At 37.8% G+C, this 43447-nt stretch carries 40 protein-coding genes and 1 pseudogene; 21 read left to right on the forward strand and 20 right to left on the reverse strand.

The window, feature by feature from the left end; translation table 11 throughout:
- Positions 1 to 149: 149 nt before the first annotated feature.
- Together dpiA and dpiB are read right to left on the reverse strand one after the other, a co-directional pair.
- Positions 150 to 833, reverse strand: a complete 684-nt coding sequence (dpiA, locus tag DD649_RS13355) for a two-component response regulator DpiA (RefSeq protein ID WP_294107671.1) — start codon at positions 831 to 833, stop codon at positions 150 to 152.
- Positions 826 to 2463, reverse strand: coding sequence for a sensor histidine kinase DpiB (gene dpiB / locus DD649_RS13360; RefSeq protein ID WP_294107672.1), 1638 nt, complete (start codon positions 2461 to 2463; stop codon positions 826 to 828). Before dpiB ends, dpiA begins: the two co-directional genes overlap by 8 nt.
- 367 nt (positions 2464 to 2830) lie before the next feature.
- Between dpiB and citC the strand changes: the two genes are divergently transcribed.
- The 8 genes from citC to DD649_RS13400 all read left to right on the forward strand — a co-directional run bounded on the left by citC (position 2831) and on the right by DD649_RS13400 (position 11382).
- The gene (gene citC / locus DD649_RS13365) at positions 2831 to 3904 is read left to right on the forward strand and encodes a [citrate (pro-3S)-lyase] ligase (protein WP_294107673.1); all 1074 of its coding nucleotides are present in this window, start codon (positions 2831 to 2833) and stop codon (positions 3902 to 3904) included.
- Positions 3904 to 4200, forward strand: a complete 297-nt coding sequence (citD, locus tag DD649_RS13370; protein ID WP_294107675.1) for a citrate lyase acyl carrier protein — start codon at positions 3904 to 3906, stop codon at positions 4198 to 4200. The genes citC and citD overlap by 1 nt, the downstream gene beginning before the upstream one ends.
- Complete coding sequence (gene citE, locus DD649_RS13375) at positions 4200 to 5096, forward strand: citrate (pro-3S)-lyase subunit beta (protein ID WP_336430839.1); 897 nt, start codon at positions 4200 to 4202, stop codon at positions 5094 to 5096. Before citD ends, citE begins: the two co-directional genes overlap by 1 nt.
- Before the next feature lie 10 nt (positions 5097 to 5106).
- Positions 5107 to 6633: a citrate lyase subunit alpha gene (citF, locus tag DD649_RS13380; protein WP_294107677.1), complete on the forward strand. Its 1527-nt coding sequence runs from the start codon at positions 5107 to 5109 to the stop codon at positions 6631 to 6633.
- Positions 6634 to 6636: 3 nt separating this feature from the next.
- Positions 6637 to 7182 carry a citrate lyase holo-[acyl-carrier protein] synthase gene (citX, locus tag DD649_RS13385; protein ID WP_336430840.1) on the forward strand — a complete coding sequence of 182 codons (546 nt, stop codon included), beginning with the start codon at positions 6637 to 6639 and terminating at the stop codon, positions 7180 to 7182.
- A complete protein-coding gene (citG, locus tag DD649_RS13390) occupies positions 7163 to 8089 on the forward strand; it encodes a triphosphoribosyl-dephospho-CoA synthase CitG (RefSeq protein WP_294107681.1) in 927 nt (308 codons plus the stop codon). The genes citX and citG overlap by 20 nt, the downstream gene beginning before the upstream one ends.
- A 304-nt stretch (positions 8090 to 8393) precedes the next feature.
- Entirely contained in the window at positions 8394 to 9827 is a 1434-nt protein-coding gene (locus tag DD649_RS13395) for an anion permease (protein ID WP_294107683.1), read from the forward strand.
- Positions 9828 to 10323: 496 nt separating this feature from the next.
- The gene (locus DD649_RS13400; RefSeq protein ID WP_294107685.1) at positions 10324 to 11382 is read left to right on the forward strand and encodes a 4-oxalomesaconate tautomerase; all 1059 of its coding nucleotides are present in this window, start codon (positions 10324 to 10326) and stop codon (positions 11380 to 11382) included.
- Positions 11383 to 11501: 119 nt separating this feature from the next.
- On the opposite strand, the gene DD649_RS13405 is transcribed toward DD649_RS13400, so the two are convergent.
- The 4 genes from DD649_RS13405 to DD649_RS13420 all read right to left on the reverse strand — a co-directional run bounded on the left by DD649_RS13405 (position 11502) and on the right by DD649_RS13420 (position 16094).
- Complete coding sequence (locus tag DD649_RS13405) at positions 11502 to 12635, reverse strand: AAA family ATPase (RefSeq protein WP_294107686.1); 1134 nt, start codon at positions 12633 to 12635, stop codon at positions 11502 to 11504.
- Positions 12635 to 13342 carry an RNA ligase family protein gene (locus DD649_RS13410; RefSeq protein WP_294107687.1) on the reverse strand — a complete coding sequence of 236 codons (708 nt, stop codon included), beginning with the start codon at positions 13340 to 13342 and terminating at the stop codon, positions 12635 to 12637. The genes DD649_RS13405 and DD649_RS13410 overlap by 1 nt, the downstream gene beginning before the upstream one ends.
- A gap of 224 nt (positions 13343 to 13566) precedes the next feature.
- Complete coding sequence (locus DD649_RS13415; protein ID WP_294107689.1) at positions 13567 to 14385, reverse strand: VanW family protein; 819 nt, start codon at positions 14383 to 14385, stop codon at positions 13567 to 13569.
- Positions 14386 to 14777: 392 nt separating this feature from the next.
- The gene (locus tag DD649_RS13420) at positions 14778 to 16094 is read right to left on the reverse strand and encodes a citrate:proton symporter (protein WP_294107691.1); all 1317 of its coding nucleotides are present in this window, start codon (positions 16092 to 16094) and stop codon (positions 14778 to 14780) included.
- A gap of 597 nt (positions 16095 to 16691) precedes the next feature.
- Here DD649_RS13420 and DD649_RS13425 point away from each other — a divergent pair.
- The gene (locus DD649_RS13425) at positions 16692 to 17783 is read left to right on the forward strand and encodes an NADH:flavin oxidoreductase/NADH oxidase (protein ID WP_294107693.1); all 1092 of its coding nucleotides are present in this window, start codon (positions 16692 to 16694) and stop codon (positions 17781 to 17783) included.
- A 90-nt stretch (positions 17784 to 17873) separates the two neighbouring features.
- Here the strand turns inward: DD649_RS13425 and DD649_RS13430 are convergent, their stop codons facing one another.
- The 3 genes from DD649_RS13430 to DD649_RS13445 form a co-directional block, all read right to left on the reverse strand.
- A complete protein-coding gene (locus DD649_RS13430) occupies positions 17874 to 18206 on the reverse strand; it encodes a hypothetical protein (RefSeq protein ID WP_294107695.1) in 333 nt (110 codons plus the stop codon).
- Between the two features lie 242 nt (positions 18207 to 18448).
- Entirely contained in the window at positions 18449 to 19321 is an 873-nt protein-coding gene (locus tag DD649_RS13435) for a DMT family transporter (RefSeq protein ID WP_294107697.1), read from the reverse strand.
- Between the two features lie 796 nt (positions 19322 to 20117).
- Complete coding sequence (locus DD649_RS13445; RefSeq protein WP_294107700.1) at positions 20118 to 21590, reverse strand: DASS family sodium-coupled anion symporter; 1473 nt, start codon at positions 21588 to 21590, stop codon at positions 20118 to 20120.
- Between the two features lie 699 nt (positions 21591 to 22289).
- Here DD649_RS13445 and cutA point away from each other — a divergent pair.
- Together cutA and DD649_RS13455 are read left to right on the forward strand one after the other, a co-directional pair.
- The gene (gene cutA / locus DD649_RS13450) at positions 22290 to 22637 is read left to right on the forward strand and encodes a divalent-cation tolerance protein CutA (protein ID WP_336430841.1); all 348 of its coding nucleotides are present in this window, start codon (positions 22290 to 22292) and stop codon (positions 22635 to 22637) included.
- Positions 22638 to 23024: 387 nt separating this feature from the next.
- The gene (locus tag DD649_RS13455; protein ID WP_294107702.1) at positions 23025 to 23366 is read left to right on the forward strand and encodes a carboxymuconolactone decarboxylase family protein; all 342 of its coding nucleotides are present in this window, start codon (positions 23025 to 23027) and stop codon (positions 23364 to 23366) included.
- An 89-nt stretch (positions 23367 to 23455) separates the two neighbouring features.
- Here DD649_RS13455 and DD649_RS13460 read toward each other — a convergent pair whose 3' ends face one another.
- Positions 23456 to 23815, reverse strand: coding sequence for a hypothetical protein (locus tag DD649_RS13460; protein ID WP_336430842.1), 360 nt, complete (start codon positions 23813 to 23815; stop codon positions 23456 to 23458).
- Between the two features lie 304 nt (positions 23816 to 24119).
- Here DD649_RS13460 and DD649_RS13465 point away from each other — a divergent pair, with 304 nt between their 5' ends.
- The gene (locus DD649_RS13465; protein ID WP_294107706.1) at positions 24120 to 25037 is read left to right on the forward strand and encodes a chitinase; all 918 of its coding nucleotides are present in this window, start codon (positions 24120 to 24122) and stop codon (positions 25035 to 25037) included.
- A 61-nt stretch (positions 25038 to 25098) separates the two neighbouring features.
- Here the strand turns inward: DD649_RS13465 and kdgR are convergent, their stop codons facing one another.
- Entirely contained in the window at positions 25099 to 25881 is a 783-nt protein-coding gene (kdgR, locus tag DD649_RS13470; RefSeq protein WP_294107708.1) for a DNA-binding transcriptional regulator KdgR, read from the reverse strand.
- A gap of 228 nt (positions 25882 to 26109) precedes the next feature.
- On the opposite strand from kdgR, the gene DD649_RS13475 reads away from it, so the two are divergent.
- On the forward strand, positions 26110 to 27042 hold the full coding sequence (locus DD649_RS13475) for a sugar kinase (protein ID WP_294107710.1): 933 nt from the start codon (positions 26110 to 26112) through the stop codon (positions 27040 to 27042).
- A gap of 16 nt (positions 27043 to 27058) precedes the next feature.
- Positions 27059 to 27676, forward strand: coding sequence for a bifunctional 4-hydroxy-2-oxoglutarate aldolase/2-dehydro-3-deoxy-phosphogluconate aldolase (locus DD649_RS13480; protein WP_294107713.1), 618 nt, complete (start codon positions 27059 to 27061; stop codon positions 27674 to 27676).
- Between the two features lie 83 nt (positions 27677 to 27759).
- Here the strand turns inward: DD649_RS13480 and DD649_RS13485 are convergent, their stop codons facing one another.
- Positions 27760 to 28056, reverse strand: a complete 297-nt coding sequence (locus tag DD649_RS13485) for a chaperone modulator CbpM (RefSeq protein WP_336430843.1) — start codon at positions 28054 to 28056, stop codon at positions 27760 to 27762.
- A complete protein-coding gene (cbpA, locus tag DD649_RS13490) occupies positions 28056 to 28994 on the reverse strand; it encodes a curved DNA-binding protein (RefSeq protein ID WP_294107715.1) in 939 nt (312 codons plus the stop codon). The genes DD649_RS13485 and cbpA overlap by 1 nt, the downstream gene beginning before the upstream one ends.
- Positions 28995 to 29275: 281 nt before the next feature.
- On the opposite strand from cbpA, the gene DD649_RS13495 reads away from it, so the two are divergent.
- Positions 29276 to 29722, forward strand: coding sequence for a GNAT family N-acetyltransferase (locus tag DD649_RS13495; protein ID WP_336430844.1), 447 nt, complete (start codon positions 29276 to 29278; stop codon positions 29720 to 29722).
- Positions 29723 to 30039: 317 nt separating this feature from the next.
- Here DD649_RS13495 and DD649_RS13500 read toward each other — a convergent pair whose 3' ends face one another.
- Together DD649_RS13500 and DD649_RS13505 are read right to left on the reverse strand one after the other, a co-directional pair.
- Positions 30040 to 30753: an RNA polymerase sigma factor FliA gene (locus tag DD649_RS13500; protein ID WP_294107719.1), complete on the reverse strand. Its 714-nt coding sequence runs from the start codon at positions 30751 to 30753 to the stop codon at positions 30040 to 30042.
- A 468-nt stretch (positions 30754 to 31221) separates the two neighbouring features.
- The gene (locus tag DD649_RS13505; protein WP_294107721.1) at positions 31222 to 32376 is read right to left on the reverse strand and encodes a FliC/FljB family flagellin; all 1155 of its coding nucleotides are present in this window, start codon (positions 32374 to 32376) and stop codon (positions 31222 to 31224) included.
- Between the two features lie 358 nt (positions 32377 to 32734).
- Between DD649_RS13505 and fliD the strand changes: the two genes are divergently transcribed.
- Genes fliD through fliT form a run of 3 tightly spaced genes read left to right on the forward strand, consistent with a single transcriptional unit; the run spans position 32735 to position 34954 of the window.
- On the forward strand, positions 32735 to 34171 hold the full coding sequence (gene fliD / locus DD649_RS13510; protein WP_294107723.1) for a flagellar filament capping protein FliD: 1437 nt from the start codon (positions 32735 to 32737) through the stop codon (positions 34169 to 34171).
- A 5-nt stretch (positions 34172 to 34176) separates the two neighbouring features.
- A complete protein-coding gene (gene fliS / locus DD649_RS13515; protein ID WP_294107726.1) occupies positions 34177 to 34575 on the forward strand; it encodes a flagellar export chaperone FliS in 399 nt (132 codons plus the stop codon).
- Entirely contained in the window at positions 34565 to 34954 is a 390-nt protein-coding gene (fliT, locus tag DD649_RS13520) for a flagellar protein FliT (protein ID WP_336430845.1), read from the forward strand. Before fliS ends, fliT begins: the two co-directional genes overlap by 11 nt.
- A gap of 201 nt (positions 34955 to 35155) precedes the next feature.
- On the opposite strand, the gene def is transcribed toward fliT, so the two are convergent.
- The gene (gene def / locus DD649_RS13525) at positions 35156 to 35659 is read right to left on the reverse strand and encodes a peptide deformylase (RefSeq protein ID WP_294107730.1); all 504 of its coding nucleotides are present in this window, start codon (positions 35657 to 35659) and stop codon (positions 35156 to 35158) included.
- A 693-nt stretch (positions 35660 to 36352) separates the two neighbouring features.
- On the opposite strand from def, the gene DD649_RS13530 reads away from it, so the two are divergent.
- Entirely contained in the window at positions 36353 to 37516 is a 1164-nt protein-coding gene (locus tag DD649_RS13530; RefSeq protein WP_294107732.1) for a YadA C-terminal domain-containing protein, read from the forward strand.
- Positions 37517 to 37676: 160 nt separating this feature from the next.
- On the opposite strand, the gene DD649_RS13535 is transcribed toward DD649_RS13530, so the two are convergent.
- The gene (locus DD649_RS13535; RefSeq protein WP_294107734.1) at positions 37677 to 38177 is read right to left on the reverse strand and encodes a hypothetical protein; all 501 of its coding nucleotides are present in this window, start codon (positions 38175 to 38177) and stop codon (positions 37677 to 37679) included.
- Between the two features lie 403 nt (positions 38178 to 38580).
- On the opposite strand from DD649_RS13535, the gene DD649_RS13540 reads away from it, so the two are divergent.
- A complete protein-coding gene (locus DD649_RS13540; RefSeq protein ID WP_294107736.1) occupies positions 38581 to 39036 on the forward strand; it encodes a DUF1097 domain-containing protein in 456 nt (151 codons plus the stop codon).
- Positions 39037 to 39606: 570 nt separating this feature from the next.
- Here the strand turns inward: DD649_RS13540 and DD649_RS13545 are convergent.
- The 3 genes from DD649_RS13545 to DD649_RS13555 all read right to left on the reverse strand — a co-directional run bounded on the left by DD649_RS13545 (position 39607) and on the right by DD649_RS13555 (position 41644).
- Entirely contained in the window at positions 39607 to 39834 is a 228-nt protein-coding gene (locus DD649_RS13545; RefSeq protein WP_294107738.1) for a sulfurtransferase TusA family protein, read from the reverse strand.
- 8 nt (positions 39835 to 39842) lie between these two features.
- Positions 39843 to 40886, reverse strand: coding sequence for a YeeE/YedE family protein (locus DD649_RS13550; RefSeq protein WP_336430846.1), 1044 nt, complete (start codon positions 40884 to 40886; stop codon positions 39843 to 39845).
- Positions 40887 to 40972: 86 nt separating this feature from the next.
- Complete coding sequence (locus tag DD649_RS13555; protein WP_294107742.1) at positions 40973 to 41644, reverse strand: MmcQ/YjbR family DNA-binding protein; 672 nt, start codon at positions 41642 to 41644, stop codon at positions 40973 to 40975.
- Between the two features lie 535 nt (positions 41645 to 42179).
- Here DD649_RS13555 and DD649_RS13560 point away from each other — a divergent pair.
- Positions 42180 to 43447, forward strand: a pseudogene (locus tag DD649_RS13560) (autotransporter outer membrane beta-barrel domain-containing protein); the annotation flags it as partial.

Raw genomic sequence — 43447 nt, forward strand, 5'->3', positions numbered from 1 at the left:
CCAACACTTTTCAAATTAAGTTAAGCATAGTAATCAATCCTCTAAATAGTTTAGATTGTAGGTAGGCGGCAAATAAAGCTAAGCCCTAGGAGCATACACAAGTATGTGACTAGGGTTAGCGTATGAAGCCAACACCCCTACAATTTAAACTATGAAGAGGATTTTCGGTAAACGCGTTGAGGCCGCCCCACCTTTCCATACTCTATCTCGGCTTCAATCTTATTTTGAGCCAAACAATACTCTAAGTAGCGTCTAGCCGTTGTGCGACTTAACTTGATGGTTTCTGCGATAGTTTCTGCTGTGTATTGTGCCCCTGCTTGTGTAAAAAGCGCGAGTACTTTATCTAGCGTCAGCGCATCAATGCCTGTTGGCAGCTCTTCTTTAGCTTCACCTCGGGCATAGGTATTGAACATATCGTCAATTTGACTTTGGCTTGTTTTGCTCTTGGTTTGTAATACAGATCGGCGCTGTATAAACCTATCTAAAGTTTGTCCGAGCCTTTCATAAGCAATAGGTTTCACCAAATAATCAAAGACGCCTAAACGGATCGCCTCTGAAACGGTTTCCATATCGCTTGCCGCTGTTGTAAAGACAATATCAGCAGTATTTCTTTCCTGAATCAACTCATGAACGAGATCAATCCCTTTACCATCAGGTAAATAATTGTCTAATAAAATTAAATCAGGTTTCATATATTCAATCATTCGTCTGGCTTCGGCCAGGTTTCCTGCTACCCAAACCTTGTCGCACGCGGGATAAGCTTTGATATACTCAGCATGCATTTCTGCAAGAAGTAATTCATCTTCCACAATGAGGATTTTTATCTTAATCATTTTGTATCTTCACTTTCGGAATAAATATAGAGAACACTGTACCATGAGGTTGATTTTCTTCAATAATAACCTCACCGTTGCATCTGTTCACGTAGGATGAAACCAAATAAAGTCCGATACCATGGCCATCTTCAGATTCACTTTTCGTCGTAATACCCCTTTCAAACCACTTACTTTGGATTTCTTGAGGAAAGCCACATCCTTGGTCGGCAACTTCAATCACAATATTCGGTCCTTCATCTGAGAGATATAATTCAACTTGTTTATTACCACTATTAATTTTTAAACTGGCTTCAAATGCGTTATCCAGTAAGTTACCTAAAATTGCACAAAATTCGGTACTGTTTAATGAATCAGGTAATGAACGTAATTGGCTTCCGGGCGTAAAAATAAGTTGTAAACCAAGTTCTTTCGCCCTGTGGTATTTGCCAAATAATAAGCCGGCCACTTGTTTATCTGAAAATTGCTCTCTCAACGAATCAATTAATTGCTGTTGAGATTCAGACTCACCTTTAATCAGCGCTAAAGCTTGGTCATACTCTTTCATTTGTAAAAGACCACTTAGCGTCGACATCCAATTAAGATGTTCATGGCGTAGCGTTCGTAAATTTTCCACATATTGACGAACTTGTGTCAGTTGGGAATTCAATGATTCAATATCGTTTTGACTGCGAAAGCTGATCACCGCACCAATTAATTGATCGCCATCACGAATAGCAATTCGATTAGCAATCACATTTAATCCATTAAACTCACATAAAATATCATGCTTAGTAGTTGAGATATCTTTCGTAAAAAATTCAGCTGGTGAAATATGCTCAGAAATAGATTTACCTATAAGTTGCCCTACCGGCTCACTCAATGAAAGCATTTTTCTCGCATTATGATTGATATTAATAATCTTGCCATCATAATTAACCGCAATAATTCCTTCAAAGACCGCCTCAAAGATACCTTTTTGAACTAAGACTAACTGTGCTATTTGATCGGGTTCCATACCCAGCATCTGACGCTGAATTAAACGTGTAAATGCCCACGATAAAAATAGCAGTATCACTAAAACACCAAAAAAAGTCGCAACGGTCTGAACAAATAATTCACTACGTGATGTATCAATTTTATTGGTTAGATAACCAATCGATACAACGCCAATAACTTTCTCATTTTCATCGTAGATAGGAGTTTTAGCGCGCATCGCATTACCAATCGAACCCTCACCGCCAATAAAATAACTTTCACCATTTTCCAGAGCACCCGGCTTATTCCATTGCATCTTATAACCCACTTTAGAACTATTAGGGTGATATAAACGCATTGAGTTTTCATCGCCAATTACTACATAGTCATAATCTGAGTCTTGATTAAGCTTATCTGCAATGATTTTTAATTGGAGGATATCTCTTTTTTTCACGGATTCAATCACGCCATCCATCGATGCAATCAATTTTGCTTGATTCATAGCCAAAGAACGAATGTTTGCCATTAGCCGGTTTTCAGCCGTATCCGTAAAATATTTTCCGAGCCCTAACGTCAAAAATAACGAGACGACTAATAGAAGGAAAAAAACTCGGACCGAAAATGAAATCGAGTTTACTTTTTTTAATGTAGGAAGCTGATACTCTTTTTTCATTTTTAATCTCGTTACTGACTGAAAAGTAAAATTTTTGTTAAAACAAAAATGATAGATTAACCAAGAAAATAAACTGACACCCAAATCATAATACACATATTAATAATTAAACGCATTAAAACCACGAAATAAACCCCATATAAGATAATTAAAAACTTTAAAACCATTAAACAAATACAAACTCATTTTAGAAACATGAAATAGGTCAAGTATATTAAATACAGTAGCTTTAATATTAATATTGAAAAGGGTAATTAAATAAAAACTTAGAATTTAATTATAAGAAAATTTAAAAAATATTTATTTAATTAACTTTAACATTAGCAACATTTTAAAAACATCTCTAAAAGAGATGCAGGATACTAATATGTTCGAAAACATAACGTTTAATCAGGTGAAACGTCATGAGAACAGAAAACTTGCTGAAATAACTCAGTTTTTAAAGGAAAACGATTTAGAACTTGATGCAAGTATCGACGTTTTCATTACCATAACTCGCAGCGATAAATTAATTGCTTGCGGAGGACTAGCTAAAAACGTAATTAAATGCGTTGCAATTAGCGATGACGCTCGTGGTGAAGGTCTTGCATTAAAATTAGCGACTGAATTAGTTAATCTCGCTTATGAGAATAATACTACACATTTATTTATTTATACTAAATTTCAAAATGAAAGCCTATTTCAACAATGTGGATTTCATACGATAGCCACCGTTCCTAATATCATGGTTTTAATGGAAAATAGCTGTTGTTACTTAAAACGTTATTTACAAAGCTTAAAAGAACAACGCAAACCAGGAAAAAGAATTGGCTCTATTGTCATGAATGCGAATCCTTTTACACTCGGCCACCGTTATTTAATAGAACAAGCAGCAAAAGCCTGTGATTGGCTACATTTATTTGTCGTTAAAGAAGATACCTCACGCTTTCCTTATAACGTGAGACTCAATCTTATCGAAGCAGGCACTAAAGGTATAGAGAATTTAACTATCCATAAAGGATCTGAATATATTATTTCTCGTGCCACATTCCCTTGCTACTTTATTAAAGATAAAACCGTCGCCAACAACTGTTACACCGAGATCGATATTAAGATTTTTCGTCAATATATTGCTCCAGCGTTGGGAATTACCCATAGATTCGTAGGTTCTGAGCCTTTTTGCCAAGTCACTAATCAATATAACCAAGACATGCGCTTTTGGCTTGAAACGAAAGAGATGAATTTCCCTCCTATTGAACTCGTTGAATTGCAGCGAATGGTCATTGATGGCACGGCGGTCTCCGCCTCGCAAGTTCGAAGACTGCTCGCTAAAAAAGATCTTGCGGCGATTAAGTCGATTGTGCCCGAAGCCACTTATCAATATTTACAAGATATGTTGGCTTCCCAAGTACCTTCTACGATAAACCGCATCGAAAGTTCCGAATTAGTGATAGGTGAATAATGAAAATACGACACGCAGCAGTTGCCGGCACACTTGAATCAAGTGATGTCATGGTACGAATAGAACCTTTAGAAGATACACCAGAGGTTTCTATTCAAATAAGTAGTAGCGTCGAAAAACAGTTTGGTGATGCAATTCATGGCATCGTGCTTGAGCTTGTTAATCAACACAATATCCAAGGTGCACAGATTATAGTTGATGATAAAGGCGCATTAGAGTGTGTTCTCAAAGCACGCCTTGAAGCCTTACTTGCTCGTGCTTGTGACGTTGAATATCTGCCTTGGGAGAACAAATAATGACTCCAGAAAGAAAAACACGCACACGCAGAAGTATGTTATTTGTGCCTGGTTCAAATGCAGCAATGCTCAGTAATTCCTTTATTTATAAAGCTGATGCGTTGATGTTTGACCTAGAAGACTCGGTAACCTTGCGTGAAAAAGATACCGCACGCCGCTTGGTTTACCATGCACTTCAACACCCTTTATATCAAGACATAGAAACGATTGTGCGCGTTAACGCTCTTGATTCTGCTTTTGGGGTTGCCGATCTCGAAGCTGTCGTACGCGGCGGTGCTGATATCGTTCGCTTACCAAAAACTGATACTGCACAAGATGTCATTGATATTGAAAGTGAAATATTACGTATTGAAAAAAGCTGTGGCCGTGAAGAAGGAAGTACTGGACTTCTTGCAGCCATAGAATCACCAATGGGGATCACTCAAGCTGTAAATATCGCCCATTCATCAGCACGACTTATTGGCATCGCATTAGGTGCCGAGGACTATGTCCGCAATTTGCGCACCGAGCGGTCTCCAGACGGCATCGAACTCCTCTATGCTCGGTGCGCCATTTTACAAGCCGCTCGTTCAGCCGGTATCCAAGCCTTTGATACTGTCTATTCTGATGCCAATAATGAAGAAGGTTTCCTCAAAGAAGCCGCGCTCATTAAACAGCTCGGCTTTGATGGCAAATCATTAATTAATCCACGACAAATCGAGTTACTTCATAATCTTTATGCACCAACTCAAAAAGAAGTCGACCATGCACAACGTGTTGTTGATGCTGCTGATGCCGCTGCCCTCGAAGGCAAAGGCGTCGTTTCCCTAAACGGGAAAATGGTTGATGGCCCAGTTATTGACAGAGCCCGACTTGTATTATCACGCGCGGCATTATCAGGTATTCGGGAAGAGTGAGGCAAAGAAAATGACAAATACTACACAGCGTCAGGCGCGCGTATCAGCCTACTTAGAACCTAAAACTGATGAGCTATTGCGTGCATTTAAAGATATTGGCAAAGTGCAACAGCAGGTTCAAAAACCAAGAAATCGCAAACTTTGTGATGACCTGCAAGTGGCTATACGTCGCTCAGGCCTTAAAGATGGTATGACAATTTCATTTCACCATGCGTTTAGGGGTGGCGATCTCACGGTAAATATGGTCATGCAAGTGATTGCCGAAATGGGATTTCGCAACCTAACTTTAGCCTCTAGCTCATTAAGTGGTTGCCACTCACCGCTTGTTGAACATATTCGCCATGGTGTTATTCGTAAAATCTATACATCAGGCATTCGTGGCCCGTTAGCTGAAGCCATTTCTCGCGGAGAACTTGATGAGCCGGTGCAAATCCATTCACACGGTGGACGTGCCAACTTAGTTCATAACGGCGAGTTAAATATCGATGTGGCGTTTATCGGTGTACCATCTTGTGATGAGTACGGTAATGCTAACGGTTACACTGGCAATGCAAGCTGCGGTTCTCTTGGTTACGCTAAAATTGATGCTGAAACAGCCAAAAAAGTGGTGATGTTAACAGAAGAGTTATTAGCTTATCCCCATAACCCATCAAGCATTAAACAAGATGAAGTTGACTACATAGTGAAGGTTAAACGTGTAGGTGACGCCGACAAAATTGGTGCCGATGCAACGCGTATGACATCAAACCCAAGAGAATTGTTAATCGCACGTACTGCGGCAGATGTAATTGAAAAATCAGGTTATTTCAAAGATGGCTTTTCACTGCAAACCGGGACAGGTGGCGCTTCACTCGCGGTAACGCGCTTCCTCGAAGACAAAATGAGACGCCATAATATTCAAGCTGGTTTTGCTCTCGGTGGTATCACGTCAACAATTGTCGATTTGCATGAAAAAGGACTTATTCGCAAATTATTAGACGTGCAAAGTTTTGACCGTGCAGCCGCTGAATCGCTAGTGCGTAATCCTAATCACATTGAAATTAGCGCCAATCAATATGCCTGCTTTGACTCCAAAGGAGCCTCGGTTGATATGCTAGATGTGGTGATATTAAGTGCGTTGGAAATTGATACTCGCTTTAACGTCAATGTGTTAACTGGCTCTGACGGCGTGATCCGTGGTGCATCTGGTGGTCACAGTGATACGGCAGTTGCCGCGAAACTTTCCATTATTGTTGCACCTTTAGTACGTGGTCGTATTCCAACCTTAGTCGATGAAGTTATCACTTGTGTCACACCAGGTTCGAGCATCGATATTTTAGTCACTGACCATGGTATCACTGTTAACCCTGCTCGCCCTGAATTGAAGCAACAACTTGAAAGCCAAGGTATTAAAACTGTTTCAATGAGTTGGCTGCGTGAACGGGCTCAATTACTCACTGGTGAACCTAATCCAATTGAATTTACAGATAAAGTTGTCGCAGTTGTCCGTTATCGCGATGGCTCTGTTATTGATGTTGTACATCAAATTAAGGAGTAGTTCATGTTTTGCCCACTGCCTGATACTAAAGAGCAATTTGAAATTTCTTTACCTGATTTGCTGGCGAGTCGTGATACCCGTCAAGCTCGCCAGCAGCAATGGATTGGTCTCCACCAGGTAACCTTGATTTCATTTACCGTTGTTTTCCCGGGGGCTGTCAAAGACAGTCATTTGGTTAGACACATCTTTAATCAAGGGTTAAATGCGCTTAAACAAGTTGCTTTATGCAGGCAGTGGGTACTTTTATCACAACAATCTTTTGCTTTAAAAACAGGTCCTGAATGTTTTGTTGCTGTTGATGCAGACGCAAATCTCGTCAAAAAAGCCTTAATTGAAGCGGAAGAGTTATCACCCATCGGCAGACTATGGGATTTTGATGTTTTTGATGCACAAGGACAGCAGTATTCACGTAGTCAATTAAATCAAACCTCAAGAAGCTGTTTAATTTGTGATAATGAAGCCAAAGTGTGTGCTCGTTTACGCACACATCCGCTAAGCGAAATCCTGAATCGAATCGAGGAGTTAGCCAATGCGCCTACAACTTATTGAACAGTCTAATACGCTCAATGAAGATATCATTCACCATTATAGCCTGCTCGGCTGGCAAGCCATGTTAGCTGAAGTGAATTTAACCCCAAAACCGGGACTGGTGGACAAGCACAACACCGGGGCGCACAAAGATATGGCGCTCACTGATTTTCATTTAAGCGCCAAAGCGATTGCAAAACATTTTCCACAATTTTTACAAGCAGGCGCTAATTACAAAGATTTAACTATCGAGCAAGTCCTACCTAAAATTAGAACTATCGGTATAGATTGTGAAAAATCAATGTTCCGTGCAACTCAAGGTGTCAATACTCATAAGGGCACGATTTTTTCACTCGGATTAGTGCTGACGGCAATTGGTAGGTTACTCGCTTTACAACAAAGGGTTTCTCCCGACGCGATTTGTCAATTAGTTGCGGCTATGTGCCACGGTATTTGTACTGAATTAAAACAACCCGCCGATAAACCTACTGCTGGACAACGTTTATATCAGCATTTTGGGTTAACTGGAGCAAGAGGTGAAGCTGAGGGCGGCTATCAATTAGTGATTAACCATTCACTTCCTTATTATTTACAGCAACTTGCATTAGGTAAAACACAAAATATTGCCTTATTAAACACGCTAATTTTACTAATGAAAATTAATGACGATACCAATATTGCCAATCGTGGCGGTATGCAAGGTTTAGCGTGGATAAAACAACAAGCAGCTCAACTACTACAAACAGGGATTAATCAACCCGCAGATTTAGTAAAAATAAAACAGTTTGACCAACAATGTATTAATAAAAATCTCAGTCCCGGCGGCAGTGCCGATTTATTAATTTTGACTTGGTTTTTTGCCCGACTACCGTGTTCTGAGATTTATCAAAATAGATCAAACACAACCAATAATTTAAACATTAATTAACACAGGGATAATAAATAAATCGATAGAACCCGTTATAAAAATAGACATCAAAATTATATTTAAATTTATTGCCGATTATTGTTTTAAAGAATTTATGACATATCCGAAAAACTCGAATAAAGATGATAAACATTAAAAATATTATCTCTATTCAAGATACAGCTATATCCCGGATATGCAGTTTAACAAATTCATAATATTAAAAGTTTATACCCTAAACAATTTAAATGAGTAGAAAACAGCAACTAAAGCTGCTTCCTAGTATTTAAAAGTTGACCGGTATATAAATCAAGGAAATTGGCCTATGCAAAAAGATAAGATATGGAAACTATTGCTCCTAATAGCAATTCCAATAATTATCGCCTTAATACCGACACCAGCAGGATTGCCTCATATTGCTTGGCTGTTATTTGGTCTTTACCTTGCCGCAATTGTTGGGCTGGTATTAAAACCTTATTCAGAACCAGTTATTTTGTTAGCAACTATCGCTGCTAGTGCCATTATTATTGGCGTAACCGGTACCAAAGAAGTTAAAGCGGGTGAAGTATTAAGTGGTTATGCATCCGGTACCACATGGTTGGTATTTGCTGCATTTACACTGAGTGCTGCGTTTGTTATTACAGGCCTTGGTAAAAGACTCTCCTATATCCTCATTGGTAAATTAGGCGGAACAACTCTAGGACTAGGATATGTCACAGCTTTACTTGACTTAATCATAGCGCCAGCAACACCGTCAAATACAGCTCGTGCGGGTGGGATTGTTTTTCCTATCATTAATAGTGTGGCGGTAGCGCTTGGCTCAGATCCTGAAAAAAGCCCCCGCAAAGCAGGTCATTACTTGTTAGTTAACGTTTATATGGTGACGAAAACCACCAGCTATATGTTTTTAACAGCAATGGCACCGAATGCTTTAGCATTGGCTATGATGACGGACATTATGGGTATTCACTTAAGTTGGGGCGGCTGGGCTTTAGCGGCATCAGTACCTGGCTTAATCATGCTTATTTTAACACCATTGATTATTTATAAACTCTATCCACCTGAGTTAAAAAAGGTCAATAACAAAGAAATCGCCGCAAAAGGTCTTAGTGACTTAGGCCCAATGACTATCCGTGAAAAGCTGCTTGCTCTTATCTTTATTATTGCACTAGCAGGCTGGATATTTGCAGATAAAGTCGGCGTTAGCGCCTCAAGCGTGGCTATCGGTGTCATGGCATTAACGCTAATTCTTGGTGTTGTCACTTGGGATGACGTATTAAAAAATAAAGGTGGCTGGAATACGCTGATTTGGTATGGCGGTATCATCGGAATGTCCGGTGTTTTGACTAAAGCAGGCTTTTTCAAATGGCTAGCTGATGTCATGGGACAACACCTTTCCTTTGGCGATCAAACCATGCTGGCGTTCTTTGTCATTATGTTTATCAGTGTCGCGATACGTTACCTATTCGCCTCTGGCGGTGCATATGTCGCCGCAATGGTACCTGTATTTGCTACCGTAGGTATGGTTGCAGGTGCACCTCCGATGCTGTTAGCACTAGGCTTATTATTCTCCAATGCCTATGGCGGTAGCTTAACCCATTACGGAGGCGCTGCTGCTCCAATCGTATTCGGTGCAGGTTATAACGATATTCGTTCTTGGTGGATTATTGGTGGGATCATCGCTTTCTTAAGTTTGTTAGTGCATATGACTATCGGCTTGGGTTGGTGGGAAATTCTAATCAATACAGGCTTGATTTAATGCCTTCGCATTTAATTACCCACTAAATATTCCTAATGGGGTGCAATGTAAAAATTGTACCCCATTTAAATACAGTATTATTTCTTGCTAAGCGATTATTACTTTCAAAATTAACGCCACAGCTTGAAATAGAATAAGTAACCTACTCAAAATAGTTCGAGTTGTGGCTAGGCGGCAAGTGACTAGGGTTAGCAAGCGCAGCCAACNNNNCACAGCTTGAAATAGAATAAGTAGCCTACTCAAAATAGTTCGAGTTGTGGCTAGGCGGCAAGTGACGCTAATCCCTAGGAGCATACATAAGTATGTGACTTAGGGTTAGCAAGCGCAGCCAACNNCACAGCTTGAAATAGAATAAGTAACCTACTCAAAATAGTTCGAGTTGTGGCGAGGCGGCAAGTGACGCTAATTCCTAGGAGCATACATAAGTATGTGACTAGGGTTAGCAAGCGCAGCCAACAACGCCACAGCTTGAAATATGAAGAGTAATAAGGACACTATGAAAAAAATTCCTTGCACCTTAATGCGCGGCGGCACCTCAAAAGGCGTCTTCCTACTCGCTGACTCTTTACCTAATAATATTACAGAACGTGATGAGCTTATTTTAGCCATTATGGGTTCTGGCCATCCGTTACAAATTGACGGTATTGGCGGTGGTAGCCCGCAAACAAGTAAAGTGGCGATTATTAGTCAGTCAACTCATCCTGATGCTGATGTTGATTATCTATTTGCACAGGTGGCGGTTACTGAGCGTATTGTCGATACAGCGCCTAATTGCGGTAATATGCTGTGTGCTGTTGGGCCTTTCGCTATTGAACAAGGCTTAGTTTCTACTTCAGGTGATTTAACAACGGTTCGAATTCGCAATATAAATACTGATACTTTTGTTCATTCCACTGTTCAAACCCCTGATGGTAAAGTTCGATATGATGGTGAGACTGAGATTGCCGGTGTACCTGGTCGCTCTGCGCCAATAGCGCTAACATTTCTAAATGCTTGTGGCTCAAAAACAGGTAAATTATTACCCACTGGTAACGTCATTGATTCTATTGATGGTATCGATGTGAGTTGTATTGATATGGCCGTTCCTGTCGTTTTAATTGATGCCCCTCAGTTAAATAAAACCGGATATGAAACTGCCGCTGAGCTTGAAGCAGACAAAGCATTTATGCAGCAAGTTGAAAGTATTCGATTGCAAGCTGGCATTGCGATGGGTCTCGGTGATGTCAGTAAAAAAGTGATCCCAAAACCGATTTTAGTTTCTCCCGCCATCAATGGTGGCACCATTAATGTGCGTTATTTCATGCCTCATAAATGCCATGGCGCATTGGCGGTTACAGGCGCGATTGCCATTGCTATGGGAGTACTATTACCGGACAGCATTATTCAGCAATATATTGATATCAAGGCTGTTGATACAAAAAATATATCAATAGAACATTTAAGCGGTAAATTTGAGGTATCTCTGACTCAAAAAGGACATTTCCCTGAAGGGGTACAAGCTTCTATTATCAGAACAGCTCGAAAATTGCTTGTTGGTGATGTGTTTGTGCCTTAAATTATTACCAATAAATAGCCTGTCTATTTTCTCTTATTCAATAGATTCAAGACAGGCTATTCTCACTTTTCTATACTCGATTCACTCTACTCGCCAAATAATTCAGCAATTCATTATTGTTATTCAAATAAAGTAACGAATTTTCCATTAATATAATACGAAACCTGATGAGCTTCATCTGGCGTTGGTACTTCGAGCTTACCCGCCATTCGTGCAATAGCATTATCAGGTACCGCATATTGTCGCTGACGATTTTGCTGCATCCACTGTTTGTAAGGTACTTCAAGATACACCAAATGGATTTTTGCTTGATAACGAGCAAACAAACTCACCATTCGTTCTCTTAAAGAAGCGCTTAATGAGGTTGCATTCCAGATAAAATCTTGTTTATCGCGCAACAATATTTTTGCCTGATCCTTCCCTTGCTGAGCTACCCATCCTTGCGCGTTTTTATCTGTAGGACTTATTTTGTGTGTCCGCCGAATATCATCAAGGCATACCATTGAAGTTTGCGGATAAAATTTCTGAATAAAATGATCTTTACCCATCCCTGGCAAGCCACATAACATAATCACTTCACTGCCTTGCTCTTCAAAAGGTGCGTAATCCGTTGTGCCACGTTGATAATGAAAATAACTAAAACGTCCTGCTAACGAAGCAAATTGTTTTGGTTGATCCCAGCAGCCGTTTTCACGACAAAAAAGTTCAAATAGCTCAATACGGGAAAGTAACTCGCCCTGATCTTCACATATTCGACCAATCGCATCCGCTTTCGCTAACAGACATAAAAGTGACATTTCAACGCGTAACGAGGCGGCAAATAATGTCCGCTCTGGATCCGGTTTTTCCATTAACCATAATGGTAAACCATGAAAACGTACAAGTGCCGCAATTTTCTCACGAATAGCAAATGGTGTTTCTGCTTGTCGAAAAAGAATGTTTCTCGCGGATAACTCCCCTTTTTTAGCGTGTCCAGGAGAGATAATGCGCCCATTTTCATCTTCTCGTGTTGTACTGCGTTTTTCTACATCGTGTAATAATGCCGCTGCCCAAACAATATTTTGCTGTAATAATGGAAGCTGTTGATATTCAGGTAAATTCACTAAGGCCGCTAATACCATTTGGGTATGAATAGCCACATTACCTTCCGCATGATGTTGGCTATCTTGAGGTACAGCTTGCATATCACGAACAAAATCAAATTGTGCCTCAAGGTGTAACCAGCTAGGTTTATCCATTAATTGCCAAGTCATTAGTGACCTCCTTGGCGTTCAAACGCAAGTGGCGCACGCTGCCAATTGCGTTTCCAGTGAATATCTGTTTTCACATGGTTTTTGCGTACATATTTAAAGATATGTTGTATAAAATTATCCACGTGAAAGCCTTGGCTATCACGAGTAACGATACCTTCCATGCTACAAGCTTTCCCTGTATGAGTATCTTTAGCAATGAATTGGCTATCTAATGATGCCGCATCCATTAATAAGCCTGTGTATTCTTGCTTGCCTAACTGTTTATCAATTGAAAGCGTAAGCTGTGGTACCGTAGGAAAATCAAATAATGCTGCGTAAAATTTCACTTCTTCCCAGCTTAACCAATAGTTACCCTGCCTAACGGCAAACACATAGAAATAATCTTCAATATGTTGATATTCAATGGAATGTATCGCATACAGGTTTTCGCCAAATAGCTCAATATCCGCTAAATCGTTTTTAATTAATTGCCACCGTTGGCGAATTTGTTGACTCCACGCTGATTGCGTAGGTGCTCCATGAGAGCGTGCAAAAACGCCATGACGATTCAGACAATTATTTTCACCATCAAGTTTTTCAGTATGAACAAGTTGTTCAATATTTTGGATGTGTGACCACCAATCGTGATTAATACGATCGTCACTAGTGGTACCGGGTGAGAACGGATAGTGATACGTTCTACCATACTTTCTTGATTGCATATTCATTATGCTTTCTCTACATAAATAGGAATAACAACAAACCTTATGCAAGATTTGCTTGTTGAATTATTGAGAAATCAAGTGTTGGTATTACATATTGGTTCCGAGCTACGGCCTCTTTAAGCTTGTTTTTTAATAAAAACAGTAAGAAATAATAAATCGAGAAGATTTTAGACCAATAGTCAAGAGAAAGGCTATCAATTTATTCCTAATTTGACATTCGTTTCAATCTATTCAGTACTAATTTGACTGTCATCAAGAGGATATTTTACAACTACCTTATTGCGATATAAGCACTTATCTTGCAACGTAGTGGGTTCCTGCCCTTTTGTCGTCACTTTTTGCCAAATTTCATTATGACGATAAACCACACCATTTTTTCGTGTGAATTTATGATTTTGCTGATGAATATGATATTTAACACCGCGAGGTGCTGAGCACAATAATTCACCTTCAAGTTGATGCTCTGCTATATTAAAAATCAGTTGAAATGTCGTTTCAGTTGGATTGTAAAAAACCAAATCAATATAGTTATAGAAGATAGCGGCTCCTGAGCCAAATGGCAGTACCCGCCCTTCATCGGGGAAAGGATCAAAACTATGATTTGCCCGCTCAACCACTTGTAATGGTGAATGTAATATCATCCAGTGAATTAAATTACTAAGCTGACAAATTCCGCCGCCAATACCTGATCGCGCTTCACCAAATGACAATTCCATTCCTTCAACAAAACCTCGTTTTGCACTTGGCTTACCCACTAAGCGGCAAAAAGAGAAATATTCCTTCGGCCTAATAACAATGCCATTCATTGCATCAGAAGCAATCCGTAGGTTAATCACTTTATTATGTTGAAGTTTTAAATCTGAGTTACCCAATTTACGAATAAGTTTAGACGTGTGCTTGTTATAGCGATATTCCAAGCGCTGTGCATCTCGTTTTCGGGCATATTGCCTAGTTGAAAATGTCCAATGTAACCTGCGAACAAATCGTTTTTGCCGAACCCGTAGCCAATAAAGTATTGGGTGATATGTCGATAACGGCCGGCGCATGAAACATCCTTATCAGTGATGGTAAGTTACAGATTATCTGCATCTCTCTAATCCCTGAATAATCCCACACTTAACCAACAATCAAAATATCAATTATCCGATAAACATTATTCATCTTAGCAATTAGCCGATTACGTTTGTCCTACTATCCTCCTATTTTGAATTTTGAATTTTGAATTTTGAATTTTCCCATCTTTGCTCTAAGAATTTCAAATTGCAGCTAGGCGGCAAGTGATTTCATCCCTGGGAGCATAGGTAACTATGTGACTAGGGTGAAAGACCGCAGCCAACAACGCTGCGGTTTGAAAGACAACGAGCAAAAACGAGTAACTATGTGACTAGGGTGAAAAACCGCAGCCAACAACGCTGCGGTTTGAAAGACAACGAGCAAATTAGTAGAGGCCGAGGAAAGCACCAACAGCCAGTGTAAAAAAGCTGAACACCCAAATCCATCCAAACGAATAACGCAAATGCCTTCCCATATCAATTCCTGCTAGTCCCATTGCTAACCACGCTGCAGGAGAAAATGGGCTTACAAATGTCCCTGCGTTATTGCCTATTGCCATGGCATATACGACCGCTGATGGGTCCACCCCTGCTGTTGCCGCGATTTGCTGAATAATCGGTAGCAGTGCGAAATAATAGGCATCTGTACTGGTGAAAATATCCATCGGGACGCCGAGTATACCGACGAAAATATGAATTTTTGAAATCCATTCAGTAGGTAAGATTGCCGTTAAATCCGTTGCGATAGATTTAAGCATTCCACCGTCAGATAGAATACCTAAAAATGCCCCTGCGGCTAAAATGATTGCCACCATTCCTAGGGCTTGCGGAGCATGTTGCGATAGCACTTTCATTTGGTCTTTAGGATTAGGGTAGTTAACTAACAGCGCGATCGATAACGCTATCATAAATACATAAGGCGCTGATAATAATCCAAATGCTAAACAGATAACTGAAGCAATGATCAGACCACCATTAATCAGTGGTTTTTTAGGTTTGTGAATAACATCGGTCAAATCAGCTGTTTCATCACTGAGCGGTAATAATGAATCCATTTGATACGGTGTTGTTCCTTTTTGCGCCGCGGCAGCAATCCGCCTTTTCTCTCGTATTCCCATTATCGCAGCAAACCCCACTGCGCCAGCCATTCCAATAATTTGAACCGGAATTAATCCCTGCCACAGCACGGATGCGTCAATCCCTGTTACCGCAGAAGCTCGACCTAGCGGGCCTCCCCACGGCACCATATTCATGATCCCCATACTGGCGCACATCAATAACAGCATCAAATAAGGGCTCATACCCAACTGGCGATATAACGGAAGTAATGCTGGGATAATAATAAGAAAAGTTGCCGCACCCGAACCATCTAAATGTACAACCCCAGCAATCAAAGTTGTCATGATGCAAACAACAATGACATTTCCTCGAGTCATTTTAACCATGATACGGATCAGTGGATCAAAAATATGAAGGTCTTTCATTAAACTGAAGAATAAAATGGCAAATAGAAACATGGCTGCCACTTTTGAAACTTTATTAATACCGCTCTCAAAGAAAACGGAAATTTCTGGAATTGAATAACCGGCGGCTAAGGCACCGATAAATGGAATACAAGACATTGCAATAATAGGGCTTGCTTTCCCCATCATTAATAAAGTCACAATCGATACAATGATTAAAATACCAATAATCGTCAACACATTTATCTTCCTTATTAGAATTATATTTTTCAGGTGAATTGATTTTAAAAATAGTACTTACATCCAACATGTCTTACTTTTAGACATCAGGACACTAAAATCGTAAAACTCTATTTTCGTTAAATATCAATTTCTTCTTATATAAACCTATCAACAATCATGCAAGATGAAATTTATTTTTTTGCGATGGCAACATGTCATTTACAATTACTTAAATCACCCTTTAAAATAAAAAATCAGTTTAAAATACTATTAGCGCCATTAAAACCATTAGTGATTATTAGCACCATTTAGATTTGGTTATTATTATTTTAATTATTAATACTTGGATTATCAGTGCCTGTTTAATATTACTATCTACATTATTTTATTTTTTCTATTTTATTTTAGCTAAAATGCATGATATACGATAACAACACACAGAAAATTATACTTTTTGCTATTTTTCTCAAATTTAGACTTAACTACTTGCATTTTTTATCTGCTACTCAGTGAAAAAAGACAATAACTATCAAATATCACACCTTCTCACAAAAAAAACTCATCAAAATTTGTATACTTAAGAGATTATTAAAATCTACAGATAAGGAATACACAATGAGTCACCTTTTTTCCTCGGCGTCTGTTGGTCAGGTATTATTAAAAAATAGAATTATTATTCCCCCTATGTGCCAATATTCTGCGGACGAGGGAATGCCAACTGCTTGGCATCATGCACACTACATGAACTTAGCGTTATCAGGAGCTGCGCTAGTCATCGTGGAAGCCAGTGCGATCACACCTGCTGGTCGTATTACCTATAAAGATTTAGGAATATGGAACGATCAACAAATGACTGAGATGCAAAAGATGCTAACGGGTATCAAACAGTTTTCAGATACACGCCTTGGTATCCAAATTGCTCACGCAGGTAGAAAAGCATCGACCGACTTACCTTGGTTTGGCGGCAAAAGCTTAAGTGCTACAGATAAAAATGGCTGGCAAACAGTTTCCCCTACAGCGCTTTCTTTCGCACAGAATCATCCTCCTCGTGAACTAAGTGTCGATGAAATCTTAGAAGTAAAACAACAATTTGTGGACGCAGCTAAACGTGCAGAACAAGCAGGATTTGATGTAATCGAAATCCATGCAGCCCATGGATATTTATTGCATGAATTCTTATCACCAATATCCAATAAGCGACAAGATGAATATGGCGGTAGCTTTGTAAACCGTAGCCGTTTATTACTTGATGTATATCAGGAAATAAGAGAAGCCATTGATCCTAATATTGCCGTGGGTGTGCGTATTTCAGCAACAGACTGGATTGACGGTGGCTGGGATGTTCCTGAATCAATTGAGCTAAGTACATCACTTGAAGAATTAGGTTGTGATTATGTTCATGTATCCTCTGGTGGTCTTTGTGACAAACAAAAAATACCATTAAGCCCTAATTACCAAGTACCTCTAGCGCAAGCTATTCATGAGCAAACCATGATGCCCGTAATTGCGGTCGGTTTAATTACCGAACCTCTTCAAGCTGAAGCCATTATTGCCACACACCAAGCCGACTTTATCGCAATTGGTCGAGGAATATTATTTGAGCCTCGCTGGCCATGGCGTGCGGCAACCGTACTCAATCAACAAATTGAAGTCGCACCACAATATTTACGTAGCGCTCCTCATCAATTTAAAAATTTATTTAAATAACTGCAAATAAAAACCGCAGCCTTTCAATAGTGCAAGCTGCGGTTTAAATTGAACTAATTTAAGAATTAAATATTCAAGTATTTAATTCTATTAACGTGAATTTTGTGAACACTGTTGAACAAATTCAATCATAGACTGTTGAAATTCCGGAACCGCAGTACCTGATTTAGCCAACTCACTATCCATACGTTTAAATTCTTTTAAGCCATATTTTTCAATGGTTTTATCATAGGCACAACCACAGATTGCGGTCACAGCGTTAGCAGTTTCACCTTGTGGGTTACCTGATGCAACAACGCAAGTGTTTACAAAGTTGGTTTTATACTCTGCAATTTCTGACTTTTCATCTGAACATGCGGATAAAACTGTCATTAAACCTGCCATTAAACCTGCCATACCCAATACTAGTGCAATTTTTTTCATTTTACGCCTATTCTCCCTTTATGCTTCAAGTTGTCACTAAGCAGTGAAGTGAAAAACCACGTTTTACTCACTACAACTCAAATTATTTAGGGGATTTATTATGTTTGAAATACCATTAATCTTAATATCTAAAATAAAAACATCATATTAAGATTAATATCCCTACCACAATGCCATGTTATTAATAATAGCGTCTTTAATATAAAAAATCTGCTACCTGTCACTTATTTTTCAAACTCATCTTATTTAGACGATGAATTAAAAGAACGCCAGCGATAATAAAAAAGGGCCAATAATATAAGAATACAGCCAACAATCTGAATAAATGGCATTCTTTCGTGATACCAAATAGCAGCTACAAATACAGTCATCACGGGCTCTAAAATCATAATAATTGCGGCATTAGCCGCAGTCGTATTTTTTTGGCCAATAAGTTGCAAAACAAAACGTAAGCTTGTTGCTATAACGACACTAGCAATAAACCACATAATTGTAGGAGTCGTTAAATTTGTAGGCCATTGTTCTAAAAATGCCGATAACACTAAACCAACAACTCCAGTACAGGCAAGTTGCATCGCAGTCAAAGGTAGAATAGGGACACTGCGAGTATATAAACTGGTGTAGCAAAAATAAATCGCCTGAACAATAGCTGCACCAAGAAACCATAATTGACTAGCTTTAAATTCTAATTGAGCCTTAAAAAGAGTTAGACACGCCAACCCTAAAATCGCAACAGGTAAAGCTTCCCAAAAATATCGGCTTGGCTTGCTTTTAAGAATAACCCAAGCCACTAAAGGAACAAAAAGCATAGCAAGGCTCATAATAAAAGCCCCTTCCCCTAATGAATCTGTAATAGCAACTGCATGGATCCATAATACGAGATTTAGTGCCATCCAACCGCCCGTCATCACAATTTTAGGCAGTTGTTTGCGGCTAACTTTATTTGCTTTACCCCGACAAAACGGTAATAAAATAATTGCAGCAAGTAAAAATCGCGTTCCTAAAAAAGCAAATATTGGCATTCCTTGTACAGCTTCACGAGAAAAAACCCACCCCCAAGCGGCAATCATAGTTGTCAGCACTAAGAATAATTCTGCTTTTCTTTGTGAGTACATTTTTTCCTCTAAATATTTTTACTGCTTAATAGCTTTCATCATACTGGCTTTCGTTGGTAAACCAATCATATTTTGGTCTTTATTCCCCATGAACAACATAAAAAAATTTATAACTAAAATTCGATAAATAAGACCTTTAAATGAAGGTAATTTCCTCTTAACAGCGATACTTTTACTTTCATTCAGCGAATTCATCCCTCCTTTTCGTTAAGAAATACTTTTTCAAGTGATAAAGGAGGATATCCACTTATAAGCTGGTCAATTTTTCTTTTTTTCTATCCTGAGATAATCATGACATAACAGCTAAGTCTATCAATTAGAAAGCTTAGTATTTGAATTAATCGTTATTTCAAAGGTAGGTAGCTATAATGACCAATACCAATCAAACACAGTCTGATATCTCTCTGGTCAGACAAATTAAGTCAACCATCCGTACTCGAAAGTATGCTCATGTTGATGAAATTAATATATTATGGCGGCATGCAATGAGATCGCAAAAAGTAATTGAGTGGCGTAATATTATGGTCATTTCGAGTATTGTGTGCGCCATCATAGTACTCATTAAATATTTATCATTTTAATACTCTATTACTAGCAAGCAAAAAGGGTAAAAACCAGAAGCTATTTGGCAAAAGCTGTTTTTTGTAGCGATGTTCAAAACTAAACCATAGTTTTTGATTCTAACATCAATAATCAGCCGGCTAGTTGAAAAACCGGCTGATGTTAATGAAAATCCTCTTTACGATTTATAGCTATTGTTTTGACTTGTTATTAGTCAGTTTTTATCTGCAAGCAGTTACCAATAACCAAGAAATTTCCACCAAAGACTTCCTAAACTAATCCAAATAATTAAGTTCACCACACTCATCACAAAACCAGCTTTCCACCATTCGCCTAAAGTGGCATAACCCGAACCAAAAATAATGGGTGCCGTACCTGTACCATAATGGGTCAAGGACATCATAAGAGATGAAGAAAATGCCAAAATTAAAGCTAATAACATTGGCGGTGCGCCAAGCGCTAAACCAGCCGCAAAAAATGCAGCAAACATAGCGGTAATATGCGCAGTGGTACTCGCAAAGAAATAATGAGAATAAACATAGATAAGCACCAATATTAGCGTGCCCCATACCCAACTAATTCCCATACTATCAATTGAATTACCAACCGATAATGACATCCATTTAATTAGGCCTAATTTACCTAAGAAACTCGCCATCATAACCAATGCGGAAAACCATACGACAGTGTCCCAAGCACCTTTATTTTTAAGAACATCATCCCAATTGATGACGCCAGTTGCCAATAAAATACTTAAACCAACAAATGCAGCAGTGGTCGCATTAACACTGAACGCTGGGCCAAATAACATAGCCGGTACCCCTGCCCACATTAATAGCAATAGTCCAAATACTGCTAAAGTAATTATTTCAGGTAAGGAGATAGGACCTAATTGCTGTAAACGTTCCTTTGCAAAATCGGGTGCGTTTGGCGTTGAGGTAATTTCAGGCTTATACATTGCATAAATAATAAGAGGCATTAAAATTAATGACACAATCGCAGGAACAAAAGCTGCGATTGCCCACATAGCCCAAGTCAATTCATTCCCCTGACTTGTTTCACTAATAATCAGACTGACTATTAATGGATTTGGCGCAGTCGCAGTAATAAACATCGCAGAGGTAATAGGATTAATATTATAGTTAACTAAAGAAAGATAACGCCCAATTTTCCCCGCTGTGCCATCATCAGCCTTTGAGCCAAAACTATCTGAAATCGAGCGCATAATAGGGTGAATAATTCCCCCACCACGAGCAGTATTACTTGGTGTAACTGGAGCTAATATTGTTTCTGCAATTGCTAACGAATACGCAATTCCTAAGGTTTTTTTACCAAATAATGAAATAACATAATATCCAATCCTTGCGCCTAATCCAGTCTTATTCAAACTCATCGAAACCATGATTGAAATACCAATTAACCAAATTAAATCATTAGAAAAGCCGCTTAATGCATCAGCAATTGCCCCTTTAGTTGATTCAGGATTAGTTACACCTGTAATTGCGACCAGAGAAATAGCCACAATTGATACACCACCAATCGGCAATGCTTTCCCAATTATGGCTGCAATAGTTCCAACAAATAAAGCCAACAAATGCCAAGCATTCGGATTAACCCCTTCAGGAACAGGAATAATAAACCAAATAATTAAAGTGATAGCTAAGGCTATTAAGGTAGGTATAGGTTTTAACGGCGTCAATTTATTCATTAGGGTATCCATACAAGTTATAAGATGGAGTAACAGAGAAAAAACAGTTATATATTCTTATCTTTATCACCATGTTAACAAACCATCCTATATAAACCTTGATCGTTATCAGTGAGTTACTTTGTTTAGGATAAAAAGTAACTATTTTTGTAACAGAGTGTAATTCATACTTTGAGTAAATGTTTTTTATTTAGTACGCAAACACATGACTTATTACTAAACACAATACAAATATATTTAGTTATTAAAACAACTCCTCACCCGCAAGTTGAGTAAAAGAGTTATTGAGAGTTTAAATTAAGATAAATCATTCTGTTGGCGTCAATCTTAATATACAAAAAAAACAAACTAAATTATATCTACATCCCTAAATCTGTAGGCTGAATCGAGTAAATGAAAGTAAATATAAAAATGACTTAATAAATTAGATATACATAGTAAATATTTAAATCCAATAAAGCCGATACAAAAGGTCAAATAGCAAGCTCAAACCGAACAAATAACAACCAATTCAAAATAGTCACCACAATAAATACAACGACTATGAGTTTTATTTTCAATTGATATAATAACAACACTAAATATTAATTAGATTTTATATTGATATCTATTTTTAATATTTAAACATTCCAGTTGTATTTAATCTAACATTACAGTGTATTTATTCCAAATAAGACTACTACTATTAAGGAAATAAAAATGACACTAAATGACACTCATATTATGACTAACCAACAACCCTGTATTATTTTATGTACAACAAATAGCTATGAGAGCGCGATGAAAATAACACAATCTTTGCTAAACAACCGCCTTGCAGCATGTGTATCATTATTACCGGAGATAATTTCGTTATATCTTTGGAAGGAAAAAATCACTCAAAATAAGGAGATATTATTACTCATTAAAACAATGCAAACTAATCAAATTAAGTTATTTGAGATGATTAAAGAAATTCACCCATATACAGTACCCGAATTGATCCGCTTAGACCAAAACCAAGTAGAAGATAATTATTTACAATGGCTAATAAACTCCATAAAATGACATATCCATATGATTTTAATATTATTTTTTGACAATCAAATTACCTCTATTATGAGTTTACAATTTAAACTAACTGGTCGGCTATGGTTTATAATAATTTAATGTTATACAGATAGCCTCGCTTTATATTTTTATTTATTTCCCCTCCTCTTATTTTGGAGGGTTTTTTTTGCTTATTTTTCACACCTTCAGAACTAAACTCTGATATTAACGAAAGCGCTTATTTCAGGTAATGGAATATTTCAATAGCATAAAAATAAAAAGCCATTAACTCTATAATCTAATTTTTTAATATATTACCTTGATAAATTATACAAAAACATTATATTAAAAAGTATATTGTTAGTGAGGTTTTTTTTATTGATAAACGGCTTATAGGATATAAAAATGACTAAATTTAAAGATATAACCAGCAATATTTCCGGTAATTTAAATGAATTGGGCAAGCATATTCCAGATGTCATGAAGCAATTTTCTGGCCTTGTTACTGCGGGCACTCAAGATGGCGCCTTGGATAAAAAAACCAAAGAATTGATTGCCATTGGTATCGCTGTTGCAAACCGCTGCGATGGCTGTATTGGTTTTCACACGAAAACATTAGTTGATTTAGGCGTGACAGAGCAAGAATTATCTGAAGCTCTTGGTGTCGCTATCTTTATGGGCGGTGGTCCTTCTGTTATGTACGCCGCAGAAACAATCAGCGCATATAAAGAATTTTTAACAAAATAACTCAACGGTCACAAACAAGAGAAGCTAATACTTCTCTTGTTTATATCCGCTTAGTTTCTTTTTACCTACGCATCCTGCGCAATATCAGATCAGTGCGGTATTTTCGCTTGTTCCATCATATGTTTCAGTTGTTGTGGCTCATCTATCCACGCTGGTGAATTAGGGCAGCCGGCACTCTTGGGATTAATATCGCACAACGTAAACTTATTCAATATCGATTTTTCATCTGAATCTCTTTGTGCCAATAAATCCTGATAGCTTCTATCCTCTTGCGCGATTTTCTTGTTTGGATCAAAAACAAATTGTTTTTTTGCCTGTACTTCTTCACGATTTTGACCGATTTCTGCATACTGACGGTCAACGGGTGGCTTTTCATGGTATGAATAATCGGCGGCAAAACCGCAAAAAGAAAAACCAAAAAAGATAAGAAAAATAATCTTTCTAAACATATAGATACCTCCAAACTTTGGATATAAGTTGGCATTATAGGCATCTGATAATTCAATGCTATTAAAAATTAAAAATAAATATATAAAAAGCTTATCATTCAACTTGTTATTAATAAATAACTATACAATCAATTGATTGATGAGATTATTCTTTTTCCATAAGCAAAAAGTGTAAACTTAAAAATTGCACACTGCTATTTTTTAACCTTGTACCCTCTGTCTTTTTTCCTTCAAAGTGATCACGCTAAATATGCCTTTACGACATTATTTATTTTAATTGATCACCACAGCGAAGGAATACCTAATGCACAAAACACAATTTGGCCCCTATATTGATGTCAGCGTAAATGCAATTTGGGATGACTGGCAAAATTATCCAAATGGAAGACCTAACCCCGAGTACAGCCAAGCAGCAATAAAGTATGGAATGGATATTCTGTATCTTGGTTTTTTAACCGCAGATCCTAACAACAATGCTGCTTGGTCAGCTCAAGCGAGTATGCCAATTTCATGGGCGACACCGATGAGTGATGAATTAGTTGCAGGTAAGGTTAAAGTAGCGGTCTCTTTTGGTGGCGCAGCAAATAAAGATGTTTCACTAGTACAAACACCTGAGCAATTAATCGCAACATATCAACAAGCAATCGATATATTACAAGCGTCTCATTTAGATTATGACTTTGAAAATGGACTTTATGATGAAGATAAAGCTTTCAATGCATTAGCGGTTATCATAGAAAGAAATCCCGAAATAACGCTAAGCCTCACTTTACCCACTATGCCGACAGGCCTAACAAGTACCGGACTTGCACTAGTTAAAAAATCGATTGATGCAGGTTTAGTCATGAAAATCAATGGAATGGCAATGGATTATTATAACCCTAATTACCCAGATTTAGGTAAAGCGGCCATTCAAGCGGCAATCAGTATCAAAAATCAATTAGAAACCTTTTACCCGACACTATCAGACAGTGAGCTATTTAATTTGGTCCAAATTACGCCAATGATTGGCTTGAATGATGATCTAACGATGTTTACTTTTGATGATGTCAATATTCTGAGTGATTTTGCTAAAACCACTGGCGTCAATTTACTCTCAATGTGGAGTCTTACCCGAGATATGCCGGGTGCTAGTCCCTATCCTGAAGCAACAAGCTCAGGTAATCCAGAGCAAACAGAAGATTTCGAGTATTCTGAGCGTTTCACACAGGCACTCAATTAATTATTAATACACCAATGAGTACAAAAATAGTTTTGTGCTCATCTATAATAGGCCGCTCTACCTATGATGGATAATGATGAAAACCCATTTTCTCAGACACGTTTCGACCGGCAGTTTTTAATAACGTCACATAATGGTCAATTTGCAATTCATCAAAACGGATCGTTGGAAATGATATCGATAACCCTGCAATCACGTGACCTAAACGGTCATATACTGGCACTGCAATACAGCGCAAACCTAATTCTTGCTCTTCTCTATCTTGTGCATAATGCAATTCACGTACCGATGCCAACTCCGCCAGCAATTGGTCAATACTCAGCAGCGTCGTCTGTGTTTTTTTAACAAATGACTCATCTTTTAATGCATGACGAATAGCATCTTCACTTTTCCACGCTAACAGTATTTTACCAATTGCAGTGCAATACAAAGGGTTACGCCTACCAACCCGTGAATACATACGTAAATTATAGTTAGAGTCTATTTTATGAATATAAATAATTGCATTTTCATCTAATGCGCCGAGATGTACCGCCTCATGGGTTTCTAAGCTTATCGCACGCATTTCTTTGTCTGCGATTTCAATTAAATCAACATATTCGAGAGACTTAGCACCAAGTTCGAATAATTTTAACGTTAACGAATATTTATCAGCTTCCCCTTCTTGCGTCACATAACCGAGCTGTTTCATGGTTTGTAAAAAACGAAAAGTTGTCGCTTTAGACATCAACAAACGTTGCGATAATTCAGACACGCCGATTTCTTTTTGTTCGCCTAGCGCACTGAGAATACTAAATACCTTAACGACCGCAGACACCGCATCCGTTTGAATTGTTTTATCCATATCTACTATTCATCCACTATTGATAAGAAATCGCATCTAATTATTTACATTATACCTGTTCAGTCAAACTTCACGACAGAGCCAGTAGCATAATTGCCCATTAACTAAAAAACAAGAACAGTGATTTGATATTTTTAAAACAGCGTTTCATTTTGTTGAACTTATTTTGAAAATGCGTTTTAATAGTAAGCAACACGCAAAGTTATCGTCATAGAGTAGGTGGTAAATATGGGTACAGGTCTACAAGTTGCCGTTATTGGTGAATGTATGGTTGAGTTGCAAAAATCAGGGGAGCTTTATAAGCAAACCTTCGGTGGCGACACGCTAAACACTGCGTTATATTTGTCACGCTTAACGCAATCACAAGGTGTCACAACCCGTTACCTTACTGGATTAGGACAAGATCCATTCAGCCAGCAAATGCTTTCAAGCTGGCAGCAAGAAGGTATCAACACTGAAAATGTCGCAATTTCAGACAAACTTCTTCCCGGCATGTACCTTATTGAAACTTCACCCGATGGCGAGCGCCGTTTTTTTTATTGGCGTGATAATGCAGCCGCTAAATTTTGGTTAAATGAAGACAGCAAAGCACACACACAGCAACTTCTCAATGAACAACAATTTATTTACCTTAGTGGCATCAGTTTAGCCATTTTACCCGACGCCGCACGCCAATTACTGTTTGAAATTCTTCAACAAGCTAAGCAGCATGGCGCTAAAATAATATTCGATAATAATTACCGCCCTACACTTTGGCCTTCAAAAGATGTTACAAAACAAGCATATCAACAAATTCTAAACCTAACTGATATTGCATTTTTAACCTTTGATGACGAACAACTACTCTATGGTGATATCCAAGAAGCTGAATCCATCACCCGCGCTCAGCAATGTGGTGTAAAAGAGATCGTCATTAAACGTGGTGCAGAAGCCTGTTTTATTATTATTGATCATCAAAAAATCGAAGTACCTGCCAATAAAGTCGACCATGTGGTGGATACTACCGCCGCAGGGGACTCTTTCAGTGCAGGATATCTTGCATGTCGTATATTAGGTGGTACACCTATCGAAGCGGCAAAAACAGGCCATTTATTAGCTGGAACCGTCATCCAACACCGGGGAGCGATAATTCCATCTGAAGCAATGCCGGCTATTAATTAATTGAAAAGGTTAAATAATGAATCAGCTACTTGAAAAAATAAAAAGTCTCAAAGTTGTCCCTGTTATTACAATTAATAACGCTGAACATGGCGCACCACTCGCAAAAGTATTAATGGAAAATGGCCTACCTTGCGCTGAAGTGACTTTTCGCACCCCTGCGGCAGTACAAGCAATTAAAAACATGCGAGCGGCTTATCCTGATTTGCTCATTGCCGCTGGTACCGTATTAACTACAGCTCAAGTGGATCAAGCCATTGAAGCCGGTGTTGATTTTATTGTTAGCCCAGGTTTTAATCCAAAAATCGTCGCTTATTGCCAACAAAAAAATGTGATTATCATTCCTGGTGTGAATAGCCCAAGTTTGGTTGAACAAGCGCTTGAATTTAATTTGACCACATTGAAGTTCTTCCCAGCAGAAGCTTCTGGTGGTGTTGCGATGTTAAAAGCGTTAGGTGCCGTTTACCCAGTCAAATTTATGCCGACTGGCGGTATTGGTTTGAACAATATTGCTCAATATACCGCACTACCGTCTGTTCTCGTTTGTGGTGGCTCGTGGATGGTACCTAATTCGCTGATTGATAGCGAAAATTGGCAAGAACTTGGCAAGTTAGTGGCTGAAGCCGCTAGTATTTAATTTTTAGTTAAATAAGCAAACCTCGTTACCAAAATCAAAAATGGTACGAGGCTTGCTGTTTGCATCGAGGAAATTAACGCAAATCAACTATTAATAAACCGTTTTAATTGTTGATGTAATTTATTGTTTTCTTGCTTAAGCAGTTCATTCTCTTCAAGTAAATTGATGGTAATTGCAATACCCGGCCAATCAATTTCCAGTTCATGATAAAGGCGTACTGCACGTTGAACAATAACAACCGCACTATCATCAAATAACCATTCTGTATGGCTGATAATGGGTTGAACTATCCCTAAACCGACAATTTCATTCAATTCATCTTCACGGATACCCGTATGAACGCAAAATTCAACGGTTGTGAGTGTAGTAATTTGTCCCATTATTTTTTCCCCCAATCTTTGCGTGGGTCAAAACCTTGTTGGGAGGCTGCGAGTTTCTCCCAAAGTACAGTCGCTTCAGCATTCGTATTGGTTGGCATGACTATCTTAATGATGGCGTACAGATCGCCGGTTTTTTCTTTACTCGCCAACCCTTTGCCTCTTACGCGCAACCTTTGTCCCGCTTGGCTATTAGCTGGTATCGTCAAGGCAATTTTTTCTTTCAAGGTCGGTATGGTGACTTTAGCGCCTAAAGCCGCCTCCCATGGAGCGAGTGGGACAACAATTTCAATATCATGACCTTTAACATCAAATAGCGGATGCGGTGCAATACGAATTGTTAGCCATAAGTCGCCATTTTCGCCACCATTCTCCCCTGCCGTTCCTTGCCCTTTTAAACGAATTCGTTGCCCTTCTACAACACCTGCCGGAATTTTTACATTCAGAGTTTTAGGTATTTCACTTTCAATAAAGCCATAAGCATTATATACAGGCAGGTTATAACTCAGGGTTCGCGTATGTGCTTCTTGGGTTTCTTCTAAAAAAACGGCCAATTCTATTTCTAAATCGTGACCGCGCGTACTACGTTGTTGATGCCAAGAGCTGCGCCCACGTTGGCCAAATATTGAGGAGTAAATGTCGTCAAAATCTTCAGGGCTGGCCCCTTGCTGACGATAAGATTGATTAGGCTGCCCTTGGCCATATTGCTGAAATTGTGGGTCATTTCTGTGTTCCCACAGTTGGTCGTATTCTGCTCTTCGCTCTTTGTCACTCAAAACTTGCCACGCTTCGGCAATTTCTTTAAAGCGCGCCTCCGCATTGGGTTCTTTACTGACATCTGGGTGATATTTTCGTGCTAGGCGACGATAAGCCGTCTTGATTGTTTTTAGGTCATCGGTACGTTTTACACCCATAATGGTGTAATAATCCTTTAATTCCATAGTCATATCCTGTTTATTTCATGGTGGATAGATTTCTTATGGTGCTCTACGATATCAATTATAGGTCAGGTAAATATAATAACCGACTCAAATTTGACTTATATGACTTAACGCATAAATGCCACTATTTTAGAGGATATCGGTAATATCTATATATGTTTATCACTACCATTATCAATGTAGAAAGCAATTCAGCCCCACAAAAATACAAAAAAAATAGGCAATTTTTATAATTTCACGCTAAACCTATAAGAGCATCTTTCTTTGCAAAGGACCACTCTATGGACGCAATAGCAAATGGCCTTACTTATCACGTTAATCACTCGATTGCGGTTGAAGATTTTATTACGCTAATTAGGCAATCACCGCTCAATGCGACGGTTCAAACCGATAATATCGTTCAATTAGAGAATATGCTGAATAATGCAGATTTGTTGATTAGTGCATGGGATGAAATACAGGTGGTCGGTTTTGTGCGAGCGATCACCGATTTTAGTTCTTGTTGTTATATCGCCGAATTAGCGATAGATACGAACTATCGCCAGCATGGCATCGACCGACAGCTTATGCGTATGGTCGCTGAAGAACTCCCACCCGAGTGCGATATCCTGTTTCTTTCCACTGAAAGCAACCACACCGGATACTTAAAATTGGGCTTCAGCCAATCACCCCGCGCATGGCACACAAATGCCAAAAATTTTTTAGATAAGCTGAATGAATCACAGTGATTAGCTGATAAATAAACAAAAATAGTTATATATCAAATGATTATAATATCGAAATAGATTTAACAACAGCACAGCAGTAACTAAATAGTTCACCATACGAATGGAAGACAAACGAAGATATACTTTAGAAATAACTTAGTATTTTAATTTTTAATCTTAGAATTAAGTCAGTTTTCCCTCGCCACCCATCTGATGCTCTAAATAATTCGTATTGTGGGTAGGCGACCAGCGAGGATATCTTGGGGAGCATACATAAGTATGTGACCCAAGTAGCCGAGAGCAGTCAACACCCCCACAATGCGAAGTATGACGAGCATCTATTTGAGACGGCCGCGGAGACGCTTAATAGCCTGACTATGCAACTGACTCACCCTCGACTCCCCGACATCCAACACCGCCCCTATCTCTTTTAAATTCAGCTCCTCCTGATAGTACAGCATCAAGACCATTTTCTCTCGTTCAGGTAGTTGGTCAATTGCAGCTACAATTTGCTCACGCAAACTGGATTCCATCAGTAGGCTTAACGGATTTCCGCCATCGTCATCATCCATTGAGGGTTCACAACTTTCCCCATGAATTTCATGCCATTCATCATAAGAGGATAGCTGGCTGTTATTGGTGTCTAGCAAGGCTTGGCGATATTCAACGAGGTCAATGTCGAGCGCTTTGGCAATTTCAGGCTCAGTGGCACTGCGCCCAAGGGATTGCTCCAATGTGCCGATCGCTTTCGTCATTTCGCGAGCTTGACGACGCACACTACGTGGCGCCCAGTCACGGCTACGCAGTTCATCGAGCATAGAACCCCGAATACGCTGTACCGCATAGGTGGCGAACGAAGCCCCTTGGGTAGCATCGAAACGTTCCAATGCATGCAATAAACCGATGCCCCCCGCTTGAATTAAGTCGTCGATATCGACACTGGCGGGTAATCTGACTTGCAGTTTTAGGGCTTCATGGCGTATTAGAGGGTAATAACGCTCCCATAGGCTATTTTTATTAATGACACCTTCGGCAGTATACAAATCACTCACAACCTGAATCACCCTTCAAGTTTTACGAAAGGTAGTTATTATCTGTGTTGATTTTAATTTCAATCCGCAGAGTAAGGCGCTAAATCAGGCTCTATTTACCCTATCCTAAATAGGTAAAATTTGAATGATTACCATTTTAATAGTTGTTCTAAGTGGATTTTTGATGTGATTTGTTGGTGACACAATAGATAAAATCCAGCACTATTTTCCTTTAAAATTACTTGGTTAGAGCTAAATTTTAGACTTTACATTTGAAAAGTGGGAGTTTTAAAAAAGTTTTTAAAAATGGCTAATGATGGTCTAAATAATTCGAGTTGTAGGAAGGCGGCAAATAAGGTTATCCCGATGAGCGTACATAAGTACGTGATTCGGGTGGCCTTATGCAGCCAACGCATCTACGACTTGAAGTATGACGACCAAAGAAAAAGGCCAGCAACGCTGGCCTTTAATCAGGAATACAAGTCTAAATTAACGAAGCAGACTCAGAACACCTTGTGGAACTTGGTTAGCTTGCGCCAACACTGCAGTACCTGCTTGTTGCAGGATCTGACCACGGCTCATGTTAGAAACTTCTGTTGCGAAGTCAGCATCTTGAATACGGCTGCGTGCTGCGCTCAGGTTGTTAACAGAGTTGTTCAGGTTGTTGATGGTAGATTGCATACGGTTTTGAATCGCACCCAAATCTGAACGGAAGCTATCAACTTGAGCCAATGCTTTGTCTAAAGTATCTAATGGCTTCATTGCAGATTGCTCTGTTTCAGTCAGCTCGGTTGCTCCGCTAAATGCTACTGTAGCAGCAGTTGCTGGAACTATCGGAGGACCAGGTTGTTCAGCAGCACCAGCGGTAATAGCTTGTGTTGCTTTTAAAGTAACTTCTTTACCTGTGCTGTCTTTACCAGTGATATAAACTTCTGTTGCTGATGCTTTTCCATCAGCATCTAGTTTTTCGAAAACTTTAGCGCCTGTAATTGGTTGTCCACCAACTTGTAACGCATTAGCAGCAGTAGTCGCTGCCGCTTTATCAACAGGTAAACCTGTAGCTTGCTTGTATGCATCTGATGAGTAATCAATTTCTTTACCCATATCACCTTTGCTTGCTGCATCAAAACCAGTTAAACCTAAAGTAGCGCTGTCGATTTTTTTCAGGCCGATAGAGATAGTTTCATTATCGTTAGTACCGACTTGAATACTCATTTTAGTGTCTTGAGTTAATACTTTTACACCGTTAAATTGAGTTTGTTCAGAGATACGGTCAATTTCTTCCATGCGAGCTTTAACTTCTTTATTGATAGACTCAATATCGCTCTTAGAGTTAGTACCGTTTTGTGCTTGAGCAGTCAGTTCACGAACACGTTGTAAGTTATCGTTAATTTCGTTAACTGCGCCTTCAGCGGTCTGTGCAATAGAAATACCGTCGTTCGCGTTACGTGCAGCTTGAGTTAAACCTTTAACGTTTGCAGTGAAACGGTTAGCAATTGCTTGGCCCGCAGCATCATCTTTTGCGCTGTTGATACGTGAACCTGAAGATAAACGCTCAATTGCAGTACCCAGTACGCCTTGTGAACGGTTTAAGTTGTTCTGAGTAGTCAGAGACAGAATGTTAGTGTTAATAACTTGAGCCATGATTTATATCCTTGTTATTCATATTAATACGTTAAGCCTAGATGCTTAACTCTGTAAATTTCGTCAGCAAGTAGATTATCGGCTGCAACCAAAACCCCTTTAGGCCTTTTAATGAATATTTTTGTTAACAAGGTAAGAAATGGCGCTGCTATCAGCTTCTTGACGGATAACTTTTTTATTTAATACCCGAATTTTCATTCATTTCATCATCATTTATTCTTAATAAAGATAATTACCTCTATTTAGCCCCCTTACTCCCGTCATCATTATTTATAGAAATAGTCTAATATTTTCAGCCCATCCGCCGATAAAGAGCTAAACAGTATTTATTTTTAGGATTTATATTCAGGAGTAAGACATGGCAGGTATATCTACACTCGGTATCGGGGCTAACTTAGATTTAAACGTCCAAATGGACCAACTTGAAGCGATGGAACGCCGTCGTCTTGACCCGCTAAACACCCAAAAAGCCAGTTATGATGCACAAATCAGTGCCTTTGGCAAAATGCAATCTTCATTAGAAAAGCTCAAAAAAGCAGCGGAAGATTTAAAAAAGTACGGCGATATCAGCACCACTAAAGTGACGGGTGAATACAAAGCTTTTGACGTCAAAACGGATGGTAAAGCCGTTGCTGGTGTGCATGATATTTTAGTCACTCAGCTCGCTAAAGCACAGACCATTGCCACTAAAGGGCAAACAGATAACAAAGCGCTATTAGGTAGCGATGCCGCTGAACGTACAATTACCATTACTCAGCCTTCGCAAAAAAAAGATAGTGATAAAATCGTTATCAAACTTGATAATGAAAGTACCTCATTAATTGAAATTGCCGATGCGATTAATAAAACTGATAAAAATATCACAGCTTCAGTAGTTAAAGATAAAACCAATAATTACCATTTGGTTGTCACCTCTAAAAAAGAAGGTACCGAAAACCGCATTAGTATTAATGTTGATGGGGATGATACCTTAGCTGCCATATTGAATGTCGAATCTGACATTGATGATAAAGGTAATGTAACTTTAAAAAATGCAGCTAGCTCTGGTATGGAGCAAAAAGTTGCCCCGCAAAATGCCCTGCTTGAAATTGATGGCTTTGAATTAGAATCACAAACCAATGAAGCTAAAGACTTATTCCCTGGTTTAACGCTCACCCTAAAAAAAGAAAGTGAAAATGGCAAACCAGATCATTTGATTGTCTCGGAAGACATTGAACCTGCCAAAGCAAAAATCAAAGTGTGGGTCGATGCTTATAATGAATTCCAAACACTCGCCTCTGAATTAACCAAATATACACCAACAGAAAGTGGCACCGCCCCCAATAAAACTAACGGCCCACTGATTGGTGATTCAACTTTACGAGGCATTCAGAGCCAATTACGCACACATGTACGAACAGCCCAAAATAGTGGAGAGCTCAATTTACTCAATAAAATGGGTATTAAACAAAAGCTTGACGGTACCTTAGAGATAGACAATAAAATTTTAGATAAAGCACTAAAAGAGAACCCTTCCAGTGTTAAAGTATTTTTTGCTGGTGACGGTGAAAAAACTGGCTTTGGTACTGAAAATTTTAATTTCTTAAAAGATACTTTAGACAGTAAAGAAGGCACCTTACATAACGCCACTGACGGCATACAAAAGAAAAAGAAAAGCCTCGATAAGCGTATTGAACAAACCAATAAGCAAATTGAAAACACTATGGACATCTATCGTCGTCAATTCCAAAATCTCGATAAAATGATGAGTTCACTTAGTAGCACCACAAACTCATTAAGCAGACTTTTAGGTTAATCATTATGTATCAACGTAAGGCCAATCAAGCTTATCAACAAGTCAACTTAGAAAGTGAAATTACCAATGCGACACCTTACCAACTGATTCAAATCTTATTTAAAGGGGCATTAAGTGCCCTTAAACGAGGTGAAATCTTTATGGCGCAAGGCAAAGTGGCAGAAAAAGGTAAAGAAATCTCAAAAGTTATCGACATCATTGACACAGGCTTAAAACAATCGCTAAATTATGAGGCTGGCGGTGAGCTTGCTGAAAATTTAGCAAGTTTGTATGACTATATGGTCATGCAACTATTACGTGCCAACCTCGAAAACGACGTGGCTTTAGTCCAAGAAGTTTACCAATTACTCTCCGATATCGCGTCTGCATGGCAGCAAATCGGTGCAAATGTGGATGAAAGATAATCAGGTGGACAATAAAAATCCTATCGATTTACAAGAAATATATCGTAATGTCTTAGTATTAAGTGAAAATTTAGTGGCCTTGGCCAAATCTGCACAGTGGGAGACGCTAGTTTCTCGTGAAACAGAGTATGTGCTTGCGGTTGAAAATCTCACCGTATTAACCCATGAATACGAACAGCAAGAACCCATTACTGATGAATTTATTCAGTTTTTGCAGCAAATTATTGAGAATGAACGTATCACTAAAGAGTACTTACAAAAACATTTAAATTTTCTCAGTAAAGAAATGAAGCAATTAGAACAAAAGCGGGTACTCAATAATAGCTACGGCCAGTTTAATGATTCAGAGACCCCTTATATTATTAAACCCATGGAATGAGCATTCAGGTGTCAGGCATTTCTAGCTGGCACTTAAACCCTCCGTTTAAAAATATTAGCAATCAATAGATTCGCTATATAACTTGATAACTAAAATCTAACCGCCACATACTTCAACCCGAATCCCACGCGCTACTTATCGTATTCATCGGGAGGTTTTAAAATATCGTAGTCGTTTGGAATGAACAAATAAGCAGATAGCTTATTGCTTTAAACGTTGCTGTTTCTTTAATTTTTTCAACAGCATATTACGTTTTAATGTGGATAAGTGGTCGATAAACACTTTGCCGTGTAAGTGGTCAATTTCATGTTGCATCACAATAGATAAAAACTCATCGCTATCAACAATAAATTGTTTACCATTTCTATCGAAAGCCTTCACTTTGACACGTAAAAAACGATCAACATCCGCGTAGATTTCAGGAATAGATAGACACCCTTCCTGATAGCTTGTTTCCCCTTCACTTTCAATAATTTCAGGGTTAATAAACACCATAGGTTGATTACGGTCATCAGAAATATCAATCACCATTATCGACAACGTTTCAGCAATTTGTGTCGCCGCCAACCCAATACCGCTATCAGTACTGTACATGGTATCTAATAAATCATCGATTAATGTTTGTACTGCCTCGAAATCTGTGACAGGCTTACACTTGATGCGTAATCTTTCATCAGGAATTTCAATAATCGTTCTTACTGCCATCGCTTAAATCCTATTAATTCAATTACTTTAATTCAAATATCTATAAAATATTATCGTCTTTTTATTTTTGTGATTACATGCAAAAAATGTCATATCTGTTTGATTGATGATATCTTTTATTATAACTCAATACCTTAGCGCATGATCGGCGTTTTAATCACTTAACAAAAATAGATTACATAACAAGTTTTACAGAAAAATAACATGTTATATAGAAAAAAACACCTGAATTAGAAAAAATAGTGATGAATTATTTTGATAGGTGCTTTATTCAACAGCTTGTTTTCTTGATTTATCTTTTAGCTCATGGCCTTCACGATTATAGTTTTACACTGCTACCACCATAAAAATTTAACTCATTGATATTTTTATGTAATTCAAAATAAGTCAAATACATAATAAACTTATAGTGTAAATTTTAATTCACTCAATTTAATTAAAATTAATTTCACTTTTAATATATTAATTTATAAATAAATACTAAAAATAGGCTAATCACTTTAATTTTCATTGTAAATGTTACCGTATTAATTTTAATCAACCACGGATATACCGAACCAAAATCATTAAAAAACTGATTTTACCATTAAAATAAAATTCTTTATTATTACATTTCACGTTAAAAAGCAAAATTAACTAAACTTAATTTATTAATTTTAATTATTATTTTTTCAATTATATGGAAATTACAGAATGAAAAAGAAATTATTATTAAATAGCATTACTATTACTTTGCTATCGAGTTTATCTTATACCACTATAGCAAATCCAATTATTAATAATGAAACAGTATTAGATGATGGATATGAATATACATATCATACATATAATATGCCCACTCCCTCCTCCTTAGATAACTTAAAAAACAAAACCAATAGTTCTATATATTCAAAACCAGCCCCCTCCTTACATGATTTCAAATTAAAAACCGAGAATCAAAAAAAACCATTATATTTTAATAGCTTAAATGAAAGCAATAAAGAGCAAAATATGGTATCACTAGAGATTACATCACCGTCTCAAGAACCCCACGATTTTGCTACTCATGCCCCCCTTATCTCACCTTTATCAACAACAACTTTAATTTCAACGATAAAAGATAAATTATTAAAACAAGAGCATTCAAATGCAGCCATCCCAACTATGGCTATCATCAGTACTGAAAATGCGTTAGGCAGTAGTGCATTAAACATGCTACTTCTGGAAGGATTTACTGAGGGGCTTATTACTGCATCTACTCCTGTCCTCCCACTGACTCCACCAGCTAAATTTGATACGCTTACTAATAATATCAATTTGAAAAATTCAAATGGACTAAAAAATACTATTTATCAATTGCATACAAACTCAATAAGAACAAATAAATCGGTAATAGAAACAGTAAACAGAGTCAATCATTTAGTTGATGAAATCAAAAATACAAATAAAAATAATCACGAATTAAATAATAAAATAGAAGCTAACTTTAAAAATATAGATAAAGAAATAAGTAATAATAAAATCATTGTTACAAAAATAAAGGCCAATGCCATAAAAACACAAAAAACCAATGATAAAAAGTTTACTGCGTTCGAAAGCAAATATGATAATGCTGTTAATCAACTAGACAACAAAATTGACCAAAGATCTAAAGAGGCTAATTCAGGCATTGCCTCGGTTGCCGCCATGAGCAACATTCCATATGCAACCAATACACGTTTTAGTGCTGGCGTTGGTGCAGGAAACTACAAAAATGGTACCGCGATCGCTGCTGGTGCACAATATCAACTCAAAGAAAACGTAAACTTACGTAGTTCCATATCATGGAATAACTCAGATAGTGCTGTTATGGGGGCGGGTATCGCTTTTGGCTGGTAATTCAGCTGTTAACACCCACAACAGCTAAAGTTATTTTTTAATTACCACTCACTAATAGTGCATAGTGAATAGCTCAATAGTGAATAGTCCCGACATCTTCTCGGTGCTATTCACTAGTCATATCTGTTAATTAAATCTACTACAGAAACTGTCTTACAATTTACTCTTGAGTATATGTCACTATCGCAATTGGCGTTGGATTAATGGTAATCCAAAAGTTAGACATACCTGTGGTTGTTTTTGATGATTCGCCAACTTTATTACATGTCGATTCAAGCTGACACTTATCGCTAATTATTTTACTCGTTTCTTTATTAAAACCCTTCGACGTTAAGTAACTAAGCTCACTATTCAATTTACCCGTAAAATTATCAAAATTAGGTTTAGGCAATGAATAATCCTCGACACCGACAAGAGTTGTAACCACTTGGGTAAGGTTATTACCCTCAAATATAAGCTGATTTTGATAGCTCCAATCATTGAATGGCTTTTGATTATCGAACGTGCAAATGGTTTTACCTCCATTGACTTTACAATCACCGCCTTTAATAAAATTGACACTATCGATCGTTTGTCCCCAATTAAGACCAAACGGTGCGTTAGATGCATTATCACACCCAGCCAAAACCAATGCAGCAAAACCAGCAATAATCCATTTCATTCAGTTACTCCCACTATGCATTATTCAATTGTTATTCATCAATACTTCCATCGATAGACTCACTAAAATAGCTAAGTTCAAATAATGGAAAGTGGAGATCTACAGTAAGCTTAAATCATCTTAATTTAAAGCTGATAAATTTGTCTTATACAAATTGCAACGCTTCTCCTGTCCCTATACAATGCTTGGCTTTGTTAGATAGCGTGGCTGTAATAACATAATAAAAATCATAATATTTGTATGTTTGGCAATTATATTGGCACTTTTCCCCGATGAACTCCCCTGCAAGGGCAATATAGCCGCATAAAATCGGCTCAATAATGCCTAAATTTGATGGATGAACCACGTACAGCACTAACGGATTCGTTCTACTCACTTGTAACTATAACTTTAAGTGTAAATTGTGAAGATACTTTTTTCTCTTTCTTTGACCACAGCACTGCTTTCAGGCGTCTGGGCATGGGTTGCTGACGCATTAGGGCTCATCGGGTGGGCCGGATTTTTGGGCTGTACAGCCTATTTTGCCTATCCTAAAGACGGCATCAAAGGACTTGCTGTAACCGCTATCACTGTCGCTAGTGGTGTTGCTTGGGGTTTAATTATTATTCATGCCAGTTTATGGCTAAAAGATTCTCCGAATGTTATCGGATATCTCATCACAGGCGTTATCGCTTTTATAATGTGTATCCAAGCCCATAAATCATGGTTTGCTTATATCCCTGGAACATTTATTGGAGCATGTGCGATATTTGCCGCTCAAGGCGAATGGGCGATAACAATACAATCTTTAATCGTCGGTGTTTTGTTTGGCTATTCTATGAAACAAAGTGGACTTTGGTTATCTCGAAAATTGAAATAGTCAATTATCTCAAATTTGTGCGAATACGTAGGAAATCTAAAGAGATAAATTTGGGTAATAAATCAAATAAAAAAAACCGCCATAATGGCGGTTCGAACATAATCAAAATGAAACCAAGGGAAATTCAAGACCAAACTGATAATACATTAAATTCACATACTAACAATATATAACACAATGATTTAACTAATGAATAACAACTATATGAGCCAAGTATGAATACCTAATAATACGGAATAAATAGCAAAAGTATTATTAAAGAAACGATAATACCACTATCATGGTATTCGTTTAATGATTAAAATAGTTGATATGACTGAGTGAATATTCATTAACTAAAATAAGAAACTACACAAGAACGGAGTAATTAGGATTTATCTGTATGATTTTATAAAGCGCCAAAGTAAGAATCAGATTTAAATCTTGCATAAAGTAAAATATAAATAACAAATATTAAATAAGGAAGGAAAAACTAAAAGCATTTTAGTAATAACAAATAGAGATAATAGCGTAAAAATTTACCATAGCGTTAAGTAATAGCAGCGGATATACCGCCACCGTATGCTAATGTTACCCTTTCTTTATTTGCATGCGCCACTGAGCATCTGCGAATTGTTCAAACTCAACAACTTCATGTCCCTCTTCAGCTGCCCAACGAGGTATATTTTCTGTTGCTTGCGCACAATCGTATTCAATGACAAGTAGATCTCCCGTTGCCATCAATTCTATTGCTTTTTTAGCTTCAATTAATGGAAATGGACATAAATGGCCGCATGTATCTAATTTAACTGTATTCATATTGTTTCTCACTTTTTCGTATATTGTGGACGAATGATCGTAAAGTAACTAACAATCCAACTTCCCAGAATGATACAGGGAATAAATGCCCAACCTTGCCATGAAAACCAAGCTGTATTCACTAAAGTATTTCCTAACATACAGCCACCAGCTAACCCACTCCCTACCCCCATAAACAAGCCGCCAATTAGACTTTTGAAAATGACCGGAAAACCTGGATGACGAAATTTAAATTCTCGACTTCCCTTTGCCGCAATAAATGAACCAACAAAAATACCAATCAGTAAAAAACCAGCCCAATTAAAAAATTTCAAATTACCTTCAGTCACTAACGAGAAAAGTTGAGCGCTCGGACCACTAATTCCCAAACCGCCAATTCGCCCATCAGAAAGACTTGAAGGCCATGCTAATAATGCAATAACGCCAATTATTATTGCTGAAATAAAGGGATGCCATCTAGCTTCAAAGAGCAAATGTGCAATTCCTGTTCTTTTAGCTTTCATTCTCGGTATTTTTATCGATGACGTTTTCTTGAGATACCTAAATACCAATAACCCTGTAATTGCGACTAATATAAAAATAGCGATATAAGGGGGGATATTAAATGTCTGAGTGATAGTGCTGTTATCTAATTTTGGGGAGGTGATCGGTTGAAATAGATTTTTTAATATCGACTGCCTAATCAACCAACTTGCAATAGCAAAACCCACTACTGCTAAAATACTGCCAATTAACCCCTCTGCTGCTCGATAATAAGCACCTGTTGAGCAAGACCCTGCACATCCCATTCCAATACCAAAAAGAAGTCCGCCAACAATCGTAGCCAACCACGCAAATGCATCTGTCGGAATTTTGGCCAACTCAAAATGGGCGAAAATAAATAAGCCGACACTCTGAATAGAGATAACAATTAAAATTGCAATCAGCATTCGAGTATCACGAAAAAGATAGAGATCGCGTAAGCCGCCAGCCATACAAAAGCGTCCACGTTGCATTACAAAGCCGAGAAGAATTCCTAAGAAAAGCCCGGAGAGATGAGATAAACTTATCATAAGCATCATTCCTATTGAAAACGGATATTCTACTTAGGATAAAATTTAATTTTTTAGATATAAGTCATGCAATATTTAAATAATTTTTATTTTGCCAAATGATAACTTGCATTCAACTTATCAACTATTTCTTCAAAACTTACCCTTCCATCTAAGCAAATAGTGAACCAGTGATTTTTATTCATATGATATCCGGGGAGATATTTATCATTATCAATTATTTTTTCTTTATCTTCTGGACGCATTTTTAAATCTATAATCTCAATAATGCCTTCACCAGATACGCCTATTTTACTTCTTTCAACGGTTAATAATGCAGCAAACCATTTTTGATTATCCAACCGTCTCACAATCGCATTATTGGGAAATTTAGCCCATAAATATTCAAACTCAATGGAATATTCAACGTTAACGTACTCAATAATTTTATTGGCTAGTTCCGACTTAAAAACATTGTTATCAAAACATTTCTCGATGATATCCGATAATATTTGATTATACTCTTGGCGAACAAGGCCAACAAATTCGCCTGTCGATGTTGGGTTTAAATGCAAAGTATATTCTTCTCCTGCATCCAAATCCGTTAACATTGTATGAACTACACCAGAAAGCGAAATAGTTATTTTTAAATGAAAACCACTGCTTTTTAATGTGCATTCATACTCATAACATTGGTCACCTAAGATAAAGCCATAATCAATCAAACGACCGAAATTAGGCTTTTTATTTTTAAAATCAACACGTTCAATTGTATTCATTGCACACCATAGCGTTAAACGGATTAATATAAAAAATTTATTACATCTTAACACCTTAAGCTTTATCATCACCCTATTGTTGGATTATTGCAATCTCAACTTAGCATACTCTAAATTAACTATGATTTTTTTAATTAGAATTAGGCCATTGTAGACTTGCCAATGCAATGAATAGTTCGTGAGTAAAAGCCATATCTAAATTCTAGATAAATAAAAATAAGAAGTTATTTTAAAGTAACTGAAATACATAAAAAAATCATTATAGTTCTTAATAAATGTGAATGTTATTTATTACGATACTCTCTAAATTAAACTTTATAGTCTTTTTCCTATTGTAGTTAAAATCTGAAAACATATTTATCTTATTACATCATAGTAATTAACATTATAATACTCACCCCCTTTAGATTCAAACTGGTTATTTACTTAGGTTTAATTGCGTTATAATATTAAGTTTAATTAAATACAACTATTACCTCTATTCAGAAATTATTACATAGAGGTACTTTAATTTTTTATTTACAGTGAATCTATTATGAATAAAAGCAAAATAAGTATGGCAGTTGCCATTGGTATTTCATTTTTTGTTGTTCAAAGCTATGCAGCTGAAAAGAAAATTGAAATTGAAAAAAAAATAGACTTGGATGGTCGTAAAGGATTAAATTCTGAAGCTTTTCATCTTTCCAATGATGGACAAATCATTGCAGGAAAAATGACTACTGCTATGGGTGATGACAACGTTTTCCATTGGATCACTAATTCAGGAATGACTAATATCGGTACAATTCAACCCAATAATCAAGGTCAAGTTTCTATCAATGGTCTTTCCCGTGATGGTTCAACTATTATTGGTATAGCACAAACTAAATATGGTAACGACACCGCTGTTCGTTGGACTAAATCAAGTGGTTTGGTTCCCCTAATAGGTGCTGGTATCTCTTATGCTCAAGCAGTATCACGCGACGGAAATGTAATTACTGGCCAAATATCAATGGGACCTAATGCAACTGCATTTGTTTGGGAAAACGGCAAAGATACTGTTAGCTTTAAAACAATTGGAACACTTCGAGCTGACCACTCTGGTAATTCCGACCCTAATAGCATCTCAGCAGATGGCTCAACAATTGTAGGGGACTCCAGTACTGATAATGGCTCTACAAATGCATTTATGTGGACTAAAGAAACTGGAATAGTTAGCTTAGGCACGCTAGAAAAAAATAATATAGGATCATCATCAGCCAATGGTGTTTCTACAGATGGGCGCGTCATTGTCGGCTTTTCAACTACTGAAGATACATCGCACCAAGCCTTTAGGTGGACAAAAGCTGATGGTATGCAAAGCCTAGGCTCAATACGCACAGATAAAACTTATTCTACAGCAGATTTTGTTTCTAATGATGGTTCTATTGTAGTGGGAGCCGCTACAGTCGGAACTGGCCCCGCCAGTGCCCCCCATCCTGAACAAGCTTTTCGCTGGACTGAAAAAACGGGCATGGTAAGTATAGGCAGCTTAGCGAACAATGATACAACATTTTCAGAAGCCCATGATGTCAACGATGATATCTCTGTTATTGTTGGTGAGTCCGAAAATGCGAAAGGTGATACCAATGCATTTCGTTGGACTGAAAGCTCTGGCATGATGAACTTAGGCACATTAAAAGTTGATAATAGTGGTTCTTCAACAGCCTATGCTGTTTCAAATGATGGTCTTATTGTTGCAGGAGCCGCATCGACGGACGATAATGATATTCACGCTACCCTTTGGAAAATAAAAAGTTCAACTAAACCTGTTGACCCTACTAA

The sequence above is a fragment of the Providencia sp. genome (assembly GCF_003533305.1).
Classification (GTDB): Bacteria; Pseudomonadota; Gammaproteobacteria; order Enterobacterales; family Enterobacteriaceae; genus Providencia.

Coding starts and splice junctions, on each gene's coding strand:
- DD649_RS13415 (WP_294107689.1), bottom strand. CDS start 14,385: ATGCGCCGGCCGTTATCGACATATCACCCAATACTTTATTGGCTACGG.
- DD649_RS13460 (WP_336430842.1), bottom strand. CDS start 23,815: ATGTTTAGAAAGATTATTTTTCTTATCTTTTTTGGTTTTTCTTTTTGC.
- citG (WP_294107681.1), top strand. CDS start 7,163: ATGCGCCTACAACTTATTGAACAGTCTAATACGCTCAATGAAGATATC.
- citE (WP_336430839.1), top strand. CDS start 4,200: ATGACTCCAGAAAGAAAAACACGCACACGCAGAAGTATGTTATTTGTG.
- def (WP_294107730.1), bottom strand. CDS start 35,659: ATGGCAGTAAGAACGATTATTGAAATTCCTGATGAAAGATTACGCATC.
- DD649_RS13430 (WP_294107695.1), bottom strand. CDS start 18,206: ATGAAAAAAATTGCACTAGTATTGGGTATGGCAGGTTTAATGGCAGGT.
- DD649_RS13535 (WP_294107734.1), bottom strand. CDS start 38,177: ATGAAATGGATTATTGCTGGTTTTGCTGCATTGGTTTTGGCTGGGTGT.
- DD649_RS13545 (WP_294107738.1), bottom strand. CDS start 39,834: ATGAATACAGTTAAATTAGATACATGCGGCCATTTATGTCCATTTCCA.
- DD649_RS13505 (WP_294107721.1), bottom strand. CDS start 32,376: ATGGCTCAAGTTATTAACACTAACATTCTGTCTCTGACTACTCAGAAC.
- DD649_RS13495 (WP_336430844.1), top strand. CDS start 29,276: ATGGACGCAATAGCAAATGGCCTTACTTATCACGTTAATCACTCGATT.
- DD649_RS13480 (WP_294107713.1), top strand. CDS start 27,059: ATGAATCAGCTACTTGAAAAAATAAAAAGTCTCAAAGTTGTCCCTGTT.
- DD649_RS13485 (WP_336430843.1), bottom strand. CDS start 28,056: ATGGGACAAATTACTACACTCACAACCGTTGAATTTTGCGTTCATACG.
- DD649_RS13550 (WP_336430846.1), bottom strand. CDS start 40,886: ATGATAAGTTTATCTCATCTCTCCGGGCTTTTCTTAGGAATTCTTCTC.
- cutA (WP_336430841.1), top strand. CDS start 22,290: ATGACACTAAATGACACTCATATTATGACTAACCAACAACCCTGTATT.
- DD649_RS13425 (WP_294107693.1), top strand. CDS start 16,692: ATGAGTCACCTTTTTTCCTCGGCGTCTGTTGGTCAGGTATTATTAAAA.
- citX (WP_336430840.1), top strand. CDS start 6,637: ATGTTTTGCCCACTGCCTGATACTAAAGAGCAATTTGAAATTTCTTTA.
- DD649_RS13400 (WP_294107685.1), top strand. CDS start 10,324: ATGAAAAAAATTCCTTGCACCTTAATGCGCGGCGGCACCTCAAAAGGC.
- dpiA (WP_294107671.1), bottom strand. CDS start 833: ATGATTAAGATAAAAATCCTCATTGTGGAAGATGAATTACTTCTTGCA.
- kdgR (WP_294107708.1), bottom strand. CDS start 25,881: ATGGATAAAACAATTCAAACGGATGCGGTGTCTGCGGTCGTTAAGGTA.
- DD649_RS13475 (WP_294107710.1), top strand. CDS start 26,110: ATGGGTACAGGTCTACAAGTTGCCGTTATTGGTGAATGTATGGTTGAG.
- dpiB (WP_294107672.1), bottom strand. CDS start 2,463: ATGAAAAAAGAGTATCAGCTTCCTACATTAAAAAAAGTAAACTCGATT.
- cbpA (WP_294107715.1), bottom strand. CDS start 28,994: ATGGAATTAAAGGATTATTACACCATTATGGGTGTAAAACGTACCGAT.
- DD649_RS13405 (WP_294107686.1), bottom strand. CDS start 12,635: ATGACTTGGCAATTAATGGATAAACCTAGCTGGTTACACCTTGAGGCA.
- fliS (WP_294107726.1), top strand. CDS start 34,177: ATGTATCAACGTAAGGCCAATCAAGCTTATCAACAAGTCAACTTAGAA.
- DD649_RS13530 (WP_294107732.1), top strand. CDS start 36,353: ATGAAAAAGAAATTATTATTAAATAGCATTACTATTACTTTGCTATCG.
- DD649_RS13555 (WP_294107742.1), bottom strand. CDS start 41,644: ATGAATACAATTGAACGTGTTGATTTTAAAAATAAAAAGCCTAATTTC.
- citD (WP_294107675.1), top strand. CDS start 3,904: ATGAAAATACGACACGCAGCAGTTGCCGGCACACTTGAATCAAGTGAT.
- citF (WP_294107677.1), top strand. CDS start 5,107: ATGACAAATACTACACAGCGTCAGGCGCGCGTATCAGCCTACTTAGAA.
- fliT (WP_336430845.1), top strand. CDS start 34,565: ATGAAAGATAATCAGGTGGACAATAAAAATCCTATCGATTTACAAGAA.
- fliD (WP_294107723.1), top strand. CDS start 32,735: ATGGCAGGTATATCTACACTCGGTATCGGGGCTAACTTAGATTTAAAC.
- DD649_RS13455 (WP_294107702.1), top strand. CDS start 23,025: ATGACTAAATTTAAAGATATAACCAGCAATATTTCCGGTAATTTAAAT.
- DD649_RS13395 (WP_294107683.1), top strand. CDS start 8,394: ATGCAAAAAGATAAGATATGGAAACTATTGCTCCTAATAGCAATTCCA.
- DD649_RS13465 (WP_294107706.1), top strand. CDS start 24,120: ATGCACAAAACACAATTTGGCCCCTATATTGATGTCAGCGTAAATGCA.
- DD649_RS13445 (WP_294107700.1), bottom strand. CDS start 21,590: ATGAATAAATTGACGCCGTTAAAACCTATACCTACCTTAATAGCCTTA.
- DD649_RS13410 (WP_294107687.1), bottom strand. CDS start 13,342: ATGAATATGCAATCAAGAAAGTATGGTAGAACGTATCACTATCCGTTC.
- DD649_RS13435 (WP_294107697.1), bottom strand. CDS start 19,321: ATGTACTCACAAAGAAAAGCAGAATTATTCTTAGTGCTGACAACTATG.
- citC (WP_294107673.1), top strand. CDS start 2,831: ATGTTCGAAAACATAACGTTTAATCAGGTGAAACGTCATGAGAACAGA.